Raw genomic sequence first — 55432 nt, 5'->3', positions numbered from 1 at the left:
GCGGCGGGCGTCTTCCGCCGGCTGTTCCCGGAGCGGACCGTCACCCTCGTCGACGCCCGTACGATCTTCGCGGGTGGCGGCGGGATCCACTGCGTCACCCAACAGCAGCCGAAGATCTAGGAGCAGCAGATGGCCGGTGGGCGCAGACAGGCCCCGCCCCGCGAGGACGTCCTCGCCGCCGCCATGAAGATGATCGCCGAGCGCGGTCTGGAGAAGCTCACCATGGCGGCGCTCGGCCGTGAGGTCGACATGAGCAGCGGCCATCTCCTCTACTACTTCCGCTCCAAGGACGAGCTCCTGCTGCGCACGCTGGAGTGGAGCGAGGGACGCCTCGGCGCCGAGCGCGCCCGGCTGCTGACCCGCACCGCCCCGGCCCGCGAGCGGCTCGACGCCTACGTCGGCCTGTACCTCCCCGACGGTCACCGCGATCCGCACTGGACGCTCTGGCTGGAGGTCTTCAACCGCTCGCAGAACGCCGACGACGACGCCCGCGACCGGCAGGCCGCGATCGAGGGCGCCTGGCACCGCGACCTGGCCGCCCTGCTTGCGGAAGGGGTGTCGCGCGGCGAGTTCCGCCGGGTGGACCCCGACCGGTTCGCGACCCGGCTGCGCGCCCTGCTCGACGGCTTCTCCATCCATGTCGCGATCGGCCTGCGGGGCGCGGACCGGCAGCGGGCTCTCGGCCACGTGCGGGAGTTCCTGGACGAGTCGCTGGGACTGCCGGGGCCCGCGGACTGACAACCCGCGGATCGGCGACGGACTGTTCGCATCCTGAGACACCCGGTGAGCATGGGGACGGTCTGTGCCAAACTGCCCCCGTGCTCTCGTTCGCCACGATTATTGGCAGCAGGCGCGCCGGTCCGCAGTGACCGCTCCGTACGACCAGGTACGAGCGGCCATCGTCGTCCTCGACCCGCGCGCAGACCTCTCGCACCCGCGAGAGGTTTTTTCGCTTTTCTGGCCCACCCACAGCCGGGAGCGAGAGCGCGAGGGACCATGGGGGGACGGTGGAGCCGGTCATTCCGGTAACGACCGAGATCCGACACAGGAGCCTTCAGACCATGACCGCAACCAGCGAACTCGACGATTCCTTCCACGTCTTCGACACCACCCTGCGCGACGGCGCGCAGCGTGAGGGCATCAATCTCACCGTCGCCGACAAGCTGGCCATCGCCCGGCACCTGGACGACTTCGGCGTGGGCTTCATCGAGGGCGGCTGGCCCGGCGCCAATCCGCGGGACACCGAGTTCTTCGCCCGCGCGCAGGAGGAGATCGACTTCCGGCACGCCGAGTTGGTCGCCTTCGGCGCGACCCGCCGGGCGGGCGCCAAGGCCGCCGAGGACCCGCAGGTCAGGGCGCTGCTGGAGTCGGGCGCCGGGGTGATCACCCTGGTCGCGAAGTCCCACGACCGGCACGTCGAGCTCGCGCTGCGCACCACCCTGGACGAGAACCTGGCCATGGTGGGCGACACGGTCTCCTTCCTGAAGAGCCAGGGCCGCCGCGTCTTCGTCGACTGCGAGCACTTCTTCGACGGCTACCGCGCCAACCCCGAGTACGCGAAGGCGGTCGTCCGGGCCGCCGCCGAGGCCGGCGCGGACGTGGTCGTCCTGTGCGACACCAACGGCGGCATGCTCCCGGCGCAGATCCAGGCCGTGGTCTCGACGGTCCTCGCCGACACCGGCGCCCGGCTCGGCATCCACGCCCAGGACGACACCGGCTGCGCGGTGGCCAACACCCTCGCCGCTGTGGACGCGGGCGCGACGCACGTCCAGTGCACGGCGAACGGCTACGGCGAGCGGGTCGGCAACGCCAACCTGTTCCCGGTGGTCGCGGCCCTGGAGCTGAAGTACGGCAAGAAGGTGCTGCCCGAGGGCCGGCTCCGCGAGATGACCCGTATCTCGCACGCGATCGCCGAGGTCGTCAACCTCACGCCGTCCACCCACCAGCCGTACGTGGGGGTCTCGGCGTTCGCCCACAAGGCCGGGCTGCACGCCTCGGCCATCAAGGTCGACCCCGACCTGTACCAGCACATCGACCCCGAACAGGTCGGCAACACCATGCGGATGCTGGTCTCCGACATGGCGGGCCGCGCCTCCGTCGAGCTCAAGGGCAAGGAACTCGGCGTCGACCTCGGCGATGACCGCGAACTGGTCGGCCGGGTCGTGGAGCGGGTCAAGGAGCGCGAACTCAAGGGCTACACCTACGAGGCGGCGGACGCCTCGTTCGAGCTCCTGCTGCGCTCCGAGGCCGAGGGCAGGCCGCTGAAGTACTTCGAGGTCGAGTCCTGGCGCGCCATCGTCGAGGACCGCCCCGACGGCACCCACGCCAACGAGGCCACGGTCAAGCTCTGGGCCAAGGGCGAGCGCATCGTCGCCACGGCGGAGGGCAACGGCCCGGTCAACGCCCTGGACCGGGCGCTGCGCGTGGCCCTGGAGAAGATCTACCCCCAGCTGGCCAAGCTCGACCTGGTCGACTACAAGGTCCGCATCCTGGAGGGCGTCCACGGCACCCAGTCCACCACCCGCGTGCTGATCTCCACGACGGACGGCACGGGGGAGTGGTCCACGGTCGGCGTGGCGGAGAACGTCATCGCCGCCTCCTGGCAGGCCCTGGAGGACGCGTACACGTACGGGCTGCTGCGGGCCGGAGTGGATCCGGCCCAGTAGGACCCGGGAGCCCGGTGGGGCGGGAGTCCGGCGGAACGAGCTCTGTGACGCACTGGTTGTCCCATTCCGGGATGGTTCGGGTAGCTTCGAGGGTATGAAGGCCGTGCTGCCGATCCCCTGGGCCCGAGGCCTCACCGCACCGCTGCTCGCCGTGGTGCTCGCCGCCCTCGCGGTCTGGACCGTGTGGGCGGCGCCCGCTCCGCGCGCAGCGGCGGCCACCGGAGTCTCGACGATCGCCGAATCCCTCCGCGAGAGCCCCGTCTACGTCGACCCGGAGGCGTCGGCCCAGCTGTCCCAGTCGGATGCGCGCGCCCTCCGGCAGCAGATCGAGGACGCCGGCAAACCGCTGTTCATCGCCGTCCTGCCGGCCGGATACCCCACGTCCGGCCTCTTCGGCGACCTGCGCACCGCCACCGGCATCACCGGCCTGTACGCGATCCGCCTCGGCGACCGCTTCGACGCCCGCGCCGACTCCTCCGTCCTGCCGCGCACGGCCGTGCGGAACCTGGTCGGCAGCGTCGACGACGAGAGCGACGCCGGCGCGCAGCTCGCCGACTTCACCGACCGCGCCCTGGCCGGCATGGGCGGCTCGGCCCCCGCGAGCTGGGACTCCTCGGGCGGCGGCGACGGGATCTCGTCCACCGCGCTGATCACGGCGGGCGTGGTGCTGGTGGCCGGCGGCGCGGGCGCGTACACCCTCGTGCGGCGCGGGCGCCGACGTCGGGCCGAGGAGCAGCGGGCCGCTCTGGACCGGCTGCGGGTCGTCGTCGACGAGGACATCACCGCCTTCGGCGAGGAGCTCGACCGGCTGGACTTCCACCCGGCCGAGAAGGGCGCCGACGACGCCATGCGCGCCGACTACGAACGCGCCCTGGACGCCTATGAGCAGGCGAAGTCGGCCATGGCGGCGGCGGGGAGACCGGAAGACGTCCGCGCCGTCACCCAGGCTCTGGAGGACGGCCGCTTCTCCCTGGCGTCCCTCGCCGCCCGCCGGGCGGGAAGGCCGTTGCCCGAGCGCCGCCCGCCCTGCTTCTTCGATCCCCGCCACGGCCCCTCGGTCGTCGACGCCACCTGGACGCCGCCCGGCGGGGCCACCCGCGAGGTCCCGGTCTGCGCGGCGGACGCGACCCGGATGGCCGACGGCCGCGACCCGGTGATCCGCGAGGTGGACAGCGACTACGGCCGCCGACCGTACTGGGAGGCCGGTCCCGCCTACGGTCCCTGGGCGGGCGGCTACTTCGGCGGCGGCATCCTGCCCGGCCTCCTCGTCGGCACGATGCTCGGCTCGATGATGGCCACGCCTTCCTACGCCGCCGACTACGGAAGCGGCTACGGCGACTTCGGCGGGGGCCACGAGGGCGGCGACGTCTCCGGCGCCGACTTCGACCCCGGGGACTTCGGCGGCGGCTTCGGCGACGGCGGGGGCGGGGACTTCGGCGGCGGGGGCGATTTCGGCGGAGGGTTCTGAACCGGGCCGGGCGCGGGGGAGGGGCTCGGGCCGGGGGTTCGGCTGCGGGCGGGCGCAGGGGACGAGGACGGGTACGGGCCCGGCGCGGTGCGGCGCCGGGCCCGTGGTCCCCGTCTGAGGCGGCCCCCTCGTCAGCAGGGGCCCGGGGGCCGTGGCGCGGGTCAGAGCGAGGACGCCGCCGAGGCGATGGCCGACGCGAAGGTGGACACCTCGGAGTAGACGCCGGGGGCGTTGGCCCGGGCGCAGCCGATGCCCCAGCTCACGATGCCGACCTGGATCCACGCGTTGGCGCTGTCCCGGCGGAACATCGGGCCGCCCGAGTCGCCCTGACAGGTGTCGGTGCCGCCGGCCGCGTATCCGGCGCAGATCTCGTCACTGGCGACGAGTCCGCTGTAGCCGCTGTAGGAACGGCAGGTCGCGTCGCTCACGAACGGCACGGTGGCCTTGAGCAGGTAGCGCTGCTGCGCGCCGCCCTCGGACGCGGAGCCCCAGCCGGCGATGGTGAAGGTGCCGGTGTTGTACTGCGTGGTGGTGGCGATCTTCAGCGTCGGCAGGTTGATGGGCGCGGCGAGCTTGATCAGCGCCCAGTCCTTGCCGTTGCCGTTGTAGCCGGGGGCCCGGTAGACGTACGTGGACTTGACCTGGACCCGGCCGCTGGTGGACTGCAGGTCCACGACGCCCGCGGTGGCGGTGATGCCGGTGTTGGCGCCGGTGCCGCTGACGCAGTGGGCGGCGGTGAGCACGATCTGCTGGGTGTAGAGCGCCCCGCCGCAGCCCATCGAGAGCCGGACCATGAACGGGAACTCGCCCTGGGTGGCGCGGGTTCCGCCGACGACGGGCGAGGGTGCGGCCTGCGCGGCCGACACGGGCTGGAGGCTGGCGATCGCCAGCGCGGCCGCGCCGACGACGGTGAATCTCTTCAGTGCCGTGAGGAGTCTCTTCAAGGTGCTGCCTTCCGTGGGGGGTGGCCTCGACCTGTGACGAGAGCATGTCAACACGGGCACCGCAAAGAACCGCCCACGCGCTGGCATGGTCAGGTCAAATCTGTTGCTGGATTATGGGAACGCCGCAAGTCCTCGCACAAGGGGGCGGATTCGGCCATCAGAAGCTCAGGGTGGCGCAGCTCAATTAGGACGAGTTCCGTCCTAGTTGACCCCTACCCTTCCCGCATGGTTCCTGCAGCCGCTCCACAGCCCCCGGTGTCCCTCCCCTTCCCCGGCCCCCTCGCCCTCGACGCCTGGCTCGCCGCTCACCCCGCTCCGCACCCCGGGCTGTGGGTCGAGATCGCCAGGAAGGGATCCGGCCTGCCCTCCGTCACCGCCGGGGAGGTCAACGACGTGGCGCTGTGCCACGGCTGGATCACCGGGCAGCGCAGAAGGCTCGACGACGCCCGCTACCTCCAGCGGATCACCCCGCGGCGGCCGGGCAGTCTGTGGTCGGCGGTCAACGTGCGGCGGGTCGCGGAGCTGGCCGCGCGGGGCCGTATGCGACCCGGCGGCCTCGCCGAGGTGGACGCCGCGCGGGCGGACGGGCGGTGGGCGGCGGCGTACGCCTCGCAGAAGGACGCGGCGGTTCCCGCGGAACTCGTGGCCGCGCTGGAGCGCGACCCGCGCGCCAAGGCGGTGTTCGACGGACTGGGCAGGACGGACCGCTACCTCGTCATGCTGGGTCTGCTCAGGGCCCGGACCCCGCAGACCCGGGAGGCCCGACTGGCGGCCACGCTCGCCGAGTTGGAGGCGGCCGCCGGTCCGTCGTGAGCCGTCGTCAGTCCTGGGCCGCGGCCTTCGCGAAGCCGAGCAGCGCCTGGAAGTCGATCGCCCCCGGGTCGCCGTGCGCGTTCTCCGGCACGTGCATGTGCCCGCACACGCCCTTGAACGCGTTCCACTGGGTCCCGCTCATCCGCTGTCCGCCCCCGTTCGCCGCGGACTTCGGGTACGCGGGCCACAGCGTCGGTCCGCGCAGCGGCACGTCGTGGTGGATGTGCATCCAGGCCAGGTACTGGGCGACTCCGCGCAGCGCCCATTCCGGGGCCTTGGGCCAGTAGATGTGGGCCCGGTCGTGGGCGTTCCACCGGGCGTGCAGCTCCGGGTCGCAGGTGCCGACGAGTTCCGCCTGGCAGACGTTGAGCGTGTTGGTCTCGACGCCGCCGCGGAGGTTGGCGAGCGCGCGGGAGGAGACGTCGATCTCGAAGTGCTGGTACCACTTCAGCTTCTTGGCGGCGAAGTCCGGCACCGCCGTCAGGTTGGGCGCGACGGCTCCGCCCTGGTAGTCGGGCAGTGAGCGGCCCTCCGTGGTGTGCAGGACGACGACGTTGACCTCCATCCGGTCACCGCCGAAGTCGTCCTGGTACCAGTGGTCGCGGTTCGCGCCGGGGTAGCGCTGGGGTCCGGTCTTGGTGCTCATGGTCCGCGACTGTGACACAGGACACAGCAAGGGGCCGGAAGCTCTCCGCTTCCGGCCCCTTTCCGCTGAAATTCACCGTATTCGGCATACGCTTACGCGTTCTTGATCGCCGAGATGTCGAAGTTCAGCTTGATCTTGTCGGAAACCAGCACGCCACCCGTCTCCAGGGCTGCGTTCCAGGTCAGGCCCCAGTCCGAGCGCAGGATCTCGGCCTTGCCCTCGAAGCCGACGCGCTCGTTGCCGAAGGGGTCCTTGGCGGAGCCGTTGAACTCCAGGTCGATGGTGAGCGGCTTGGTGACGCCGAGGATGCTCAGGTCGCCGGTGATGCGGTAGTCGTCGCCCCCCAGCGCCTCGGCGGAGGTGGAACGGAAGGTCATCAGCGGGAACTCGTCGGTCTTGAAGAAGTCGGCGCTCTTCAGGTGGCCGTCGCGGTCGGCGGATCCGGTGTCGATGCTGTCCATCTTGACGTCGATGGAGGCGGTCGACCGGGACGGGTCGACGCCGTCCAGCTGCAGTGAGCCGGTGAAGTCGTTGAACTTGCCCTTGACGTTGGTGACCATCGCGTGGCGAGCGGTGAATCCGATCGTCGAGTGCGCCGGGTCGATCGAGTACTCGCCGGTCAGGGCGGCGAGCGCCGGGTTCACCGCGGTGCTGGCGGCGGAGGCGGTCTCGTCGGTGTTCTTGCGGCCGAAGATGCCCATGACGTGCTCCTTGGGGATGAGGAAGGTCGAAGCTGTTTAATCTTCAACGAGGTCAACAAGGGCGACCGTAGACCTATTCCGTTCAAGTTTCAACTTAATCCGCGAAGCGTTCCGGTCGCCGTGAACCGCCGTCCGGCTCTGTGGTTCACTCCGGAGGGGGCATGCGCGGCCCGGAATGTGAGCCGGCTCTCAGTGCGCGCGTTTGTGTGACCCCTACAACCCATCAGGCCTCTGAGCAGTCGGAACGACTGCATGCCGACCCGGTTCTGTTCAGGGGTACCAGGAAAACGCTCCGGAGACTGTACGGAGTCGACGTCTCCCTTTCCTTGGTGGGCTTCGTAAGGTCACTACATGACCGTTTTGGAAGAGACGACGGGCGAGCCGACCACGGAGCCTGCGGAGCCCACGGATGCACGCGGCCGCGTGGCCGAGCTGCACGAGATCCGTGCCCAGGCGCTGGCCGGCCCGAGCGAGAAGGCGACCCAGGCGCAGCACGCCAAGGGCAAGCTGACCGCACGGGAGCGGATCGAACTGCTCCTGGACCCGGGATCCTTCCAGGAGGTCGAGCAGCTGCGCCGGCACCGGGCGACCGGGTTCGGCCTGGAGGCCAAGAAGCCGTTCACCGACGGTGTCGTCACCGGCTGGGGCACGGTGGAGGGCCGCACGGTCTTCGTCTACGCCCATGACTTCCGCATCTTCGGCGGCGCGCTGGGCGAGGCCCACGCCACCAAGATCCACAAGATCATGGACATGGCCATCGCGGCCGGCGCTCCGCTGGTCTCCCTCAACGACGGCGCCGGCGCCCGTATCCAGGAGGGCGTCTCCGCCCTCGCCGGCTACGGCGGCATCTTCCAGCGCAACACCCGGGCCTCCGGCGTCATCCCGCAGATCAGCGTGATGCTGGGTCCCTGCGCGGGCGGCGCGGCCTACAGCCCCGCCCTCACCGACTTCGTCTTCATGGTCCGCGAGACCTCGCAGATGTTCATCACCGGGCCGGACGTGGTCAAGGCCGTCACCGGCGAGGAGATCACCCAGAACGGCCTCGGCGGCGCGGACGTGCACGCCGAGACCTCCGGCGTCTGCCACTTCGCGTACGACGACGAGGAGACCTGCATCGCGGAGGTGCGCTACCTCCTGTCGCTGCTGCCGCAGAACAACCGCGAGAACCCCCCGCGGGCCGAGGCCACCGACCCCGCTGAGCGCCGCGGCGACGTGCTGCTCGACCTGGTCCCGGCGGACGGCAACCGTCCGTACGACATGACCAAGGTCATCGAGGAGATCGTCGACGACGGCGAGTACCTGGAGGTCCACGAGCGCTGGGCGCGCAACATCATCTGCGCCCTGGCCCGGCTCGACGGCCAGGTCGTCGGCATCGTGGCCAACCAGCCGCAGTCGCTCGCGGGCGTCCTCGACATCGAGGCCAGCGAGAAGGCCGCCCGCTTCGTGCAGATGTGCGACGCCTTCAACATCCCGATCATCACTCTTCTGGACGTCCCCGGCTTCCTGCCCGGCGTGGACCAGGAGCACGGTGGAATCATCCGCCACGGAGCGAAGCTGCTGTACGCCTACTGCAACGCGACCGTGCCGCGGATCTCGCTGATCCTGCGCAAGGCGTACGGAGGTGCCTACATCGTCATGGACAGCCAGTCCATCGGTGCGGACCTCACCTACGCCTGGCCGACGAACGAGATCGCCGTGATGGGCGCCGAGGGCGCCGCCAACGTCATCTTCCGCCGTCAGATCGCCGAGGCCGAGGACTCCGAAGCCATGCGGGCCCGCATGGTCAAGGAGTACAAGTCCGAGCTGATGCACCCGTACTACGCGGCCGAGCGCGGCCTGGTCGACGACGTCATCGACCCCGCCGAGACCCGTGAGGTCCTCGTCAAGTCCCTGGCCATGCTGCAGTCCAAGCACGCAGACCTGCCCTCGCGCAAGCACGGCAACCCCCCGCAGTAACCCGGCAGATCCCACCGGTAACCCGGCGGATCCCCTGCGGAAACCTCATCAACGGAGACTGACACCCATGAACGCTCCCGACATCCGCGTCGAGAAGGGCCATGCCGAGCCCGAGGAGGTCGCCGCCATCGCGGCGATCATCCTGGCCCGTGCGGCCGCCCAGCCGTCCGTGACCGTAACCCACCGAGGCCGCCCCAAGGCCGGCTGGCGCCGCCTGGAGCGCGAGGGCGGCTTCCGCGCCCCGCACAGCTGGCACTGACCCGTACGACGCGAGAAGGGCCCCTCTCCGACGAGAGGGGCCCTTCTCGCGTGCTCACGCGCGCCGGGCCCGCCGCCCCCACGCGCGAAGGGCCCCCTCCGGACGACGGAGGGGGCCCTTCGCGGCGGAGAAGGAGGAGGCGGCTACCGGAGCCGCGCCATCAGGGCGTGCTCCACGAGCGTGATCAGCGCCGACTTGGCGTCGGCACGGTGCCGCGCGTCCGTCGTGATGATCGGGGTGTCCGGGCCGATCTGCAGGGCCTCGCGCACCTCGTCCGGGTTGTACGGCTGGTTGCCGTCGAAGCCGTTGAGGGCGATCACGAAGGGGAGACCCGAGTTCTCGAAGTAGTCGACCGCGGGGAAGCAGTCGGCGAGACGGCGGGTGTCCACCAGCACGATCGCGCCGATGGCGCCGCGCACCAGGTCGTCCCACATGAACCAGAAGCGGTCCTGGCCGGGCGTACCGAAGAGGTACAGGATCAGGTCCTGGTCCAGGGTGATACGGCCGAAGTCCATGGCGACCGTGGTGGTCGTCTTGTCCCCGGTGTGGGTGAGGTCGTCGATACCCGCCGACGCGGACGTCATGACGGCCTCGGTACGCAGCGGATTGATCTCCGAAACAGCCCCGACGAACGTGGTCTTGCCCACGCCGAAGCCGCCCGCCACCACGATCTTCGCGGAAGTGGTGGAGCGGGAGGGACCCCCGCTAGAGCTTGCGAAGTCCACTGAGCACCCTTTCGAGCAGTGTCACGTCTGGCTGGCCGCCGGCGCTCTCGTCGCCGCCGGGCTGATGGATGGCGACCAGTCCCGCTTCCGCCAAGTCGGCGACGAGGATCCTGGCCACGCCGAGAGGGATGGTCAGCAGCGCCGAGATCTCGGCGACCGACTTGATCTCTCGGCAGAGGTTGCAGATCCGCTGATGCTCGGGCAGCTGGCCCTGCATCTGATGCGGCTGCGCAGTGGTGTGCACCAGCGCCTCGATGGCGAGCTGGTAACGCGGGCGGGTCCGGCCACCGGTCATGGCGTACGGACGCACCAGCGGGTTGTTCGACGCCCCGGCGGGCGCCGCCTCGGGGGTGCGCCGGTGCGGCTGCACGGGCTGGATGCGCGGGGCCGGCGGCTGGTCGTACGGGGACGGCCCCGGACCCTGCGGACCCTGGGGCGCGTACGGCCGCTGCTGGCTGGGCGCGGAGGGGAAGTTGTAACGGTTCGAGTTCTGGGAACCGTCGTTCTGGCCCTGGGCAGGGCCGTACGACCAGTTACCCGAATTCGAACCGCCTGGGGGTGTTGCCACTTTCTCTCCTCCTCCGACTGTGCCTGGCGCCCATCACGTGGAGCCGCGTCCCGAAACCCTACGGCCTCGGGACGCCAAAACGCACCGTCCGTCTGTTAGTTGAGAAGGCTCCCTTGGAGCTCCGCACGAAGGTCGGGGGTCAGGACCGAACCTGCTCGGTCCACCAGAAGGGCCATCTCGTACCCAATGAGGCCGATGTCCGCCTCGGGGTGAGCGAGAACCGCGAGCGAGGAACCGTCGCTCACGGACATGATGAACAGGAATCCCCGCTCCATCTCCACAACCGTCTGGTTCACGCTGCCTCCCTCGAAGATCCGGGAGGCGCCTGCCGTCAGGGACGTCAGACCGGAGGCGACGGCCGCGAGCTGGTCGGCACGGTCGCGGGGAAAGCCTTCGGACATCGCCAGAAGGAGTCCGTCGGCGGAGACCACCACCGTGTGGGACACCCCCGGGGTGTTGTCCACGAAGTTGGTGATCAACCAGTTCAGGTTCTGTGCCGCCTGGCTCATCGGGCTCACACTAACGCTCCTGGTTGTAGGTGCTGTCAGAACCGAAGCCCTGACCGTTCGTTTCACTGCTGCCTGCGCTGCGTCCGCGCTGGACGCCCCGTCGCAGGTTGCTCAACCTGCCTCGGACGTCCTCCGGGGCGCGGGAGACCTGTGGGCCTCCCTGGGGAGTGCTCTCGGCGGCGCCCTCGACCAGGTTGGCCTTGGGTACCCGCCGCGGCAGGCCGGAGGAGGTGACCCCGCCCGCCTTGGGCTTCTTCAGAGCGGAGGCCTGGTGCCAGCGCTCGTCGTTCGCCGATCGCCAGACGTCGGTGCCGCCGCTGCTCTCGGAGGAGGAGGCCGGCGCTTCCTGCTTCGCGGGCCGCGCGCCGTTCGCACCGCTTGCGGTGGATCCGCGGCGAGGCAGACCGGCGTCGGTCAGCGCGTGGGAGGCGGAGGGGGCCGGTCCCGGACTGTCGAAGCCTACGCGGTTCTGCTCACCTGCGTCAGTGGCCTGCGCGGATTCCGCTTCCGGAGCGTACTGGTCCGGGTAGCTGTTCTGGTAACCGTTCGTGTGACCGTTCTGCTGGGGCCAGTCGTCCTGGTAGGACTGCTGCTCCCCGTACGGCTGGAAGCCCTCGGACGTGCCTGCGGAAGCACCCGTCCGTTCCTCCTGCGCGGGCTCCGCATACGCGGGGTCCGGGTAACCGCCGTTCGACCCGTAGCCGTCGCCCTGCGCAGCGCCGCCGTTCGCGGAGAACGAGTCGTTCTGCGGCCGACCGCCGTTGGGCGCGTAGTACTGGTCGTCGTACGCCGGGCGCTGCTGCTCCTCGTACGCCGTCTGCTGGTCGAACGAACCGGGCCGGTCGGCATAGCCGGTGGCGTTGTTGTCGTAGCCGCCCTGGGCGCCGTTCTGCGCGGGGTCGTAGCCGTTCTGCCCGGCGTCGTACGCCGGCTGCTGGCGCGGCGCGTCGAAGCCCTCGCCGTACGAGGAGGCCTCGGACGGCTGCTGCGGCTGCTGCGGCTGCGCGGGCTGCTGCCCGGGCTGGTTCGGCTGGGAGTCCCGCGCCGCACGGCGTTCCTCGCGCAGCAGGGAGCGGCCCACCGGGTCCAGATCCCGGATGTCGTCCGGGACCTCGTAGCGGCTGTCGTCGAAGCCGAGTTCGGCCGCGGTGCGCATCGGCAGACCGTTGTTGAAGTCCTCGCCGCCGAAGTTCGGCTGCTGCTGCTCGGGGATGATCTGCGAGACCGTGAACTCGTCGCGCTCAGGCTGCTGCCCGCCGCCACCGTGGGTGATGGCGTCCGGCAGCATGACCAGCGAGGTGGTGCCGGCCTGCTCGCCCGAGGGACGCAGCTGGACGCGGATGCCGTGCCGGTCGGACAGCCGGCCGACCACGAACAGGCCCATGCGCTGCGAGATCGCGGCGTCCACCGTCGGCGGGTTGGCCAGCTTGTGGTTGATGTCCGCGAAGTCCTCGGCGGTGAGGCCGATGCCCTTGTCGTGGATCTCGATCATCACACGGCCGTCGGGCAGACGGGTCGCGGTGACGCGGACCTTGGTCTGCGGGGAGGAGAACGTGGTCGCGTTCTCCAGCAGCTCGGCGAGCAGGTGCACGAGGTCGGTGACCGCGCGGCCGTGGATCTCGGCCTCCGGGACGCCCGACAGCTCGATGCGCTCGTACTGCTCCACCTCGGAGGAGGCGGCGCGCAGCACGTCGACCAGCGGGACCGGCTGGTCCCAGCGGCGGCCGGGCTCCTCGCCGGCGAGGACCAGGAGGTTCTCGCCGTTGCGGCGCATACGGGTCGCGAGGTGGTCCAGGCGGAAGAGGTTCTCCAGCTGGTCCGGGTCGGCCTCGTTGTTCTCCAGGTCGGTGATCAGGGTCAGCTGGCCCTCGATCAGCGACTGGTTGCGGCGCGACAGGTTCGTGAAGATCGCGTTGATGTTGCCCCGCAGCAGGGCCTGCTCGGCCGCCAGCCGGACCGCCTCGCGGTGGACCTGGTCGAAGGCGCGCGCGACCTCGCCGATCTCGTCCGTGGTGGTGATCGGGATGGCCTGGACGCGGGTGTCGACGCGTCCGGGGTCGGTGCGCGAGAGCTGGTCGACGAGCATCGGCAGACGCTGCTCGGCGATGCCGAAGGCGGCGTTGCGCAGCTGGCGCATCGCGCGGCTCATCTGGCGGGCCACGGCGCCGGCGAGGATGAACGCCAGCAGCAGGGCGACGACCACTGCGGCGCCGGTGATGATCGCGGACGTCTTGGCGTCAGCCGCGATGTCCGAGGCCTCGGTCACGGCCTTGTCGGCCATGTCCGACTCGATCTGCCGGTAGGCGTCGTACTTCAGCGTGGTGACCGCCCACCAGTTCTCCTTGCTGATGCCCTTCTCGGCGAGACCGGCGCGCTCGGCGCCCGAGGTGGTCTCCATCGTCGAGATGGCGCCGACCATCGTGGTCGGGTCGGACGGCGGCGGAACGTAGTCCGGGTTCTGCTGCTTGGCCTCGGCGGCCTGCGCGGCGCCGTCGCTCTTGATCTTCGCCGTGGCCTCGTCCAGCTTCTTCGCGTCGGCCGCGGTGCCGCCGCCGATGTACTCCTCGATGGCGATGCCCTCGAGGTAGGCGTACGAGGAGAGGGAGACCTTCTGCTTGGCGAAGTCGGTGTCCTGCGGGCCCGGCTTGATCAGCAGGTGCATGCCGATCGAGCGCTCCAGGGACAGCGCGGCCTTGGTCAGCGAGATGGCGTAGACGGTACGGCCGTAGGAGGTGATGTTTCCGGTGCCCAGACCGAGCTCGTTGGAGAACTCCATCAGCGGGTGCGCGACCTGGGTGTAGCCCTCTTCGGTCTGCACGCCGGTGAGCTTGGAGGTGTAGGCGGCCGCGCGCAGCGTCGTCAGCTTGGTCTCCGCGGCGCGGAACAGCTGCAGCCTGCGCTCCAGTCCGGCCTTCGCCGGCATGCTCTGCGCGGCCTCGTCGAAGGCGTCGGCGGCGGCGTCCGTGGCCTTGCGGGACGCGGTGACCGTGGCGTCGTCCTTCTTGCCGGCGAGCAGCGGCGCGGCCGAGACGTCGCGTTCCTTGTAGAGGGCGTCGCCGTAGCTCAGCGCGGCCCGCACCAGGCGCGCGGTGTTCTCCGCGTCCTCGGCCTCCTGCCAGGTGTCGATCGAGCTCTTCACCTGGAAGCCGCCCATGACCAGGCCGACCACCACGGGTATGAGCAGGATCGCGTTCAGCCGGGTCGGCACCCGCCAGTTGCGCGGGGAGAGACGGCCGCCGCTCTTCGCGGGCGCGGCCGTCGGCTCCGAGCCGGGCACAGGGGCGGTCGCCGCTCCGCGCGGCGGCGGGGTGAAGTTGCCCCGCGCCGCCGGCTCGGGACTTTTCTTGCTTCGCCTCACTCGACCAACAACCTCTCGGCGGTCGGCACCTTCGTCGTGCCGCAGTGTCTCAGAGCCCGGTCAGCCATCGACCATGAGTACGTCATTGACTATTGGGCAGTTCAGGCATTCCAGCACGACGACCAGTCCTCTTCCAAACATGGGAAAGAGTTGGTTCGACGTGATGTAAACCCCAGATAAAACGGTCAAAAAGAACGAGCCCCGCCAAAAGGCGGGGCTTTCGTGCGCACAGTGAGACCGAGTGACCGCGACGCGTGGCCGTACCACCCGATTCCTCTGCCGAAACGTTATGAACACCGGAGCCGACCGTGTCAAAGGCCACAGCCGGCTCCAAAGCGTCTACGACAACTGCCGTACGGCACAGGATATTTGAAAGTTACCGCAGTCGGGCCATGAGTGCGTGCTCGACCAGCGTGATCAGCGCGCTCTTGGCGTCCGAGCGATGCCGGGCGTCCGTCGTGATGATCGGGGTGTCCGGACCGATCTGCAGCGCCTCGCGCACCTCTTCGGGCTGGTAGGGCTGCTGACCGTCGAAGCCGTTGAGGGCGACTACGAACGGCAGACCGCTGTTCTCGAAGTAGTCCACCGCCGGGAAGCAGTCGGCCAGCCGCCGCGTGTCCACCAGCACCACGGCGCCGATGGCGCCGCGCACCAGGTCGTCCCACATGAACCAGAAGCGGTCCTGGCCCGGCGTGCCGAACAGGTAGAGGATCAGGTCCTGGTCGAGCGTGATGCGGCCGAAGTCCATGGCCACCGTGGTGGTGGTCTTGTCCCCGGTGTGGGTGAGGTCGTCGATGCCCGCGCTCGCGGACGTCATCACGGCCTCCGTGCGCAGCGGGTTGATCTCGGAGACGGCGCCCACGAACGTGGTCTTGCCCACGCCGAAGCCGCCCGCCACCACGATCTTCGCGGAGGTGGTGGCCCGCCCCCCGTCAGAGCTTGCGAAGTCCACTGAGCACCCTTTCGAGCAGCGTCACGTCAGGTGCGCCGCCGTTGTTCTCGTCGCCGCCCGGCTGGTGGATGGCCACCAGACCGGCCTCGGCGAGGTCCGCGACGAGGATCCGTGCCACGCCCAGCGGCATTGCCAGCAGCGCCGAGACCTCGGCGACCGACTTCACCTCACGGCACAGGTGGCAGATGCGCTGGTGCTCGGGAAGCAGCCCCATGAGCGCTGCCGGGTCGGCCGTGGTGCTGATCAGCGCCTCGATGGCGAGCTGATAGCGCGGCCGGGTCCGGCCACCGGTCATCGCGTACGGACGCACCAGCGGCTGGTCGCCCTCATCCCCGTACGGCTCCGCGTACGGGTCATGATGGGCGGTGGGCGGGGTCATGGATCCTCCGGGCGGGACAGCATTCTCGGATTGTCGTGCCGTCCGTCGAGGCCGGTGGGGGGAGTGTGTCGGCCGGACGGTGATTTCGTGAGGTGGGTGGTGCGGGGGCGGGTCAGTGGAGCAGACTGCCCTGGAGCTCGGCGCGCAGGTCGGGCGTGAGCACCGCGCCGGCACGATCGACGAGCAGCGCCATCTCGTAGCCGACAAGGCCGATGTCGCACTCGGGGTGCGCGAGGACGGCGAGGGACGAACCGTCCGAGACGGACATGAGGAAGAGGAATCCTCGTTCCATCTCGACGACGGTCTGGGCCACGCTGCCGCCCTCGAAGATCCGGGACGCACCGGCGGTCAGCGAGGTGAGTCCCGACGCGACGGCCGCCAGCTGGTCGGCACGGTCGCGCGGGAAACCCTCGGACATCGCGAGCAGGAGCCCGTCGGCGGACACCACGACGGTGTGGGACACCCCAGGGGTGTTGTCCACGAAGTTGGTGATCAACCAGTTCAGGTTCTGTGCTGCCTGGCTCATCTGGCTCAACTAACGCTCCTGCTGGTGAGTGGGGCTGGGGAAACTGCCGGTCTGCGGGCCGTTGCCGGCCTGTCGACCCTGTGCGATGCCCCGACGGAGATTGGTCAGCCGGCCGCGTACGTCGTCAGGCGCACGCGAGACCTGCGGACCGCTTTGGTGCTGTTGCTGCTGAGCCGTGCCCGGGACGAGGTTCGCCCGGGGCACCCGGCGCGGCAGGCCGGAGGTGGTGACGCCGCCCGCGGCCGGCTGCCTGACGCGTTCTGCCTGCCGGACGAGTTCGTCGTTCGGCGAGGTGCGCCACGAGGCACTGGCGGCAGCGGGACGCTGGGGAGCGGCCGGAGCCTGCTGTTGCTGCTGTTCCTGCTGGAGCGGCGCCGGAGCCGAGCCGCCCGCCTGCTGACCGTGGAACCAGTTGGTCTCCAGCGTGTCGTACAGCGGTGTGCGGCCGTCGCCGGGACCGGCCGGAGGCAGCGCCTCCGGCTGCGCCGGAAGGCCGTAGCCGTTCGACTGCGGAGCGGCGAACTGGCCCGTGGACGAGGGGTCCTGGCGGCCGGGCAGCGAGTGCTGCCCGGTGGCGGAGCCGTCGTAGCCGGGTGCGGCGTACTGACCGGTGGAGCCGTTGTCGTAGGCCTGCGGAGCGAACTGGTTCGGGTTCGCCGGAGCGTTCTGTCCGCCCGCGGTGCCGAAGACGTCGGAGCGGGTGAAGCCGTTGTCGTCCGTCCGGCCGGACGTGCCGGGCCGCTCGAACTGGCCGGTGTCCTGGCGTCCGTTCACACCCGGGCGCGGGAACTGGCCGCTGTCCTGCCGCCCGTTCGGGCCGCCCTGGGAGTTGCCCGGGACCGGGAACTGGCCCGTGCCGTGCAGACCGGTCGCGGAGGGGCTGCCGAAGTCGGCGGGACCCGACGGACCCTGGCGCTCGTCGATCCGCGGGATCGCGGGTATCTCGGCCGTGGCCCCGGGGCCCTGCCGGTCGTCGATGCGCGGCATGCGCGACGTCTGGGCGACGTCCGGCTCCTCGTGGCCGCGCGGGGCGTCCAGCGGGGTGCGCCCCACCGGCGGCTGGGCGTTCTCGTCGCCCCAGCTGGTCACGCGCGGCTGCGGGTTGCCGCCCGGCAGCTCGGCGCGCGGACCACCGCGCGGCGGCAGCTGCGGCTGACGGCCTCGGCCGCCCTGCTCGTTCTTGTTGCCCCGCTGCTGCGGCGGACGTCCGCCGCCGAACATGTCCGTGCCCTGCGAGCCGGTGCCGGCCGCCTGCAGACCCTGCGGCGCGCCCGGCGCCTGGCCGCCGAAGCCGGAGCCGGCCGGAGCCGGCCGGCCCTGCTGGGGGGAGAGCGGAGGCTGCTGCGGTCCGCGCGGCGGCTGGCCGCCGGGACGGCCGTTGCCGTCACGGCCGGGCAGCGCGGCCCGGGGACCCTGACCGCCGGCGAGCCGGCCGCCCCCGCCGGAACCGGCGCCCAGGGCGCTGCCGCCGTTCGGGGCGCCCGCGCCGAGGGCGCCGCCCTGCGAGCCGTTGCGACGAGCCGCGGCCACGCCCGCGGCGGCCTGCGCGGCGGCGGGACCGCCGGCGGCGCCGCCCTGGCCGGGCTTGGGCTGGGGCTTCTTGCCGCCCTGGGCGACGTCCACGGGCAGCATGACCAGCGCGGTCGTGCCACCGGAGTCGGACGGGCGCAGCTGGATGCGGATGCCGTGGCGCTGCGACAGCCGGCCGACCACGAACAGACCCATGCGTCGGGAGACCGACACGTCCACGGTGGGCGGCGAGGCGAGCCGCTCGTTGATCGCGGCGAGGTCCTCGGGGGAGAGGCCGATGCCGGTGTCGTGGATCTCGATCAGCACGCGGCCGTCGGGCAGCGCGTGACCGGTGACCTTGACCTTGGTCTGCGGGGAGGAGAACGAGGTGGCGTTCTCCAGCAGCTCGGCGAGCAGGTGCACGAGGTCGTTGACGACCCGGCCGGCCACCTCGGTGGTCGGCACGGAGGCCAGCTCGATGCGCTCGTACTGCTCCACCTCGGACGCGGCGGCGCGCAGGACGTCGACCAGCGGGACCGGACGGGTCCAGCGGCGGCCGGGCTCCTCGCCCGCGAGGACGAGGAGGTTCTCGCCGTTACGGCGCATGCGGGTCGCGAGGTGGTCGAGCTTGAACAGCGAGGACAGCTGGTCCGGGTCGGCCTCGCGGGACTCCAGTTCGGAGATGAGCGAGAGCTGACGCTGGATGAGGCCCTGGGAGCGGCGCGAGAGGTTGGTGAACATCGCGTTGACGTTGCCCCGCAGCAGGGCCTGCTCGGCGGCGAGGCGGACCGCCTCGCGGTGCACGTCGTCGAAGGCCGCGGCCACCTGGCCGATCTCGTCCTTGGAGTGCACACCGACCGACTCCACGGACGTGTCGACGTCCTGCGGGTCGGACTCGGACAGCTGCTTGACCAGCTCGGGCAGACGGTCCTGGGCGACCTTGGTGGCGGTCTCCTGCAGGCGGCGCAGCGAGCGGATCATGGACCGGGCGACGACGAACGCGCCGACCAGCGACACGCCCAGCACGAGCAGGATGAGCGCACCGGAGATGATCGCCTCGCGCTCGGACTCGGCGCGCAGCTCACGCGCCTTCTGCTCCATGTCCTCGAGCAGCGTGTGCTCGATGTTGTTCATCTGCGCGATCTTGGTCGAGCTGTCGTCGACCCAGTCCTGGTACGAGCGCTTGTCCAGCGACTGCAGACCCGTGGAGGAGCTGAGCGCGCGGGTGGCGTAGGTGTCCGCCTCCTCGATGACCGGGTTGCCCTGCTCGATGGGCTTCAGCAGTTCCTCGGCGCCGTCGTCGCCGTAGATGCTGCGGAAACTCGTGAGCTCGGAGTCCTGGTTGTCGAGCGCGGCCTCGGCGTACTGCCGGTCGTTCTCGGACATGTTGCCGTAGGTGGTGTTGCCCACCGGAAGCGCGGCCGCGAGCACGGCGCGCTGCACGGAGGCGTACTCCTTGGCGGCGGAGAAGGCGGCCAGGGCACGCGTGCGCTGGATCATCTCCGGGTTGCTGGTGGCCTGCGCCATGTCCTGCGACAGGTCGAGCAGGCTGGTGATCAGCCGGTGGTAGGCCTCGACCGTCTGGGTCGAGTTGCCCTTCTCCGTGTAGGCGGTGTTGCGGATCTTGGCGAGGTTGCCGAGGTCGCTGAGGAGGCCCACGAGGCTGTCGCGGACACCCTGGAGGTTGCCGTCCGTGCTGGCGGCGTCGATCTCCTCGGAGGCGTCCTGGAAGGCGACCAGGGCCTTGTCCGTCTTGTCCCGGTAGCCCTTGACGCCGAAGTCGGACGCCTTGCCGTCGTGCGCCAGCGGGCCGGCGGAGCGGTCGCGCTCGTTCTGGAGCTGGACCGAGAGCTCGGTGGCCTGCTTGGTCATGTCCGTCAGCAGCTTCATGTTGTCGAGCTGCTGGATGTCGTCCATCGACTGGTTGATGCGCACCGCGCCCAGCGTGGTGGCCGCGACCACCGGCAGGGTCAGCAGCGCCACCAGACGCGTGGAGATGCGCCAGTTGCGCAGCGCCACGCGCGGACCGGGACCGGGGGGACCGGCCGGCGGCTTGACCGTCGAAGTCTGGGTGGGGGAACTCGGCGACGCGGACACGCCGGGGCGCCCAGGGCGCTCACCGCCGTCGCCGGACGGAGCCGGGCCCGGGTTCTGGGCGTGCTGGGGCGAGGAACCGCGGTCGGTCCCGCCGTGCGGCTCCGGCTCAGCCGAAGCGCTGCCATCCCTCTTGAAACGTCCCTGCACTAGCGTCGCAACCTCTGGACCAGGCGCCCCTCCGCGTGAACGGAAGGACGGTGTCGGCGTGTTGAGGGGCGCCCTGAATACGCCCCCCTGTTCGTCGTGAGTACCGGCGCCGGCTCCCCCTAATCTCGCCGCCACCAGGCGCTCTGAGGCGCCCTCTGTGCGCCGGCTCGATCCCGCGGCGGTCCGAGGAATTCCAGCACAGTGCAGAATCTCGAACAAGGCCCGTTGGCCAGGCTGTGACATCCGTGACACGACGTGAGGGTCACGTCACGCGATGTAGAAGGAGATCCCCCGTAAGGCGGACATAAGAGGGCGAAGCCGCAGGGTAAGGATGGTGTCCCAGTCGCCATGATCAGGAGCGGAATATGGGCTTCAGGTGGTCAATGTCCGTTTCGCAACGGTCGATTGAGGGACCGATTTGACCGTTTTACCCATGGATCCGTGAGCAAACTCACACGCTGATCATGCGACCTTCACGCGTTCACCGGGAATCGCGTGTTTAGCCTGACGCTTTACAGGGATGGCACATCCGACAAGCCGCGCCTGTGCAGGGGCCCTTGGGGGGCCTCCTCGGCGCCCGGAAACGACAGGGTCCAGTACAACAGTGAAGACGACGACGATGTTCCACAAGATCGCCAACCCGCGGCGCACGACGCTGGCGCACCTCGACGACGCCGGCGAACTGCAGCTGCCGGAGCAGCCGGAGCACTCCGTCGACCTCCCGGCCCAGACTGCCAACCCCAAGCGCACCATCCTCATGGAGGCCCCGGTCGCCGCCTCCGTCGCACCGTAGATCCACACGCTGGATCCACAAGATCCTCACCGATCTTCGTGGAGGGATACGGACGACGGCCGCCGAATGCTCAAGGCGACCGCCACTCGATGTCAAGGGCGTCCCCGGCCGGGGACGCCCTTCCGCGTTAGCCTGGAGCGTCACACTCCAGCCAGCTCAGTCAAGGGGCCAACCAACCCGTGCGCATCGCCAGGTTCTCCATCGACGGCAACGTCGCCTTCGGCGCGGTCGAGGGCGACAAGCCGGACGAGCTCGTCCTCGACATCATCAAGGGCATCCCGTTCGCGGACTTCGAGCTCTCCGGCACCAAGGTGCCGCTGAGCAAGGTCCGGCTGCTCCCGCCCGTCCTGCCCAACAAGGTCGTGGCCTTCGGCCGCAACTACGCCGAACACGCGCGCGAGCTGGGCAACGAGGTGCCGGACGCCCCGTTCGCCTTCTTCAAGCCGTCCACCTCGGTGATCGGCCCCGGCGACGACATCCAGTACCCGTCCTTCTCCTCGGAGGTCCACCACGAGGCCGAGCTCGCCGTGGTCATCGGCCGGCTGTGCCGCGAGGTCCCGCGCGAACGCGTCAAGGACGTGATCTTCGGATACACCTGCGCGAACGACGTCACCGCCCGCGACGTGCAAAAACGCGAGAAGCAGTGGGCCCGGGCCAAGGGCTTCGACACCTCCTGCCCGCTCGGCCCCTGGGTGGAGACAGGCCTGGACCTCGAGACCGCGAGCGACCTCACCGTCCAGCTCACGGTGAACGGCGGGCAGCGGCAGCTCGGCCGCACCAGCGAGATGATCCACTCGATCGAGGATCTGATCGTCAACATCACCGAGGCCATGACGCTGCTCCCCGGCGACGTGATCCTCACGGGCACCCCGGCAGGGGTCGGCCCCCTGGCTGTCGGCGACGAGGTCGCCGTCACCATCGAAGGCATCGGCACTCTCACCAACAAGGTTGTCAAGCGTGGCTAGCGCACCCGGCTCACCCGTACGCGTCCGTTTCTGTCCCTCGCCCACCGGTAACCCCCACGTGGGCCTGGTCCGCACCGCCCTGTTCAACTGGGCGTTCGCCAAGCACCACCAGGGCACGCTGGTCTTCCGCATCGAGGACACCGACGCGGCCCGCGACTCCGAGGAGTCGTACGAACAGCTGCTGGACTCGATGCGCTGGCTGGGCTTCGACTGGGACGAGGGGCCCGAGGTCGGCGGCCCGCACGCCCCGTACCGTCAGTCGCAGCGCATGGACCTCTACAAGGACGTCGCGCAGCGGCTCCTGGACGCCGGGCACGCCTACCACTGCTACTGCTCCCAGGAGGAGCTGGACACCCGCCGCGAGGCCGCCCGCGCCGCCGGCAAGCCCTCCGGCTACGACGGCCACTGCCGCGATCTCACCGAGGCGCAGGTGGAGGAGTACCGGGCCCAGGGCCGTACGCCCATCGTCCGCTTCCGGATGCCCGACGAGACGATCACCTTCACGGACCTGGTCCGCGGCGAGCTGACCTTCACCCCGGAGAACGTGCCCGACTACGGCATCGTCCGCGCGAACGGCGCCCCGCTGTACACACTGGTCAACCCCGTGGACGACGCGCTGATGGAGATCACGCACGTACTGCGCGGCGAGGACCTGCTCTCCTCGACCCCCCGCCAGATCGCCCTCTACAAGGCGCTGACCGAGCTGGGCGTCGCCAAGCGGACCCCGCTCTTCGGCCACCTGCCGTACGTCATGGGCGAGGGCAACAAGAAGCTGTCGAAGCGGGACCCGCAGTCCTCGCTCAACCTCTACCGCGAGCGCGGATTCCTCCCCGAGGGCCTGCTCAACTACCTCTCGCTCCTCGGCTGGTCCCTCTCGGCCGACCAGGACATCTTCACGATGGACGAGATGGTCGCGGCCTTCGACGTCGCCGACGTCAACCCCAACCCGGCGCGCTTCGACCTCAAGAAGTGCGAGGCGATCAACGCCGACCACATCCGCCTGCTGGACGTGAAGGACTTCACCGAGCGCTGCGCGCCCTGGCTGAAGGCCCCGGTCGCCCCTTGGGCGCCGGAGGACTTCGACGACTCGAAGTGGCAGGCGATTGCCCCGCACGCCCAGACCCGCCTGAAGGTCCTGTCCGAGATCACCGACAACGTCGACTTCCTCTTCCTGCCGGAGCCGGTCTTCGACGAGGCGAGCTGGACGAAGGCGATGAAGGAGGGCAGCGATGCCCTGCTGACCACGGCGAGGGAGAAGCTGGAGTCGGCCGACTGGACCTCCGCCGAGTCCCTGAAGGAGGCCGTCCTGGCCGCCGGCGAGGCCCACGGCCTCAAGCTCGGCAAGGCCCAGGCCCCCGTCCGCGTCGCCGTCACCGGCCGCACGGTCGGCCTCCCGCTCTTCGAGTCGCTGGAGATCCTGGGCAAGGAGAGGACGCTGGCCCGCATCGACGCGGCGCTGGCGAAGCTGGCGGCATAGCCCCTGAGCACGCCCGAGGGGCGGCGCCCGACGAGCTCGGGCGCCGCCCCTCGGGCGTTCGTCTCAGACCGCGTCGCTCTCGTCGATCGGGTAGGCGAACTCGTCGAAGATCTCCAGCACGACGACGACCATGACCGCCCCCGCGACCATGTACTCCGGCATCAGCCCGGGAGCCACGTACGTCTTCCGCAGGTGCTCGTCGGGGCCGAGTTGCGCCGTTGCGACCTTGCGGAAGGGATCGCGCGCCAGTATCCGCACGGCCTTGTCCAACTGGGCTCGACGCTCGCCGGGCAGGCCGTCGTACGCCGAGCGGGCCTCGACGGTGAACTGGACCCGGTACTCGCTCATGCCCTCGGCGTGCCACCCCGCGATACCGTCGGGGCATGAGCATTCGCGCCGTGGTCTGGGACGTTGACGACACTCTCTTCGACTACACGACCGCCGACCGGGAGGGCATGCGGGCGTATCTCACGGCCGAACGGCTGCTCGACCGGTTCGGCACGGCGGAGCGGGCCCTCGCCCGGTGGCGGGAGGTCACCGACCAGCAGTGGGCACGGTTCTCGGCGGGCGGGATCACCTTCGAGGACCAGCGCCGTGACCGGGTACGGGACTTCCTGGGCCGCGAGATGACCGACACGGAGGCCGACGACTGGCTCGCGAGCTACCGCTCGCACTACGAGGCCGCCTGGTCGCTCTTCCCGGACGTCCTGCCCGTGCTGGACGCCCTGGCCGCCAGCCACCGCCACGCGGTGCTCTCCAACTCCAGCATCCACGTCCAGGACCACAAGCTGCGCGTCCTCGGCGTCCACGACCGCTTCGAGGCCATCCTGTGCGCCGCGGAACTCGGCGTCTCCAAGCCGGAGGCCGGCGCCTTCCTCGCGGCCTGCGAGGCGCTGTCCCTGCCCCCGCACCAGGTGGCCTACGTCGGCGACCACCCGGAGATCGACGGACGGGGCGCCGCCGACGCCGGACTTCTGTCGGTGTGGATCGACCGTCACGGCGGCGGGGCCACCGTCGAGCTCCCCTCCGGTCGGCACCGGATCGTCACCCTCGCCGAACTCCCCGCGATCCTCGGCGCGGATACCCGTTTTGGAGCGCAGTCCACCTTCGGGTAATGTTCTTCCTGCGCCGCCGGAGAGCGGGCCGAAAGGCCGGAACCGGGGGAGCGAAACTAGAACAAGATCCCCGACGGGGCTTGCGTTCCAGTGGCCTATGGTGTAATTGGCAGCACGACTGATTCTGGTTCAGTTAGTCTAGGTTCGAGTCCTGGTAGGCCAGCTCGCAGAGCTCATCTGCGCACGTGGAGATCAGCTCCACAAAGCCCCCGTTGTGTAGCGGCCTAGCACGCTGCCCTCTCAAGGCAGTAGCGCCGGTTCGAATCCGGTCGGGGGTACAGATCCTTCCCGCGAGGAGAGCTCGGGTAGCTCCCCCTCACCTCGATGCAGGATCGCTAGGGCCCCCGTTGTGTAGCGGCCTAGCACGCCGCCCTCTCAAGGCGGTAGCGCCGGTTCGAATCCGGTCGGGGGTACAAACTGGTCTAAACCACATTGGTCTATGGTGTAATTGGCAGCACGACTGATTCTGGTTCAGTTAGTCTAGGTTCGAGTCCTGGTAGACCAGCTCGGATCTGCGGAAACGCAAGATCCTCGCCCCCGTTGTGTAGCGGCCTAGCACGCCGCCCTCTCAAGGCGGTAGCGCCGGTTCGAATCCGGTCGGGGGTACGCATCAGTGAAGGCCCTCCACTGTGGTGGAGGGCCTTCGCCGTGTTCACGGCCTCCTCGCGCCGCCCCACCGCTCACTCGAAGCCGTACCGCCGGGCCGACTCCTCCTCCTGCGCCAGCCGGTGCAGCGCCTGCAGCATCGGCTCCACGAGGATCGCGCCGAGCACCGCCGTCTCGATCCGCTCCGCCTCCGACTCCTGCGTCTCCACGAAGTCCAGGTCGAGCGTGGCCGCCCGGTGCATCAACCGGCCGTAGGACACGAGGAGTTCGGCGTCCCACCCGTAGCCGAGCCGTCGCAGCGCAGCCACCGCCACCACCAGCGAACGGTAGGCGGGGGAGATGCTCGTCAGCAGCCGGGCGTTGGACCAGCCCAGGGTCCCCAGCAACTCGTCGGCCTCCAGCTGCGCGGCGCGCACGTGCTCGTCCTCCGCGTCCGGCTCGGGCACCTGCGGCAGCGCCCACAGGGCCGCGCCGAGCCGGATCGTGCGGCCCAGGGAGTCGTCGTCGACGTGCCCGAGCACCTCGCGCACCGTGGCCACCGGCAGCCGGCCCACCTGGATCATCGCGCGCACCAGTCGCAGCCTGCGCAGATGTTCGTCGTCGTACTCCGCGGTCGTCATATTGATCTGGCGGCCCGGCGGCAACAGGCCCTCGCGCAGGTAGTACTTGATCGTCGCGGTGGACACACCGCTGCGTTCGCTCAGTTCGGCCAGCCGCATGTCTTGCGCCCCTCCTTGGTCAGCGGCACTATCCAAGCATGTCTGTCACAGCCAGCCGTACCACCGCGGACGCCCGGGGAGACGTGGTCGTCCTGCTGATCGGAATGCGCGTCAACCACTTCTGGGCCGTGCACCAGTGGGTGCCGGTCATGCTGGCCATGTTCCGCATGCTGGCGGAGCTGAAGAAGGACCCGGGGCGCGGTCTGCTCTCCCGGGTGCTGCTGACGGCCTCGCCGCGGACGTACTACGTCGTCCAGTACTGGGAGTCCAAGGAGAAGCTCTACGCCTACGCGAGCGCGCCCGACGCGTTCCACCACGAGGTGTGGGCGAAGATCAACCGCATCGAGCGGAGCGGGAAGGTGCGCGGGCACGTGGGAATCTGGCACGAGGCGTATGTCGTCCCGGAGGGGTCGTACGAGGCGATCTACGGGGACATGCCGGCGTTCGGCCTCGCGGCCGCGCACGGGCAGGTTCCGTTGGGGGAGCGGGGACGGTACGCGAAGGACCGGTTCGCCTACCGGTCGGCGTCCTAGCGGCGTTGCCGTCCGTCCGGCGCGGGCCGCTGCGGCCTGTCGCGCGGTTCCCCGCGCCGGAGAGCCCGCCGGGCTGCCGTGGGGAGAGAGCGTGCCGCGGCGTTGAGGCCCGCTCCTCCCCCCTGGCTCAGCCGGTGCGGCGCAGCGCCTCCGACAGGCGGGCCGCCGCGTCGATGACCGCCTGGGCGTGCATGCGGCCCGGGTGGCGCGTCAGGCGCTCGATGGGGCCAGAGACGGAGACGGCGGCCACCACGCGGTTGGAGGGGCCGCGGACGGGGGCCGAGACGGACGCGACGCCCGGCTCGCGCTCGCCGATGGACTGGGCCCAGCCGCGGCGTCGCACGCCCGACAGGGCCGTCGCCGTGAACCGGGCGCCCTGCAGGCCCCGGTGCAGGCGCTCGGGCTCCTCCCAGGCCATCAGGATCTGCGCCGAGGAGCCGGCCTTCATCGTGAGCGTGGAGCCGACCGGGACAGTGTCCCGAAGGCCGGACAGGCGTTCCGCCGCCGCCACGCAGATGCGCATGTCGCCCTGGCGGCGGTAGAGCTGCGCGCTCTCGCCCGTGATGTCGCGCAGGTGCGTGAGCACCGGGCCCGCGGTGGCCAGCAGGCGGTCCTCGCCGGCGGCCGCGGCCAGCTCGGCCAGCCGGGGGCCCAGAATGAACCGGCCCTGCATGTCGCGCGCCACCATACGGTGGTGTTCCAAAGCCACGGCCAGGCGGTGGGCCGTGGGTCGTGCGAGTCCGGTGGCGGCGACCAAGCCCGCGAGGGTGGCCGGACCGGACTCCAGGGCGCTCAGGACAAGGGCTGCCTTGTCCAGAACGCCGACGCCGCTACTGTTGTCCATGCAACGATACTCCCGTCTCACTCTGTGAAACGCAAGTTCATTTTTCCGTGAGACGCGCAACCCTTGGACGCATGGTGGCCCGCGGACCAACGGGCCTGGCGGCGGGTGCCCGGAAAACGCCGGGAAGCGAGACCGAGGGCGTCGCCTCCACAAGATCTCTAGTTGGGCCGGTGCTTCCTTGCCGGCCGGAGGGAAAGCGATGGGTAGGACACTCGCGGAGAAGGTCTGGGACGACCACGTCGTCCGGCGCGCCGAGGGCGAGCCCGACCTCCTCTTCATCGATCTGCACCTGCTGCACGAGGTGACCAGCCCCCAGGCCTTCGACGGCCTCCGTCAGAACGGCCGCCCCGTGCGCCGTCTCGACCTCACCATCGCGACCGAGGACCACAACACCCCGACCCTCGACATCGACAAGCCGATCGCCGACCCGGTCTCCCGCGCCCAGCTGGAGACCCTGCGCAAGAACTGCGCCGAGTTCGGCGTGCGACTGCACCCGCTCGGCGACGTCGAGCAGGGCGTCGTGCACGTCGTGGGCCCGCAGCTGGGTCTGACCCAGCCCGGCATGACCGTCGTCTGCGGCGACTCGCACACCTCCACGCACGGCGCGTTCGGCGCGCTGGCGTTCGGCATCGGCACCTCGCAGGTCGAGCACGTGCTGGCCACCCAGACGCTGCCGCTGGCCCGCCCCAAGACCATGGCGATCACGGTCGACGGCGAGCTGCCCGACGGCGTCACCGCCAAGGACCTGATCCTGGCGATCATCGCCAGGATCGGCACCGGCGGCGGCCAGGGCTACATCCTGGAGTACCGCGGCTCCGCCATCGAGAAGCTCTCGATGGAGGCCCGGATGACCATCTGCAACATGTCGATCGAGGCCGGCGCCCGCGCGGGCATGATCGCCCCCGACGAGACGACCTTCGAGTACATCAGGGGCCGCGCCCACGCCCCCGAGGGCGAGGACTGGGACGCGGCGGTCGCGTACTGGAAGACGCTGAGGACGGACGACGACGCCGAGTTCGACGCCGAGGTCGTCATCGACGCGACCGCGCTGTCGCCGTTCGTCACCTGGGGCACCAACCCGGGCCAGGGCGCGCCGCTTTCGGCCGACGTCCCCGACCCTGCTTCGTACGAAGACGCTTCGGAGCGCCACGCCGCCGAAAAGGCCCTGGAATACATGGGGTTGGAGGCCGGACAGTCGCTGCGCTCCATCAAGGTGGACACCGTCTTCGTAGGTTCGTGCACCAACGGCCGCATCGAGGACCTGCGCGCCGCCGCCGCGATCGTCGAGGGCCGCAAAGTCGCCGACGGCGTACGGATGCTGGTCGTCCCCGGCTCCGCGCGGGTGGGTCTGCAGGCCGTCTCCGAAGGCCTGGACGTCGTCTTCAAGGAGGCCGGCGCCGAGTGGCGGCACGCGGGCTGTTCGATGTGCCTCGGCATGAACCCCGACCAGCTGGCCCCGGGTGAGCGCTCCGCGTCCACCTCCAACCGCAACTTCGAGGGCCGGCAGGGCAAGGGCGGTCGGACGCACCTGGTGTCGCCGCAGGTCGCGGCCGCCACGGCCGTCCTGGGCCACCTGGCCTCCCCGGCCGACCTGTCCGACGCCGAGAACCGTACGCCCGCGGGAGTCTGAACAGTCATGGAAGCATTCACCACGCACACCGGCCGGGCCGTCCCGCTGCGCCGCTCCAACGTCGACACCGACCAGATCATCCCTGCTCACTGGCTCAAGAAGGTCACGCGGGACGGGTTCGAGGACGGGCTGTTCGAGGCCTGGCGCAAGGACGGGAACTTCATCCTCAACCGCCCCGAGCGGCAGGGCGCGACCGTGCTGGTCGCAGGCCCCGACTTCGGCACCGGCTCCTCTCGTGAGCACGCCGTCTGGGCGCTGCAGAACTACGGCTTCAAGACCGTGATCTCCTCCCGCTTCGCCGACATCTTCCGCGGCAACTCGCTGAAGAACGGCCTGCTCACGGTGGTTCTCCCGCAGGAGACCGTGGACGCGCTCCAGGACCTCACGGAGAAGGACCCGCAGGCCGAGATCACGGTCGACCTGCAGGCCCGCGAGGTGCGCGCCGAGGGGATCACCGCCTCCTTCGAGCTGGACGAGAACTCCCGCTGGCGGCTGCTGAACGGGCTGGACGACATCTCCATCACCCTCCGGAACGAGGGCGACATCGCCGCCTACGAGGCCAAGCGCCCGTCGTACAAGCCGAGGACGCTCCAGGGCTGACCCCGAGGCCCCGAGAGGCCCGGGCAGGTCGAGTTTCGGCCACCGCGACACCCCCGCCGTACCCCCGATCGGACTGATCGGGGGTACGGCTGTTTCTGCACCCGTTCGGCCCCGCACACGCTCGCCCCGCCTGCCAACTTCCCACGTTAGGCGGGCTGTTGCCGGGGTACGCGTCTGATGAGGACGCGACCGCCGGAAGTGCCCGGACGGCCGTTTGAGGCGGCAGTTGCCCCCTGAGCGGGCGACAACTCGCCCCAGATGGCACAATCTGTGCATGGAACACGACGGCCAACTCGAGCTCTATACGGCGGTCGCGAACCAGCTCAAGGAAGCGCACACAAGAGTGCGCGCACTGCAAGTCCCGGAGGGCGTACGGATGGCGCTGACCCGGAAGCTGCTGGTCATTACGGCCGCGGCCAAGCACGATCTCGCCGATGCGACAAGGCGTCTGGAGCGGTTCATGGCGGACCTCGACGAGGGGCGAACGCCCGAAGAGGGGCGCTGACCGCCTCCGGAACAGCCGATTTCGTTGCGGCACAAGGGTGATTAGCCCGTTTCGTGTTTGATTTGCGGTATATATCTGCCTAACGTGCGAAAAAGCTTGAACAGTTTCGTTCCGGCTAATGTCTCCGAAGGGGAAGACGTGAACAAGGCGCAGCTCGTAGAAGCGATTGCCGACAAGCTGGGCGGCCGCCAGCAGGCCGCCGAGGCGGTCGACGCGGTCCTGGACGCCATCGTCCGCGCGACCGTCGCCGGCGACCGGGTCTCGGTCACCGGCTTCGGTTCGTTCGAGAAGGTCGACCGGCCGGCCCGCTACGCTCGCAACCCCCAGACGGGCGAGCGGGTTCGGGTCAAGAAGACGTCCGTGCCGCGCTTCCGCGCAGGCCAGGGCTTCAAGGACCTGGTGAGCGGGTCGAAGAAGCTCCCCCGCGGCGGCGAGGTCGCCGTCAAGAAGGCCCCCAAGGGCAGCCTGACCGGCGGTGCTTCCGCCACGGTCAAGAAGGCCGCCGCGAAGAAGACCACGGCCACGAGGGCCGGCGCCGCGAAGAAGACCACGGCCACGGCGAAGAAGACGACGCCGGCCGCGAAGAAGACCACGGCCACCGCCAAGAAGACCACCGCGAAGAAGGCCACCACCAAGAAGACGACGGCGGCCGCCAAGAAGACCACCGCCGCCAAGTCGGCCACCGCCAAGAAGACGACGGCCAAGAAGGCCCCGGCCGCGAAGAAGGCGACGGCCACCAAGGCCCCCGCCAAGAAGTCGACCGCGCGCAAGACCACCGCCAAGAAGGCCACCGCCCGCAAGGCGTAGGGCAGCAGGGGCACTCACACGCCGGGCCGGACTCCCTCTCGGAGCCCGGCCCGCGGCGTGTGCGCAGCCCGCTCAGAAGGTCTGCAGCGTCACCAGGGTGATCCGGGGGACGGAGCCGTCCTGCGGGCCCTCCGTCTCGATCCGCACCCGCTGCCCGGGCCGCAGCAGTCTCAGCCCGCCCGCGTCGAACGCCGGCGCGTCGAAGGGCACCGGTGTGCCGTCGTCCAGCAGCACCTGTCCGCTGCGCGTGGCGGGGTCGTACGTGTATGCGGTCGCCTGCATGACGGCAGCCTACTGCCCCGGGATCAGCAGCCGTGCGGTCGCCGCGGCCGTCCGGGGCCCCACTCCCAGGGCCAGCGCCGCCCGCAGATCCTCGCCGGTGTCCACGTCCTGGCGGACGGAATCCACCGCGTCGAGGCGGAGTTCCACCGCTCCGGACGCGTGATGGCGGGCGCGTGAATCCGCGCCGAATGCGGGCAGCAATTCACGGCCCGGTGCGGCGGTGAGAAGCGTGGTGCCGATCGCGGCCGCGTCCGGGAGGAAAGCGCGGGGGAATGCGGCGGCCGCGTCCAGGACGCGAGCCAATTCCGGCGGGCGCAGCGCCGGCAGGTCGGCGTTGAGGGCCGCGAGCGGGGAGTCGGACCGAAATGCGCGTACGGTGGCCGCCCCGTGCGCCAGCGCGGCGTTGAGGCCCGCGCGCGGCTCGTCCGGGACGATCCGCGCGCCCAGTGCCGCCAGGGTGCGCGCGGCCAGGGCGTCGTCCGTGATCACGGCCACATCGCGCACCGCGCCCGAGGCCAGCGCGGCGGCCACGGTGTCCTCGGCGAAGGCGAGGGCGAGCCCGGGGCGCAGCCCGTCTGCGGCGGTGTCCGCGAGCCTGCTCTTGGCCAGCGCCAAGGGCTTCAGGGGTATGACCAACGTCCACTGCACCGGCGTACCGTCCCTCTCTCGTCGCGGCCATTGTCACCCGGCCCATCCGCCGGGCGGGCGGGCGGGCGTACGGTGTTCTCGACAGACCGGCGGCCCGGGGCGACACTTGTGCGGCCCCAGGCCGGGGAGCAGGCCTTGGGAAGTCCTAGAGGAAGGTGTCCGCGTGCCCCGCCGCAGAATCGGCTTCTGGTACCGCTTCGCAGCGGTCCTCTGCAAACCCTGGCTGGTGGTTCTGATCAAGCGGGACTGGCGCGGAATGGAGCACATTCCGGCCGAGGGTGGATTTATCACCGCGGTGAACCACAATTCGCATGTCGACCCCTTCGCGTACGCGCACTTTCAGTACAACACCGGACGGGTGCCGCGATTCCTCGCGAAGAGCGGGCTTTTCAAGGAGGGATTCGTCGGTGCCGCGATGCGCGGCACCGGACAGATCCCCGTCTACCGCGAGAGCACGGACGCGCTCAGCGCCTTCCGCGCCGCGATCGAGGCCGTGGAGCGCGGCGAGTGCGTCGCGTTCTACCCCGAGGGCACCCTGACCCGGGACCCGGACGGCTGGCCCATGACCGCCAAGACCGGCGCCGCGCGCGTCGCCCTGCAGACCAAGTGCCCGGTGATCCCCGTCGCCCAGTGGGGCGCCAACGAACTGCTGCCGCCGTACGCCAAGAAGCCCAACCTCCTTCCGCGCAAGACCCACCATGTGCTCGCGGGCCCGCCCGTGGATCTCACGCGGTTCTACGGCCACGAGATGACCCCGGAACTCCTGAAGGAGGCGACGGAGGTCATCATGGCGGCCATCACCGTCCAGCTGGAGGAGATCCGCGGCGAGAAGGCGCCCGAGACGCCCTACGACCCGCGTCGCGAGCGGATCGAGCAGCGCCGTCGCACCCAGGCGCAGACCGGCGCCGAGGCCGGCCCCGCGCACATCCGTCACGAGGGGGAGAGCAGCAAGTGAGCAAGTCCGTGAAGGCGGCCGTCTTCGGCACCGGATCATGGGGGACCGCCTTCGGCGCCGTCCTCGCCGACGCGGGCTGCGAGGTGACGCTGTGGGCGCGCCGCGCAGAGCTCGCCGACGCGGTCAACTCCACGCGCACCAACCCCGACTACCTCCCCGGCGTCGAACTCCCCGCGAACCTGCGGGCGACCGCCGACCCGGCCGAGGCGGCCGACGGCGCCGACTTCACCGTTCTCGCGATCCCCTCGCAGACGCTGCGCGCCAACCTCGCCGACTGGACGCCGCTGCTCGCCCCGGACACCGTCCTGGTGTCGTTGATGAAGGGCGTCGAGCTCGGTACGACCATGCGGATGAGCGAGGTGATCGAGGACGTCGCGAAGGTGGGCCAGGGCCGGATCGCCGTGGTCACCGGCCCCAACCTCGCCAAGGAGATCGCCTCCCGCATGCCGGCCGCGGCCGTGGTCGCCTGCACCGACGAGGCGGTGGCCCGCAAGCTCCAGGCCGTCTCCCACACGCCGTACTTCCGGCCCTACACCAACACCGACGTGGTGGGCTGCGAGCTGGGCGGCGCGGTGAAGAACGTCATCGGCCTCGCGGTCGGCATCGCCGACGGCATGGGGCTGGGCGACAACGCCAAGGGCTCGCTGATCACGCGCGGCCTCGCCGAGACCACCCGGCTGGGCCTGGCGATGGGCGCGGACCCGCTCACCTTCTCCGGCCTCGCCGGACTCGGTGACCTGGTGGCGACCTGCTCCTCGCCGCTGTCCCGCAACCACACCTTCGGCACCAACCTCGGCAAGGGCATGACCCTGCAGGAGACGATCGCGGTCACCCGGCAGACCGCCGAGGGCGTCAAGTCCTGTGAGTCGGTGCTGGATCTGGCCCGCCGGCACGGCGTCGACATGCCGATCACCGAGACGGTCGTCGGCATCGTCCACGAGGGCAAGCCTCCGGTGGTCGCCCTCAAGGAGCTGATGTCGCGCAGCGCGAAGCCGGAACGACGCTGAGCGACCCCGGCGGGCGGACGCTGACTCCCGGCACTACCACCGGGTACTCTCAAGCCGATATGAGCACCGAGAACCTCCCCCAGAGCCCTCAGCAGCCCCACCGCAAGCCGCGGGTTGCCGTCGTCTTCGGCGGCCGCAGCTCCGAGCACGGGATCTCCGTGGTCACCGCCGGCGCGGTCCTCAGGGCCATCGACCGGACCAAGTACGAGGTCCTGCCGATCGGCATCACGCGCGAGGGCCGCTGGTTCCTCACCGCCGACGAGCCCGAGCGCATGGCGATCACCGACCGCCGTACGCCGGACGTCGACGAACTCGCCGAGTCGCGGGACGGCGGCGTGGTGCTCCCCGTCGACCCCGCCAACCGCGAAGTCGTCTACTACGAGGCCGGGTCGGTGCCCAAGGCGCTCGGCGAGGTCGACGTCGTCTTCCCGGTGCTGCACGGCCCCTACGGGGAGGACGGCACCCTGCAGGGTCTGCTGGAGCTCTCCGGCGTCCCGTACGTCGGCGCGGGCGTGCTCGCCTCGGCCGTCGGCCAGGACAAGGAGTACATGAAGCGGGTGTTCACCTCCTTCGGGCTCAAGGTCGGCCCGTACGTGGTGATCCGGCCGCGCGAGTGGGAGCAGGACGAGTCGGCCGCCCGCAAGAAGATCGTCGACTTCGCGGGCGAGCACGGCTGGCCGCTCTTCGTGAAGCCCGCGCGCGCCGGCTCGTCCATCGGCATCACCAAGGTCGACGACCTGTCCGGGCTCGACGAGGCGATCGTCGAGGCCCGGCGTCACGACCCGAAGATCCTGGTCGAGGCGGCGCTGCGGGGCCGCGAGATCGAGTGCGGCGTCCTGGAGTTCGAGGACGGCCCCCGCGCCTCCCTCCCGGCCGAGATCCCGCCGCCGGACGCGCACGCGTACTACGACTTCGACGCGAAGTACATCGACTCGACCCCCGGTGTCGTCCCGGCCCCGCTGACGCCCGAGGAGACGGCGGACGTGCAGCGCCTGGCCGTGGACGCCTTCGAGGCGGCCTCCTGCGAGGGCCTGGTCCGCGCGGACTTCTTCCTCACGGAGGAGGGCGAGTTCGTCATCAACGAGATCAACACGATGCCCGGCTTCACGCCCATCTCGATGTACCCCCAGATGTGGCAGGCGAGCGGGATCGGCTATCCGGAACTGGTGGACCGCCTGGTGCAGGCGGCGCTGCGCAGGCCGACGGGTCTGCGCTGATCCGCGAGCGCTCCCGGATCGCTCCGTGATCGCTCCCGGACCGGTTCGGGAGCGATCCGGGGCAGGGTCCGGGAGTGGTCCCGGGCTCGATCCCGGCTGGGGTCTAGTCGGCGATCCCTTCCGGGATCGCATTCCTGACGGCTGAGGCGACGTCGACGAGCGGCGCCATGCCGTCGCCCGTGCGGTCCTTCGGGATCGTCACCTCGACGTACGCCCTGCGCAGGGTGGTGGTGAACCGGAACGATCCGCCGTCCTGCTTCTCCAGCAGCCACCCCACCCCGTTCACCTCGACCCCGTCGGCCTCGGGGTCGCTCATCCTCGCGGGTCGTTCGACACCGCAGCGCAGTATGATCGCCGGGTTCCCCCAGCCCGCGGTCAGCGCGGACGCGGGCGAGGGGTCCCGGCGGTCGAGTTCGTCCACGGTGGACGGCAGCGCCTCGTCCAGTTTTCGGCACAGCTCGGTGACCGTTGCCGACGGACTGGGAACCGCCGCCGACGTGTCACCGTCTGCTGAGGAGCAGCCCACCGCAGCGAGCAGGAGGGCGAGCACGGGCAGGCCGATGGGCCGGTGACGGAAAAGGTTCACCGGCCAAGGTTAGACGGGGGCTACAGATGCACGACCGGGCAGGTCAGGGTACGGGTGATCCCGTCCACCTGCTGGACCTTGGCGACCACCATGCGGCCGAGGTCGTCCACCGTGTCGGCCTGGGCCCGCACGATCACGTCGTACGGTCCCGTAACGTCCTCGGCCTGGACGACGCCAGGGATTTTGCTGATCTCCTCGGCGACGGTCGACGCTTTGCCGACGTCCGTCTGGATCAGGATGTACGCCTGTACCACGGAACCTCCAGGGCGGCCACGAGGATCATGTGGGGAAAAGGAACGCCACGGTATCGCGTCGCCGCTCGCCGCGGGGAGACCTGCGCGGACCACGGCTCGCGCGCCGGGGTCCAGGCACGACGGAAGTTGACGGCTGTCTCGACCGTATCGAGGACACTGGGTATGCGCGACCGGGCACGGACAGGTACAGAAGGGGCCAAAGGGTAATGAAGGGCACTGTTGGTGAGCTCGGGGAGTTCGGGCTCATCAGGGAGCTCACCTCCCGTCTCACCACCACCCCCGCGGTCCGGGTCGGCCCCGGCGACGACGCCGCGGTGGTCGCCGCACCCGACCGCAGGGTCGTGGCCAGCACCGACATCCTGCTGGAGGGCCGGCACTTCCGCCGCGACTGGTCCACGGCCTACGACGTCGGCCGCAAGGCCGCCGCGCAGAACCTCGCCGACATCGCCGCCATGGGCGCGGTGCCGACGGCCCTGCTGCTCGGCCTCGTCGTGCCCGCCGAACTGCCGGTCACCTGGCCGTCCGAGATGATGGACGGACTGCGGGACGAGTGCCAGGTCGCCGGCGCCTCCGTGGTCGGCGGAGACGTCGTGCGCGGTGACATGATCATGGTGTCGATCACGGCCCTCGGCGACCTGCGCAACCAGGAGCCGGTCACCCGGGGCGGCGCCCAGCCCGGCGACCTGGTCGCGGTGACCGGCTGGCTGGGCTGGTCCGCCGCCGGTTACGCGGTCCTCTCCCGCGGCTTCCGCTCGCCCCGCGCCTTCGTCGAGGCCCACCGCCGCCCCGAACCGCCGTACCACGCGGGTCCCGCGGCCGCCGGGCTCGGCGCGACGGCGATGTGCGACGTCAGCGACGGGCTCATCGCCGACCTCGGGCACATCGCGGAGGCCAGCAAGGTCCGCATCGACATCCGCTCCGGCGCCATAGACATCCCGACGCAGATGAACGACATCGGACAGGCCGTCGGCGTCGATCCCATCCAGTGGGTGCTCACCGGGGGCGAGGACCACGCGATCGTGGCGACCTTCCCGCCGGACGTGAAGCTTCCCGCCCGCTGGAAGGTGATCGGCGAGGTCCTCAACCCCTCGGCCCTGCCCCAGGTGACGGTCGACGGGGCGCCATGGACCAGCAAGGGCGGCTGGGACCACTTCGGGGACATGGAGCCGTGAGCGCGTACGGGGCGCCTCCCCGCGTGCTGACCGTCGCCGGCTCCGACTCCGGCGGCGGGGCCGGGATCCAGGCCGACCTGAAGACGATGCTCGCCCTCGGCGTGCACGGCATGAGCGTGATCACGGCCGTCACCGCGCAGAACTCCCTCGGCGTGCAGGGGGCTTGGGAGCTGCCCGCGGAGGCGGTGCGGGCCCAGTACCGCAGCGTCGTCGACGACATCGGCGTCCAGGCCGTGAAGACGGGCATGCTCGCCTCGGCCGAACTCGTCGAGACAGTCGCCGAGTTGATCGCGGGCACCGCCGCCGCGGTCGTCGTCGACCCGGTCGGCGTGTCCAAGCACGGCGATCCGCTGCTGGCCGCCTCCGCTCTGGACTCGGTGCGGACGAAGCTGCTGCCGCTCGCCACCGTCGCCACCCCGAACCTCGACGAGGTGGCCCAACTGACCGGCGTCCAGGTCGAGTCGGAGGAGCAGCTCAGGGGCGCGGCGGCCGCGGTGCTGGAGTACGGGCCGCGCTGGGTGCTGATCAAGGGCGGCCATCTCCCGGGCGACGCCGTGGACCTGCTGACGGACGGCGCCGAGGAGCGCTGGCTGCGCGCGCCCCGGCATGACAACCGGCACACGCACGGCACCGGCTGCACGCTCGCGTCGGCGATCGCCTCGCAGCTGGGGAAGGGGCAGTCCGTGCCGGAGGCGGTGACGGCGGCCAAGAGGTACGTCACCGGGGCCGTCGCCGCCGGGTTCGCACTCGGCGGGGGCATCGGGCCCGTGGACCACGGCTGGGATCTCACCCGGAACGACCGGACAGTCTGACGCCCGGCCCCGGCCCGTCAGTGATCCGCTCGAGGAGCCCGTGGGTGATCCGCTCGAGGAACCCGTCGGTGATCCGCTGGAGAAACCCGTCGGTGATCCGCTCGGGAAGGTCGCTCTCGGCCGTGAGGCGGGCAGCCGACAGGAAAACGGGCACAGCAAAAAGCCGGCCCCCACGAGGTGGACCGGCTCGATGCAGCGAACCAGCAGTGGCCGCGCGCTTAGCTGTGCGTCAGCGCGAGACCTTGCCGGCCTTGATGCACGAGGTGCAAGCGTTCAGGCGCTTCGGCGTCCCGCCGACCACGGTACGAACGCGCTGGATGTTCGGGTTCCAGCGACGAGACGTACGGCGGTGCGAAAACGAGATGTTGTTGCCGAAGCTCGGCCCCTTGCCACAGACGTCGCAGTTGGCAGCCACGGGTCACTCCAAAGACTTCAGATGCACTTACGGATGATCCCGGCATGCCGGGATCAGGATCTAGGATCTGAGATCTGAGTGGCGCTGCCAGGGGGATGGCCCGATGCGGATCGGGCAACCGGAGCAGCATACAACGACTGCGCCAGTACAACGAAACTACCATGGCTGCTCAGGGCCCTGCGCCCGCCCCCGGCCCACCTGTTTCCGGCTGACGCGGGCCCGGGGTCTACGCTGCGTCCAGTCCAGCAGCTCAAGGAGGCGCAGGTGGCGCAGGTGCCGCAGACATTCTTCGATGCTCTCGCGGTGCGCACCTGGTGCGGCCTCGCGCTCATGGCGCTGGGCCGGGCGCGCGAGGAGATCGACGCGATCAACGTCTACCCGGTCGCGGACGGGGACACCGGCACCAACCTGTACCTGACCGTCGAGTCGGCGGCGACCGCCGTCGAGGCCGTCTTCGCCGGGTACGAGGCCGGGTACGAGGCCGGCTCCGCGTCCGCCGGGAAGCCCGCCCTGGCCGACGCCGCGCGCGCGATGGCGCACGGCGCGCTCATCGGGGCGCGCGGGAACTCGGGGACGATCCTCGCGCAGCTGCTGCGCGGCATGTCCCAGGTGCTCGCCGCCGAGGGCGACGCAGCTCACACCGACGGACAGGGGCTGCGCCTGGCCCTTCGCCGCGCGGCCGACTCCGCCCGCCAGGCCGTCGCCCACCCCGTCGAGGGCACGGTCCTGTCGGTCGCCTCGGCGGCCGCGGACGCCGCCGAGCGGGCGGAGCCGGCGCACGGGACGCAGGACGACTGCGGGACGGTCGCCCGCGCCGCCTACCAGGGGGCCTGCGCGGCGCTCGCCGCGACCCCGGGGCAGCTGGCCGTCCTGGAGCAAGCCGGAGTGGTCGACGCGGGCGGCCGGGGCCTGGTCGCGGTGCTCGCGGCGCTGGTGGAGACGTTCACCGGAGAGACGCCCGGGCTGTCCGGGGCGCCGGCCAGGGGCCTGGCCGCAGCCGCTCCCGGAGGCGGATCCGTGGCTGCTCCCGGATCCGCCTCCGGATCCGTGCCGGAGAGGCACGCGCGCGTGGAGCCGGTCCGGAGGGACGGCGCCGGGGAAAGCGCGGAGGAGGGCGTGGAGGACTGCGCCGACGGGCCGGACGGCGAGGGCGGCCCCGCCTTCGAGGTGATCTATCTGCTGGAGGCCGGGGACGCGGCGGTGGCGCGGCTGCGACAGCGGCTGGACGACCTGGGCGACTCGCTCGTGGTGGTGGGCGGCGACGGCCTGTGGAACGTCCATGTGCACGTGGACGACGCCGGCGCCGCCGTGGAGGCCGGCGTCGAGGCGGGCCGGCCCTACCGGATCCGCATCACGCACTTCGGCGTCGGCGACGCGCACACGCGCGGGAGCGAGCGTCCCCCCCGTGAGCGCGTCCAGCGCGCGGTCGTCGCCGTCGTGCCCGGCGAGGGGCTGGCCGGGCTGTACGGCGAGGCGGGCGCGACCACCGTGCTCGCGCGCCCCGGGGAGCCGCCCGCCAGCGGGGAACTCGTCGAGGCCGTACGACGGGCCCACGCGCGCGAGGTCGTGCTGCTGCCCAACGACGCCGATCTGCGCCACACCGCCGCGGCGGCCGCCGCGCAGGCCCGCACGGAGGGCATCCGGGTGGCCCTGATCCCGACCCGTTCCGCGGTCCAGGGGATCGCCGCGCTCGCCGTCCACGAGCCGGACCGCCGCTTCGACGAGGACGTCGTCTCGATGACCTCGGCGGCCGGCGCGACCCGGCACGCCGAGGTCGTCGTCGCCGAGCGCCAGTCGTGGACCATGGCCGGCATCTGCCAGGCCGGCGACGTCCTCGGCCTCGTCGACGGCGACGTGGCCGTCATCGGCTCCGACGTGACCGCCACCGCCGAGACCGTCCTGAACCGCATGCTGTCGGCCGGCGGCGAACTCGTCACCCTCGTGCTCGGCGACGAGGCCCCCGCGGGCATCGCCGAGCACCTTCAGGCACGGGTGCGGGAGGCGTACCTCGCCGTCGACACGGTGGTGTACCGGGGCGGACGGCAGGGAGCCCTGCTGCTCATCGGGGTCGAGTAGCCGCCGTCCCGGGTGGAGCAGGGGAGCCCCGGGGGCGGGCGGAGCAGGCCGAGGAACCGGTCAGCGGTCCTTCTGTTCCTCCGCCACCTGCAGCAACTGCTCCGCTTCGGCCCGCCGCGCCCGTATCGTCTCGTCCTCGTCCGGTTCGCCGCCGCCCGGTCCGCCGCCTTCGGCGTCCGCATAGGAGCGCAGCACCGCACGCGCGCGTGCAGCTGCCTGCGCAGGGCGCCCCAGGTCGCTCTCCAGCCAGCCGGCGGCCAGCTCCGCGCCGTTCCGGGCGTGCAGGGCGTCGTCGCCCAGGGCGACGAAGACCGCGACGGCCTCGGCCATCTGGGACAGCGCCTCGTCCAGGGCGGCCCGGATGGTGTCGTCGTCGGCGTCCTCGGCGGCGGAACGTGCCAGCAGATCCCCGAACTGCCGGTGGGTGTGGCCGAGTTCGGCGACGAGCCGTCGGCGCCCCTCGTCGTCGTCCGCCGCGTCGAACGCGTCCGCGCACTCCTCCAGGGCTGCCGTCATCAGCTCGCGCGCCGAGCCCGTGCCGTCCCCGGCGCGCAACGCCAGCCAGGCGCGGGCCCGCAGGGAGCGGACCAGGCCGTGGACGTTGCCGAGCTCGCGCCACAGCTCGCCGGCGCGCGCGTACGCCCGGTCCGCCTCGGTGTGCAGGCCGGCCTGGCCGAGCGACTCGGCGGCCAGATGGGCCAGGGTCGCGTGGTCGTGCTGCTCGGGCCAGTGGCGGGCGATCTCGGCGGCCCGCAGCCGGCGTTCGGCGGCTTCCCGGTGCTCCCCGAGCTCGCTCAGACAGTCGCCCAGCCACCACTGCGTCTGGACGACCGCGCCGTCGCCGTGGGTCTCGGCGCTCAGGTCCGCCAGCGCCGACTCCAGCACCTCCGCGGCCTCGGCCCAGCGGCCCTGCCGCACGAGGTAGCCGCCGAGCTGGTGCCGCGCCCACGCGCCGAACGTCGGGCCCACGCCCGCCTCGTCGGCCCAGTGAGCCGCCTCCAGGGCGTGCTCGGCGGCCTCCTCGGCCTGCCCCCGGCCCCCGACCACCTCCGCGAGCTGGAGATGCAGCTGGGCCCGCCCCACGGCCTCCAGGAACGGCCCGCCGTGTTCCAGGGCCGCCCGTAGCGCCCGCTCCGCCTCCACCATGTCGTCCAGCTGGTGGGCGAGACCGGCCAGCCGGGCCTCGTACTCCACGGCGAACCACGGCAGACCCGCCTCGACGAACTCGGCCGCGGCCCGCGCGAACAGTTCGACGCCCGTTTCGGCGTCCCCGGACCGCACCGCCAGCTCCGCGAGCATCGCACGGCCCTCGGCGACCCGGGCGGCGAGCCGCACGTCGTTCCCCGCCCGGCCCTCCACCAGTGCCAGAAGCTCCCGTACGGCCGCCTCCGCCGCCGTCAGGACGGCCTCGTCGGCAGGCCCGTCGGCCTCGTGGACGCGCCGCATCAGGATCCGTGCCCGCGCCATCAGCACGCCGGCGGCCTGCGGCACCTCCGTGCCGCCGTCGGCGTACAGCGCAAGGACACGGTCGTAGGGGCCGGCGACGGCCGCGAGCGCCTCGTCGACCTCGCCGGCGAGCGCGCGCACATAGGCGGCACGCGCGCGTGCCGCCAGGGCCTCGCCGGGGTCGCCCGCCCGCGCGTACAGCTCGGCCGCCAGCTCGAACGTCGCCGCGCCCTCCGGGCCGAGACCGATCGCCTCGTGGTCGGCGATCTCCGCGCGGTCGCGCGCCGCGAGCTCCACGCCCTCTCCGGCGGCCGCTCGGGCCGCCCGCGCCCACGCCTCGACGGCGTGCGGCTGGAGCGTGTCCGACAGCCGCCGGGCCTCGGCGACCAGAGCCGCCGGGTCCTGCTCGCCGGAGCCCCCGGCCGTGGTCGAAGGCGAAGCCGGGGCCGGGGCCGACGGCGACGGCGCGGTCGCGGCGGACACCGGGTGCGCGGCCCGTATCCCCAGGGGCAGCCGCTCCACCAGGGGCCGCTGCGTCATCCGCGCGCGGGCCCGCTCGCTGACGTGGGACGTGCCGTTGCGCTCGTCGAAGCGCGCGGCCAGCGCGAGTGCCTGCGCGCGCGCGTGGTCCGCGAGTTCGACGGCCGTCCACTCCCGCCCGGCCGCCCCCGGCACCCGCCGGCCGCCGAGCCCCAGCTCGCACAGGCGCCCCATGAGCAGCACCACCACGCTCAGGAACTCCAGCTTGCTGCGCGGGTGCCCCTCGTCCGTGAAGTACGCGGGCCGCTCCGCCAGCAGCTCGAGCCCCCGCGCCTCGTTGCCGGTCAGCGCACAGAACTCGACGTGGTCGGCGTAGGCGCCCCGCATCGACTCCATGGGCCGCACCAGCCGGAAGCCCCGCAGATGGTGGGCGCGGGCCTCGTCCAGGCGGCCCAGCCGCAGCAGCGGCAGCAGGGAGGACGCGAGCACGGTGTGCGGCTCGTGCGCGCATGTGTACGCGCCGTCCAGGACCGGCGCCCACACCTTCAGCGCCTCCGCGTCCCGGCCCCGCTCCGCCTGCCACCAGCCCTGCCCGTGCAGCTCGCACGCGTGGCAGTCCGCCATGGCGTCCCGGTCCGCCGCCAGCCAGGCGGTGAACGCCCGCTCGGCCCGCTCCACGTCCCCCACGTGCGCGGCCACGCTGAACTCGGCGCTGCGCACCGCGCGCTCGGAGTGCCCGGCGAGCCGGTAACGGTGCTCCATCTCGCCGAGCCACTTCTCCACCGACGCCAGCGGCACGTGCGGCTGGTCGAGCATGCCCGCCGACATCCACTTGAAGACCCAGTGCAGCGAATGCGTCTCGTACTCGTCGAAGTCCTCCGGCCGCTCGTCCCACATGCGCAGCAGCCGCGCGAAGGGGACGAACATCTTCGCCTTCTCGGAGCTGTAGTTGTAGACCTTCAGCTGGTGCCCGAGCGCCTCGATCACGGCGAGCGGGATGTTCAGCTTCTCGGCCTCCAGCAGCAGTTGCTCCGCGCGCGCGTTGCGGGCCGGCCCCTCCGGCTGCTCGCCGTTCTCCGCCATCGCCCGGCGAAGGGAGTCGAAGTCCGTGATCCCGCTCATCAGTGACCCTCCTGTCCCTGCGCCGACTCCCCGGGGGCCGGCTCGCCGTGTGTGGCCCATTCCAGGAGCCCGATGAACGCCCGGTTCAGCAGCGCCGAGTCCGCCGGCCGCAACGGGCGCTGTGCCATCAGCAGCGCCTGCCCGTACAGCGACTCCGTGGCGGTGCCGACCAGCTCCGGATCGCTCAGCGAACTGATCCGCCGGATCAGCGGGTTGAGATGGTTGAGCACCAGACGCGCGCGTGGGGCGCTCCCGCGCAACGAGCCCAGGATGCCCGCCCACAGGTCGTCGGCCCGCGCCTCCGCGTCCGCGCGCGCCTGCTCGTGCCGGGCCGCCCGGTCGTCGAGATGCAGCGCGGGCACCGACAGCGGATGGAAGGCCCGCAGGACGACGTCACAGCCCAGCGGGTCCAGCTTCGCCCGCGCGGCCGCCAGGAAACCGGTCAGGGCCAGCTCGTCCGCGGGGTCGACGGCGTCCAGGTGCGCCGTCACCGTGTCCGCGTCCAGCTCGGCGACCACCGTCCCCGGCCGCACCGACGGCAGCGCCTCCACCAGCTCGCTGTCGTACGTGTAACCGCCGTTGATCACCCCGACGCCCTGCGCGGACGCGATCGGCGCGACCTGCCGGTACTCCTCCACGGTCCGGGTGAAGTGCACCACCGGGTGGCGCTGCGCGAACTCCTCCAGCGACAGCCGCCCGTCGGTCGTCTCGAAGGGCAGCCACGGCAGCATCGTGCGCAGCATCTCCCGGTCGTGCCGCGCCAGCGACTTCACGCCCAGGTGGTGCACCGCCAGGAAGGCCGCGAGCCGCTCCGGATCGCCGGCGGCCAGCCCCGTCAGCCACGACCGGATCCGCTCGCCCAGCGCCTCCCGCACCGCGGCCAGCGTCTCGTCCTCGTACAGCGACTCCCGCGAGGCCGTCGGCCGCAGACTGTCGGTGTCCAGGACGCAGCGCACGAAGAACGCCCAGTCGGGCAGCAGCTGTTCGCCCCGCTCGGTCAGCAGCATGCCCTTGAGGTGCACCCGGTGCCCGGCGCGCTGCGCGGGGCTCACCGCCGACGGCAGCACGTACGCCACCCCGCGGATCCCCGCCAGCGGAACGTCCAGCTCGACCGAGTCCAACGGCGTGAAGCCGAACAGCTCGTGACAGTGCCGGGCCAGCGCCACCCGCCGGTTGGCGGGGGAGGGGTACGCCCGGTCCCAGGGCGCGGGCAGATCGGTGACCGCCTCCTCGCCCACCCGGACGTCGTACGGCAGCAGCGACCCGAAGTCCCGCGCCAGCTCCAGCACCCGCGGCTCGGCCAGCCACTCCGCGGCGCCGGCCCGCGCCACCAGATGCACGGTGGTGCCCGGCTCGGGGCGCTCCTCGTGGGGCAGCGTCCGCACCGTGTACGAGCCGTCGTCGCGCGCCGTCCACTCCACGGGCGGCGCGTTGGGCGTCCGTGCGCTGCGGCTGACCACCCGGATCCGCTCGGCGACCACGAAACAGGCCAGCAGCCCGATGCCGAACTGCCCGAGGAAGTCCGAACGGACGTCCTGCAGGCCTTCCGCGCGCTTGGAACTGCGCCCGATCGTCGCCAGCAGGCCGTGCACGTCGGCCTCGGTGAGACCGATACCGGAGTCCTCCACCCGCAGCCGCCCGTCCGCCGCGAACAGCCGTACCCGGGCCGGGGCGTCGGGCTCCTCGGCCCGCCGCGCGGTGATGGCGTCCACCGCGTTCTGCAGCAGCTCGCGCAGATAGACCCGGGGACTCGAGTAGAGGTGATGGGACAGCAGGTCCACCAGACCACGCAGGTCGACCTGGAACGTGTGAGGTGACGGGGATGCCTGGGATGACTGTGAGGTCTGGGAGTCCATCGCTGCAGCGCCGCGGGCTGGGGAGGAGCACGGCGCGGGGTCGGGCGGTCCCGGTGGGGCGGTGACCGCGGATGATGGCCGGAGCGCGCCATCCTAGAGCCCGAACGAGCCGCCTGACCAGGGGTTTCGGGACACGTATACGGCAATGTCGGTGGTGTGGTGTGCAATGGATCTCGTGCCCGCGCTGAAAGAACCACTGGAACAACCGCTGAAGTCAGTGCTCGGCCCCGCCACCGCGAAGGTGATGGCCGAGCACCTCGGCCTGCACACGGTCGGCGACCTCCTGCACCACTACCCGCGCAGATACGAGGAGCGCGGCCAGCTCACCCACCTCGCCGACCTCCCCATGGACGAGCACGTCACCGTGGTCGCCCAGGTCGCCGACGCCCGTCTGCACAGCTTCGCCTCCGCCAAGGCCCCCCGGGGCAAGGGCCAGCGCCTCGAGGTGACCATCACCGACGGCAGCGGTCGGCTCCAGCTCGTCTTCTTCGGCAGCGGCGTGCACAAGCCCCACAAGGAGCTGCTGCCCGGCACCCGCGCGATGTTCGCGGGCAAGGTCTCGGTCTTCAACCGCCGCCTCCAACTGGCCCATCCGGCCTACGAACTGCTGCGCGCCGACACCGAGGAGGCCGTCGAGACCTGGGCGGGCGCCCTCATCCCGCTCTACCCGGCCACCGCCAAACTGGAGTCCTGGAAGATCGGCAAGGCGATCCAGACCGTGCTGCCCAGCGCCCAGGACGCCGTCGACCCCCTCCCGGACTCCCTGCGCGAAGGCCGCGGCCTGGTCTCCCTCCCCGAGGCCCTGCTGAAGATCCACCGCCCGCACACCAAGGCCGACATCGCCGACGCCCGCTCCCGCCTGAAGTGGGACGAGGCGTTCGTGCTCCAGGTCGCCCTGGCGCGTCGGCGCCACGCCGACGCGCTGCTTCCCGCCGTTCCCCGCAGGCCTGCCCCCGACGGCCTCCTGACCGCCTTCGACGCCCGCCTCCCCTTCACCCTCACCGAGGGCCAGCAGAAGGTCTCCAAGGAGATCTTCGACGACCTGGCGACGGACCACCCGATGCACCGGCTGCTCCAGGGAGAGGTCGGATCGGGCAAGACCCTGGTCGCCCTGCGCGCCATGCTCGCCGTGGTCGACGCCGGCGGGCAGGCCGCGATGCTCGCCCCCACCGAGGTCCTCGCCCAGCAGCACCACCGCTCGGTCGTCGAGATGATGGGCGACCTGGCCGAGGGCGGCATGCTCGGCGGGTCCGACCAGGCCACCAAGGTCGTGCTGCTGACCGGCTCCATGGGCGCGGCCGCCCGCCGCCGGGCACTGCTCGACCTGGTCACCGGAGAGGCCGGCATCGTGATCGGCACGCACGCGCTGATCGAGGACAAGGTCCAGTTCCACGACCTCGGCCTGGTCGTGGTCGACGAGCAGCACCGCTTCGGCGTCGAACAGCGCGACGCCCTGCGCGGCAAGGGCAAACAGCCCCCGCACCTGCTCGTCATGACGGCCACGCCCATCCCGCGCACCGTCGCCATGACGGTCTTCGGCGACCTGGAGACCTCCGTCCTCGACCAGCTCCCGGCCGGCCGCTCGCCCATCGCCAGTCATGTCGTCCCGGCAGCCGACAAGCCCCACTTCCTGGCGCGCGCGTGGGAGCGCGTGCGCGAGGAGGTGGCCAACGGCCACCAGGCGTACGTCGTCTGCCCCCGTATCGGCGACGAGGAGGACGATCCGAAGAAGGCCGGCAAGAAGAAGTCCCCCGAGGACGAGGCGGAGAAGCGTCCGCCGCTCGCGGTCCTGGAGGTGGCCGACCAGCTGGCGAAGGGCCCGCTGAACGGGCTCACCGTGGAGGTGCTGCACGGCCGGATGCATCCCGACGACAAGGACGCCGTGATGCGGCGCTTCGCCGCCGGGGACACCGACGTGCTGGTCGCCACGACCGTCATCGAGGTCGGCGTCAACGTCCCGAACGCCACCGCGATGGTGATCATGGACGCCGACCGGTTCGGCGTCTCCCAGCTCCACCAGCTGCGCGGCCGGGTCGGCCGGGGTTCGGCGCCCGGACTGTGTCTCCTGGTCAGCGAGATGCCCGAGGCCAGCGCGGCCCGGCAGCGGCTGAACGCCGTCGCCGCCACCCTCGACGGCTTCGAGCTCTCCCGGATCGACCTGGAACAGCGCCGGGAGGGTGACGTCCTCGGCCAGGCCCAGTCCGGCGCCCGCACCTCCCTGCGCGTCCTCGCGGTGATCGAGGACGAGGAGGTGATCGCGGAGGCGAGGGAGGAGGCGGTGGCGGTGGTCGCGGCGGATCCGGAGCTCGGCGCCTACCCGGGCCTGCGCACGGCCCTGGACGCCCTCGTGGACGAGGAGAGGGAGCAGTACCTGGAAAAGGGGTGAAAGGGACCGCCCCGGGGGCCGGGCAGCGGTTACCGCCGAGCGGCGCGACCAGCCACACTGAACTCAAAGCCATTCACGAGCAAGGACCAGAGATGACCCGCGTGATCGCCGGTGCAGCCGGGGGACGCCGACTCGCCGTCCCCCCGGGCAACGGAACCCGCCCCACCTCCGACCGCGCCCGCGAGGGACTCTTCTCCACCTGGCAGTCGCTCCTCGGAGGCCCCCTGGACGGCGAACGCGTCCTCGACCTCTACGCCGGCTCCGGCGCCGTCGGGCTGGAGGCCCTCTCCCGCGGCGCGAGCCACACCCTCCTCGTAGAGGCCGACGCGCGAGCCGTCCGTACGGTCCGGGACAACGTGCGCACCCTGGGCCTCCCCGGCGCCGAGGTCCGCGCGGGCAAGGCGCGGCAGATCATCCAGGCGGAGCCCGCCGCACCGTACGACCTCGTCTTCCTCGACCCCCCGTACGCCGTCTCCGACGACGATCTTCGGGAGATTCTGCTCACACTCCGCTCGGGGGGCTGGCTCGCGGCCGATGCCCTCGTCACCGTGGAGCGCAGCACCAGAGGCGGGGAGTTCCTCTGGCCGGAGGGCTTCGAGGCGCTCCGGGCCCGTCGCTACGGCGAGGGAACGTTTTGGTACGGTCGCGCCGCCTCTACGTGCGAAGACGCGCGATGACCGGACCGGAGAGCGAGGGAACACAAGTGCGCCGTGCCGTCTGTCCCGGGTCGTTCGACCCGATCACCAACGGACACCTCGACATCATTTCCCGCGCCTCCCGTCTGTACGACGAGGTCTATGTCGCGGTCATGATCAACAAGTCCAAGAAGGGCCTGTTCGAGATCGACGAGCGGATCGACCTGATCCGCGAGGTCACCGCCGAGTACGGCAACGTCAGGGTCGAGGCCTTCCACGGCCTCCTCGTCGACTTCTGCAAGGAGCGCGAGATCCCGGCCATCGTCAAGGGCCTGCGCGCGGTCAGCGACTTCGACTACGAGCTGCAGATGGCCCAGATGAACAACGGCCTCTCCGGCGTCGAGACGCTCTTCGTGCCCACCAACCCCACCTACAGCTTCCTGTCCTCCTCCCTGGTCAAGGAGGTCGCCACCTGGGGCGGCGACGTCTCCCACCTGGTGCCGCCGCAGGTCCTCGCGGCGCTGGGCGAGCGCCTGAGGCAGGCCTGACCGCGAGAGCGCCCCGTGACGGCTCGTCATCCGGTGTCCGGCGGACACCTCATGGCCGTACAGTCGTCCCGTCCGTCTCCAACACAGCTGTAGAGAGTGGCGAGCAACCGGTGGACGTGCAGAAGAAGCTCGACGAGATCGTCACGGCGGTCTCCAGTGCCCGGTCGATGCCGATGTCGGCCTCGTGCGTGGTCAACCGCGCGGACCTGCTCGCCCTGCTCGAAGAGGTGCGCGCGGCCCTGCCCGACTCCCTCGCCCAGGCCCAGGAGCTGATCGGCGGCCGGGAGCAGATGGTCGAGCAGGCCCGTCAGGAGGCCGAGCGGATCATCTCGACCGCGCACGCGGAGCGCGGCTCACTGATCTCCGACACCGAGATCGCCCGCCGCTCCCAGGCCGAGGCCGACCGCATCCTCGCCGAGGCCCGCAAGGAGGCCGAGGAGGTCCGCGCCGAGGCCGACGACTACGTCGACTCCAAGCTCGCGAACTTCGAGGTCGTCCTCACCAAGACCCTGGGCTCCGTCGGCCGGGGCCGCGAGAAGCTGCTGGGCACCGGCCCCGGCGTCGACGAGAACGGCTACCAGGACGAGGACGCCCCCGAGCGCAGCCACGACCCCGAGACCCTGCGCCGCGACGCGGACGCCTACGTCGACACCAAGCTGGGCGCCTTCGAGGCGGTCCTCGCCAAGACCCTGGAGGCCGTCGGCCGGGGCCGGCAGAAGCTGCACGGCCGCATCGCCACGGACGACCTCGGCGCCCTCGCCGGCGACACGACGACGTTCCAGCACTCCTCCGACGCCGACTACCTCGCCGACCTGACCGCCCTGGCGCAGCAGGACGCCACGGCCGGGCAGTCCGCCCAGCAGCCGTACGAACAGCCGCAGGACGCGTACTCCGCCGGCTCCGACTACGCCCGGCCGCAAGAGGCGCCCTTCCCGCAAGCGCCGGACCCGTACGCGGGCGCCTACGCACAGCAGCAGACCTACGGCGGGCAGGACGCCTACGGCTACCAGCAGCAGGCGGACCCCTACGCGTATCAGGGCTACGACACCCAGCAGGCCCCCTACGACCCCCACCAGGCCGCGCAGCAGCCGCAGCAGCCGCAGCAGACCCACCAGGGGTACGCCCTCGACGAGACCAGTCTCTTCGACACCGGCATGATCAGCGCCGAGCAGTTGCGCGCCTACGAGCAGGAACGCGGGCTGTAGGACGGCGTCGCGTACACCCGATTGGGCTGTGGGCGAAAGCTCCAGTATCCTGGCTCTTCGGTCGCGTGTGCGCTTCGCTGATTTCGCATGCGCCCGCAATCGCCGCTGCCCGCAGCACCGGGGGCAGTGTCCCTCTGAGCTCGAAGATCGAAAGCAGGAATGGCCCTGAACGCCCGCCTCGACCACCGCAATCCTCTCGTGTTCGACACACACGAGCTGGGGCGGCGTCCTGGCGCGCTGCAGCGCCTGACCCGTGAGATCGACGCTCCCAAGGATCTCGGGATCCAGGGAGTCGTCGGAGTGCCGGAAGGCGCTCCGGTGGAGCTCGAACTCCGACTCGAGTCGGTCATGGAAGGTGTGCTCGTCACAGGCACCGCCCGTGCACAGGCCGAGGGGGAGTGCGTAAGGTGTCTGGAGCCGCTCGAGCTCGAACTCGAAGCGGACTTCCAGGAGATGTTCTCGTACCCTGACGCCGACGACCGGGGCCGTGTGAAAGCGGAGCCGGCCGACGACGCCGAGGAAGACGAGGACAGGCTCTTTCTCGAGGACGGTCTGTTCGACCTCGAACCCGTGCTGCGTGATGCGGTGGTGCTCGCACTGCCGATGCAGCCGGTGTGCCAGGACGACTGCCCAGGTCTGTGCTCCCAGTGCGGAGCCCGGCTGGCGGACGACCCGGACCACCACCACGACGCCACCGACATCCGTTGGGCGGCACTGCAGGGACTCGCCGGTTCACTCGAAGACGGCGAGAAGGACGAGATGAGCGGCGCCGAAGCGGGCGTCGACGAGAAGCAGGAGAAGTAGCCGTGGCTGTTCCGAAGCGGAAGATGTCGCGCAGCAACACGCGCCACCGCCGGTCGCAGTGGAAGGCTGCGGTCCCCACCCTGGTTGCGTGCGAGCGCTGCCACGAGCCCAAGCTGCAGCACATCGCGTGCCCGTCTTGCGGCACCTACAACAAGCGCCAGGTCCTCGAGGTCTGAGCGGCTGGTGAGAGGCTTCATGTCTGACGCCAAGGCGGACACGACCGCCAAGAAAAAGGCGGACACCACAGCCTCGTCCCACACGCTTCTGGAAGGGCGGCTCGGCTATCAGCTCGAGTCCGCCCTTCTGGTGCGTGCGCTGACCCACCGTTCCTACGCGTACGAGAACGGCGGCCTGCCGACGAACGAGCGGCTGGAGTTCCTGGGGGACTCCGTGCTCGGCCTCGTCGTCACGGACACGCTGTACCGCACCCACCCCGACCTGCCCGAAGGCCAGCTGGCCAAACTGCGGGCCGCGGTGGTCAACTCTCGTGCGCTGGCGGAGGTCGGTCGTGGCCTCGAACTGGGCTCCTTCATCCGGCTGGGCCGGGGTGAAGAGGGCACGGGCGGCCGGGACAAGGCGTCCATCCTCGCCGACACCCTCGAAGCGGTGATCGGCGCGGTCTATCTCGACCAGGGCCTCGACGCGGCCTCCGAACTGGTGCACCGCCTGTTCGACCCGCTGATCGAGAAGTCCTCGAACCTCGGTGCCGGCCTGGACTGGAAGACCAGCCTCCAGGAGCTCACCGCGACCGAAGGCCTCGGCGTCCCCGAGTACCTGGTCACGGAGACCGGCCCCGACCACGAGAAGACCTTCACTGCTGCCGCCCGCGTCGGAGGCGTCTCGTACGGCACCGGCACCGGCCGCAGCAAGAAGGAGGCGGAGCAGCAGGCCGCCGAGTCCGCGTGGCGGTCCATCCGGGCCGCGGCGGACGAGCGCGCCAAGGCGGCGAAGGCGGCCCAGGCCGTCGAGGCCGCCGAGGGCAGCAGCCCGGACCCCGAGTCCGCCTCCGCCTGACGAACGCCGACGACAGCAGAACAAGCAGTACGAGACGAGCGCCCGCCCCCTTCGGAGGCGGGCGTTCCGTACGGGGGATCCCATGCCCGAGTTGCCCGAGGTCGAGGTCGTCCGACGCGGTCTGGAGCGGTGGGTCGCCCATCGCACGGTCGCCGACGCCGAGGTGCTGCACCCGCGCGCCGTGCGCCGGCACCTCGCGGGCGCGGAGGACTTCGCGCGTCGGCTCGAGGGCCATCGCGTCGGAACGCCCAGCCGCCGCGGCAAATACCTGTGGCTGCCGCTGGAGGACACGCACCAGGCGGTCCTGGCCCACCTCGGCATGAGCGGCCAGCTCCTGGTCCAGCCCCACGCGGCCCCCGACGAGAAGCACCTGCGCATCCGGGTGCGCTTCGCCGACGACGTGGACACCGAACTGCGCTTCGTCGACCAGCGAACCTTCGGCGGCCTGTCCCTGCACGACACCACCCCCGACGGTCTCCCGGACGTCATCGCGCACATCGCCCGCGACCCCATGGACCCGCTGTTCGACGACGAGGCGTTCCACCGGGCGCTGCGCCGCAAGCGGACCACCGTCAAACGGGCCCTGCTCGACCAGTCGCTGATCAGCGGCGTCGGCAACATCTACGCCGACGAGGCGCTGTGGCGCGCCCGCCTGCACTACGACCGTCCGACGGGTGGCCTCACGCGCCCGCGCACGCTGGAGCTCCTGGGACATGTGCGGGACGTGATGAACGAGGCGCTGGCCGTCGGCGGCACCAGCTTCGACAGCCTGTACGTCAACGTGAACGGCGAGTCGGGCTACTTCGACCGGTCCCTGGACGCCTACGGGCGCGAGGGGCTGCCCTGCAAGCGGTGTGCCACGCCGATGCGCCGACGCCCGTGGATGAACCGGTCCAGCTACTTCTGCCCCAGATGTCAGAGGGCGCCGCGCGTCCCGTCGTAACGCTCGCGGGCGGCGAGGACGTCGCCCATCCGCCCTTCGACGAGGTGGATGAGGCCGAGGAGGCGTTCGGCCACCTCGCGTCCGAGCGGGGTCAGTTCGTAGTCCACGCGGGGCGGGTTGGTGGGCTGGGCCTCGCGGTGCACCAGCCCGTCGCGTTCCAGGGCGTGCAGTGTCTGGGACAGCATCTTCTCGCTCACCCCGTCGATCCGGCGACGCAGTTCGTTGAAGCGCAGCGAGCCCTCGTACAGCGCGCCGAGTGTGAGCCCGCCCCAGCGGCCGGTGACGTGCTCCAGCGTGCCGCGCGAGGGGCAGGCCTTGGCGAACACGTTGAACGGGAGGTCCTGGTCCTCCGCGCTCTCCTGGGTGATGTCCATAGCCCAAGCGTACTCCAAGGCAGCGCTAACTGACAGGTTGCACTAACTAGAAGTAAGTGCTTTCCTGTGGTCACTGTCTTCGAGCTGCCCTTTCAGGCCCGTTCACGAGGAGTGCCATGCCCACCCCTGTCGTCTCCATCGCCTACCACTCCGGCTACGGCCACACTGCCGTCCTCGCCGAGGCCCTCCGCGCCGGCGCCGCCGACGCCGGCGCCGAGGTGCACCTGATCAAGGTCGACGAGATCACCGAGGAGCAGTGGGCGCTGCTCGACGGATCGGACGCGATCGTGTTCGGCTCGCCCACCTACATGGGCACCGCGTCCGGCGCCTTCCACGCCTTCGCCGAGGCGACCTCCGCGCGCTGGGCGACCCAGGCGTGGAAGGACAAGCTGGCCGCCGGATTCACCAATTCCGGCTCCAAGAGCGGCGACAAGCTGCACACGCTGCAGTTCTTCCAGATCCTCGCCGCGCAGCTCGGCATGCACTGGGTCAACCTCGGTCTGCTCCCCGGCTGGAACAGCTCCACCGGCTCCGAGCACGACCTGAACCGCCTCGGCGTGTTCCTCGGCGCGGCGGCGCAGACCGACGTCGACGCCGGTGCGGACGCCGTCCACAAGTCCGACGTGGCGACGGCGGAGCACCTGGGCCACCGGGTCGCCGAGACCGCGAAGGTCTTCCTGGCCGGCCGCACCCAGGCTGCTTGATCGTTTCCGCACGGCCACGGGCGTCCGCAGCGCCGCTGGCGTACGCGTGATCTCTGCTGTCCGCGCGATCACTCCGTCGGGGCGGTTTCTCCGGCGACGGGCCTCTCCGGCGGCCCGGTGCGGGACCAGTAGCCGAAGAAGTGAGGGGCCGGGTCTCTGACCTGCGGCCGTGTAATCGATCAACGCTGCGACCTGCGACTTGGCTGTCGTCGGTTGTCAGCGTTGGTCGTCGTTTTACGCCCTCGGACCGCCCGGAGACGGTCCGAGGGCGTGCCGGTGGCAGTTGACGGTCGGTCAGAGGAAGGCGGCCCCGACGACCTGCGAGAAGGCGGGGCCGAGCCGCCAGAGCTTCTCCACGAAGATCACCACGGCCACCGCGGCCATCGCCAGGACGTTCATGACGCCCAGCGGGACGAGCACGACCATCAGCCCCCAGCAGCAGCCCACGCAGTACGCCCCGTGGTGCGCTCCGACCCGCAGATCGCGGGCCCGGCGCCGGAAGCCCGCGTAGCGCACGAGCTGGCCCATCGGGCTCCGGCAGTGCCGCAGGCAGAGGTCCTTCCACGGGCCGAACTGGTACAGCCCGGCGACCAGGAAGGCCCCGGACCGGGCCAGGTCGCGACCTGGGGCCGCTCGACGGTGGACCGCGCCGATGCCCACGGCTTCCTCTGGAGCCGCGAAGGCCGGTCCAGCAAGCACATCACCTTCGACTGGACCGGACCCGACTAGCCGGCTCGTCTCGTCAGTAGCCGAAGTCCTGTGTCCACCAGGGCCCGCCGGGCCCGAAGTGGACGCCTACGCCCAGCGTCTTGAAGTCGCAGTTCAGGATGTTCGCCTTGTGGCCGGGGCTGTTCATCCAGGCTTCCATGACCGCGGCCGCGTCGGACTGGCCGCGGGCTATGTTCTCGCCGCCGAGGTCGGATATGCCGGCCTTGGCCGCCCGGTCCCAGGGGCTCGCCCCGTTCGGGTCGGTGTGGTCGAAGAAGCCGCGCGCGGCCATGTCGTCGCTGAACTTCTCGGCGAGCTCCGACAGCGCGCTGTTCGCCGAGACGGGGCTGCAGCCGACCCTGGCCCGCTCCTCGTTGACGAGCTTCAGCACCTCGGCCGCGGCCTGCGCCTCGGCCGAGACCGTCACCGGCGACTCGGCCTTCTGCGGCGCCTTGGTCGCCGTCTTCGACCGGGACGGCGTGGCCTGCGGCTTCTTCGCCGGCTTCGACGGCGTGGCCTGCGGCTTCTTGGTGGCCGTCCTGGTCGGCGACGCCGCCGAGGCGGAGGGGGACGGGGAGGCCGAGGAGGCGGAGGGCGAGGCGGACCGGCCCGCGTCGCGGCTGGTCGGCGTGTCGCCGCGGTCGGCGTCGGCGGAGCCGGACGTGCCGCCCTGCTCGGAGGCCGAGTTCGTCGGCGAGCCGGCGGCCTGCACGTTGTCGGCCGGGCCGCTGCCGCCGCCGAGCCGGTAGCTGTCGAGACCGGGCACCACGCCCGTGGCCACCGCGACGGTGCCCAGGGCGACCGCCGCGGACACACCGAGCAGGCCCGTCCTGACCGGCGTGACGACCCTCTTCTTGCGGCGGCGGCCCGAAACGGCCCGGCCCGAGCCCGCGCGTCCGGTGTCGCCGGGCGCGAAGCCGTCGGCCGCGAACATGACGGTGTCGGCGTGACCGCGCGCCTCCTCCG

General features: G+C 71.1%; 54 protein-coding genes, 5 tRNA genes and 2 pseudogenes (2 of these 61 only partly in view). 37 read left to right on the top strand and 24 right to left on the bottom strand.

Annotation, left to right across the window (positions count from 1 at the left end):
• The 4 genes from ACZ7DE_RS34795 to ACZ7DE_RS34780 all read left to right on the top strand — a co-directional run.
• Window positions 1-120, top strand: partial view of an agmatine deiminase family protein gene (locus ACZ7DE_RS34795; protein WP_470768283.1) — the end only. The gene continues 945 nt to the left of window position 1, outside the view; the window shows 120 of its 1065 coding nt (coding positions 946-1065); its start codon lies beyond the left edge, outside the window; the stop codon is at window positions 118-120.
• Between the two features lie 9 nt (window positions 121-129).
• Window positions 130-738, top strand: a complete 609-nt coding sequence (locus tag ACZ7DE_RS34790; RefSeq protein ID WP_470768281.1) for a TetR/AcrR family transcriptional regulator — start codon at window positions 130-132, stop codon at window positions 736-738.
• A gap of 323 nt (window positions 739-1061) precedes the next feature.
• Window positions 1062-2666 carry a citramalate synthase gene (gene cimA / locus ACZ7DE_RS34785; protein WP_470768279.1) on the top strand — a complete coding sequence of 535 codons (1605 nt, stop codon included), beginning with the start codon at window positions 1062-1064 and terminating at the stop codon, window positions 2664-2666.
• Between the two features lie 94 nt (window positions 2667-2760).
• Entirely contained in the window at window positions 2761-4134 is a 1374-nt protein-coding gene (locus ACZ7DE_RS34780) for a hypothetical protein (RefSeq protein ID WP_470768277.1), read from the top strand.
• A gap of 161 nt (window positions 4135-4295) precedes the next feature.
• Here ACZ7DE_RS34780 and ACZ7DE_RS34775 read toward each other — a convergent pair whose 3' ends face one another.
• Window positions 4296-5078: a S1 family peptidase gene (locus ACZ7DE_RS34775; protein ID WP_470768275.1), complete on the bottom strand. Its 783-nt coding sequence runs from the start codon at window positions 5076-5078 to the stop codon at window positions 4296-4298.
• Window positions 5079-5303: 225 nt separating this feature from the next.
• Here ACZ7DE_RS34775 and ACZ7DE_RS34770 point away from each other — a divergent pair, with 225 nt between their 5' ends.
• Entirely contained in the window at window positions 5304-5891 is a 588-nt protein-coding gene (locus tag ACZ7DE_RS34770; RefSeq protein ID WP_470768273.1) for a YdeI/OmpD-associated family protein, read from the top strand.
• A gap of 7 nt (window positions 5892-5898) precedes the next feature.
• Here ACZ7DE_RS34770 and ACZ7DE_RS34765 read toward each other — a convergent pair whose 3' ends face one another.
• Window positions 5899-6537: a hypothetical protein gene (locus ACZ7DE_RS34765; protein WP_470768271.1), complete on the bottom strand. Its 639-nt coding sequence runs from the start codon at window positions 6535-6537 to the stop codon at window positions 5899-5901.
• A gap of 92 nt (window positions 6538-6629) precedes the next feature.
• Complete coding sequence (locus ACZ7DE_RS34760; protein WP_470768269.1) at window positions 6630-7238, bottom strand: YceI family protein; 609 nt, start codon at window positions 7236-7238, stop codon at window positions 6630-6632.
• A 351-nt stretch (window positions 7239-7589) separates the two neighbouring features.
• Between ACZ7DE_RS34760 and ACZ7DE_RS34755 the strand changes: the two genes are divergently transcribed.
• Both ACZ7DE_RS34755 and ACZ7DE_RS34750 read left to right on the top strand, forming a co-directional pair.
• Window positions 7590-9194, top strand: a complete 1605-nt coding sequence (locus ACZ7DE_RS34755; RefSeq protein WP_470768267.1) for an acyl-CoA carboxylase subunit beta — start codon at window positions 7590-7592, stop codon at window positions 9192-9194.
• Window positions 9195-9261: 67 nt separating this feature from the next.
• Window positions 9262-9453, top strand: a complete 192-nt coding sequence (locus tag ACZ7DE_RS34750; RefSeq protein WP_470768264.1) for an acyl-CoA carboxylase epsilon subunit — start codon at window positions 9262-9264, stop codon at window positions 9451-9453.
• 143 nt (window positions 9454-9596) lie between these two features.
• Here the strand turns inward: ACZ7DE_RS34750 and ACZ7DE_RS34745 are convergent, their stop codons facing one another.
• The 8 genes from ACZ7DE_RS34745 to ACZ7DE_RS34710 form a co-directional block, all read right to left on the bottom strand.
• Window positions 9597-10178 carry a GTP-binding protein gene (locus tag ACZ7DE_RS34745; protein WP_026248371.1) on the bottom strand — a complete coding sequence of 194 codons (582 nt, stop codon included), beginning with the start codon at window positions 10176-10178 and terminating at the stop codon, window positions 9597-9599.
• On the bottom strand, window positions 10159-10746 hold the full coding sequence (locus ACZ7DE_RS34740; protein WP_470768262.1) for a DUF742 domain-containing protein: 588 nt from the start codon (window positions 10744-10746) through the stop codon (window positions 10159-10161). Before ACZ7DE_RS34740 ends, ACZ7DE_RS34745 begins: the two co-directional genes overlap by 20 nt.
• Before the next feature lie 95 nt (window positions 10747-10841).
• Window positions 10842-11255 carry a roadblock/LC7 domain-containing protein gene (locus ACZ7DE_RS34735; RefSeq protein WP_037781109.1) on the bottom strand — a complete coding sequence of 138 codons (414 nt, stop codon included), beginning with the start codon at window positions 11253-11255 and terminating at the stop codon, window positions 10842-10844.
• A 10-nt stretch (window positions 11256-11265) separates the two neighbouring features.
• The gene (locus ACZ7DE_RS34730; RefSeq protein ID WP_470768260.1) at window positions 11266-14613 is read right to left on the bottom strand and encodes a nitrate- and nitrite sensing domain-containing protein; all 3348 of its coding nucleotides are present in this window, start codon (window positions 14611-14613) and stop codon (window positions 11266-11268) included.
• A gap of 376 nt (window positions 14614-14989) precedes the next feature.
• Complete coding sequence (locus ACZ7DE_RS34725) at window positions 14990-15565, bottom strand: GTP-binding protein (RefSeq protein WP_030793795.1); 576 nt, start codon at window positions 15563-15565, stop codon at window positions 14990-14992.
• Complete coding sequence (locus ACZ7DE_RS34720; RefSeq protein ID WP_009190816.1) at window positions 15546-15944, bottom strand: DUF742 domain-containing protein; 399 nt, start codon at window positions 15942-15944, stop codon at window positions 15546-15548. Before ACZ7DE_RS34720 ends, ACZ7DE_RS34725 begins: the two co-directional genes overlap by 20 nt.
• 112 nt (window positions 15945-16056) lie before the next feature.
• Window positions 16057-16470, bottom strand: a complete 414-nt coding sequence (locus ACZ7DE_RS34715; protein WP_003993189.1) for a roadblock/LC7 domain-containing protein — start codon at window positions 16468-16470, stop codon at window positions 16057-16059.
• Between the two features lie 9 nt (window positions 16471-16479).
• Entirely contained in the window at window positions 16480-20223 is a 3744-nt protein-coding gene (locus ACZ7DE_RS34710) for a nitrate- and nitrite sensing domain-containing protein (protein ID WP_470768257.1), read from the bottom strand.
• A gap of 604 nt (window positions 20224-20827) precedes the next feature.
• On the opposite strand from ACZ7DE_RS34710, the gene ACZ7DE_RS34705 reads away from it, so the two are divergent.
• The 3 genes from ACZ7DE_RS34705 (at window position 20828) to gltX (ending at window position 23458) form a co-directional block, all read left to right on the top strand.
• A complete protein-coding gene (locus ACZ7DE_RS34705; protein WP_470768255.1) occupies window positions 20828-21016 on the top strand; it encodes a hypothetical protein in 189 nt (62 codons plus the stop codon).
• A gap of 179 nt (window positions 21017-21195) precedes the next feature.
• On the top strand, window positions 21196-21981 hold the full coding sequence (locus tag ACZ7DE_RS34700) for a fumarylacetoacetate hydrolase family protein (protein ID WP_470768253.1): 786 nt from the start codon (window positions 21196-21198) through the stop codon (window positions 21979-21981).
• The gene (gene gltX, locus ACZ7DE_RS34695) at window positions 21974-23458 is read left to right on the top strand and encodes a glutamate--tRNA ligase (RefSeq protein WP_470768251.1); all 1485 of its coding nucleotides are present in this window, start codon (window positions 21974-21976) and stop codon (window positions 23456-23458) included. The genes ACZ7DE_RS34700 and gltX overlap by 8 nt, the downstream gene beginning before the upstream one ends.
• 63 nt (window positions 23459-23521) lie before the next feature.
• On the opposite strand, the gene ACZ7DE_RS34690 is transcribed toward gltX, so the two are convergent.
• Window positions 23522-23806, bottom strand: coding sequence for a type II toxin-antitoxin system RelE family toxin (locus ACZ7DE_RS34690; RefSeq protein WP_470768249.1), 285 nt, complete (start codon window positions 23804-23806; stop codon window positions 23522-23524).
• Window positions 23807-23841: 35 nt separating this feature from the next.
• Here ACZ7DE_RS34690 and ACZ7DE_RS34685 point away from each other — a divergent pair, with 35 nt between their 5' ends.
• The 6 genes from ACZ7DE_RS34685 to ACZ7DE_RS34660 all read left to right on the top strand — a co-directional run bounded on the left by ACZ7DE_RS34685 (window position 23842) and on the right by ACZ7DE_RS34660 (window position 25179).
• Window positions 23842-24573, top strand: coding sequence for an HAD family hydrolase (locus ACZ7DE_RS34685; RefSeq protein ID WP_470768247.1), 732 nt, complete (start codon window positions 23842-23844; stop codon window positions 24571-24573).
• Between the two features lie 91 nt (window positions 24574-24664).
• Window positions 24665-24736: transfer RNA gene (locus tag ACZ7DE_RS34680), tRNA-Gln, on the top strand.
• 42 nt (window positions 24737-24778) lie between these two features.
• Window positions 24779-24851 (top strand) — tRNA-Glu (locus ACZ7DE_RS34675).
• 62 nt (window positions 24852-24913) lie between these two features.
• Window positions 24914-24986, top strand: a tRNA-Glu gene (locus ACZ7DE_RS34670).
• A 20-nt stretch (window positions 24987-25006) separates the two neighbouring features.
• A tRNA-Gln gene (locus tag ACZ7DE_RS34665) sits at window positions 25007-25078 on the top strand.
• A gap of 28 nt (window positions 25079-25106) precedes the next feature.
• Window positions 25107-25179: transfer RNA gene (locus tag ACZ7DE_RS34660), tRNA-Glu, on the top strand.
• 74 nt (window positions 25180-25253) lie between these two features.
• Here ACZ7DE_RS34660 and ACZ7DE_RS34655 read toward each other — a convergent pair.
• A complete protein-coding gene (locus ACZ7DE_RS34655; RefSeq protein WP_470768245.1) occupies window positions 25254-25898 on the bottom strand; it encodes a MerR family transcriptional regulator in 645 nt (214 codons plus the stop codon).
• A 38-nt stretch (window positions 25899-25936) separates the two neighbouring features.
• On the opposite strand from ACZ7DE_RS34655, the gene ACZ7DE_RS34650 reads away from it, so the two are divergent.
• Complete coding sequence (locus tag ACZ7DE_RS34650) at window positions 25937-26431, top strand: DUF4188 domain-containing protein (protein WP_470768243.1); 495 nt, start codon at window positions 25937-25939, stop codon at window positions 26429-26431.
• 127 nt (window positions 26432-26558) lie between these two features.
• Here ACZ7DE_RS34650 and ndgR read toward each other — a convergent pair whose 3' ends face one another.
• Entirely contained in the window at window positions 26559-27275 is a 717-nt protein-coding gene (ndgR, locus tag ACZ7DE_RS34645; protein ID WP_007384919.1) for an IclR family transcriptional regulator NdgR, read from the bottom strand.
• 199 nt (window positions 27276-27474) lie between these two features.
• Between ndgR and leuC the strand changes: the two genes are divergently transcribed.
• The 4 genes from leuC to ACZ7DE_RS34625 all read left to right on the top strand — a co-directional run bounded on the left by leuC (window position 27475) and on the right by ACZ7DE_RS34625 (window position 30817).
• On the top strand, window positions 27475-28905 hold the full coding sequence (leuC, locus tag ACZ7DE_RS34640; protein ID WP_470768241.1) for a 3-isopropylmalate dehydratase large subunit: 1431 nt from the start codon (window positions 27475-27477) through the stop codon (window positions 28903-28905).
• A 6-nt stretch (window positions 28906-28911) separates the two neighbouring features.
• Window positions 28912-29505: a 3-isopropylmalate dehydratase small subunit gene (gene leuD, locus ACZ7DE_RS34635; RefSeq protein ID WP_470768239.1), complete on the top strand. Its 594-nt coding sequence runs from the start codon at window positions 28912-28914 to the stop codon at window positions 29503-29505.
• A gap of 274 nt (window positions 29506-29779) precedes the next feature.
• A complete protein-coding gene (locus tag ACZ7DE_RS34630) occupies window positions 29780-30010 on the top strand; it encodes an SCO5555 family protein (RefSeq protein WP_107441749.1) in 231 nt (76 codons plus the stop codon).
• 138 nt (window positions 30011-30148) lie between these two features.
• Window positions 30149-30817 (top strand): HU family DNA-binding protein, encoded by a 669-nt coding sequence (locus tag ACZ7DE_RS34625; RefSeq protein ID WP_470768236.1) that lies wholly within the window; start codon window positions 30149-30151, stop codon window positions 30815-30817.
• Between the two features lie 72 nt (window positions 30818-30889).
• Here ACZ7DE_RS34625 and ACZ7DE_RS34620 read toward each other — a convergent pair whose 3' ends face one another.
• Both ACZ7DE_RS34620 and cofC read right to left on the bottom strand, forming a co-directional pair.
• Window positions 30890-31099, bottom strand: a complete 210-nt coding sequence (locus ACZ7DE_RS34620; RefSeq protein ID WP_470768234.1) for a hypothetical protein — start codon at window positions 31097-31099, stop codon at window positions 30890-30892.
• 9 nt (window positions 31100-31108) lie between these two features.
• Entirely contained in the window at window positions 31109-31747 is a 639-nt protein-coding gene (gene cofC / locus ACZ7DE_RS34615; protein WP_470768232.1) for a 2-phospho-L-lactate guanylyltransferase, read from the bottom strand.
• 163 nt (window positions 31748-31910) lie between these two features.
• Here cofC and ACZ7DE_RS34610 point away from each other — a divergent pair, with 163 nt between their 5' ends.
• From ACZ7DE_RS34610 to ACZ7DE_RS34600, 3 genes are read left to right on the top strand one after another with little or no spacing between them, the layout of a single operon-like run.
• Window positions 31911-32702 carry a lysophospholipid acyltransferase family protein gene (locus tag ACZ7DE_RS34610; RefSeq protein WP_470768230.1) on the top strand — a complete coding sequence of 264 codons (792 nt, stop codon included), beginning with the start codon at window positions 31911-31913 and terminating at the stop codon, window positions 32700-32702.
• Window positions 32699-33709 (top strand): NAD(P)H-dependent glycerol-3-phosphate dehydrogenase, encoded by a 1011-nt coding sequence (locus tag ACZ7DE_RS34605; RefSeq protein ID WP_470768228.1) that lies wholly within the window; start codon window positions 32699-32701, stop codon window positions 33707-33709. The genes ACZ7DE_RS34610 and ACZ7DE_RS34605 overlap by 4 nt, the downstream gene beginning before the upstream one ends.
• A 59-nt stretch (window positions 33710-33768) precedes the next feature.
• Window positions 33769-34926 carry a D-alanine--D-alanine ligase family protein gene (locus tag ACZ7DE_RS34600; protein ID WP_470768226.1) on the top strand — a complete coding sequence of 386 codons (1158 nt, stop codon included), beginning with the start codon at window positions 33769-33771 and terminating at the stop codon, window positions 34924-34926.
• Between the two features lie 103 nt (window positions 34927-35029).
• Here ACZ7DE_RS34600 and ACZ7DE_RS34595 read toward each other — a convergent pair whose 3' ends face one another.
• The gene (locus ACZ7DE_RS34595) at window positions 35030-35512 is read right to left on the bottom strand and encodes a DUF3515 domain-containing protein (protein ID WP_470768224.1); all 483 of its coding nucleotides are present in this window, start codon (window positions 35510-35512) and stop codon (window positions 35030-35032) included.
• Between the two features lie 20 nt (window positions 35513-35532).
• Window positions 35533-35766 (bottom strand): Lrp/AsnC family transcriptional regulator, encoded by a 234-nt coding sequence (locus ACZ7DE_RS34590; protein WP_470768222.1) that lies wholly within the window; start codon window positions 35764-35766, stop codon window positions 35533-35535.
• A gap of 206 nt (window positions 35767-35972) precedes the next feature.
• Here ACZ7DE_RS34590 and ACZ7DE_RS34585 point away from each other — a divergent pair, with 206 nt between their 5' ends.
• Window positions 35973-36938, top strand: a complete 966-nt coding sequence (locus tag ACZ7DE_RS34585) for a thiamine-phosphate kinase (RefSeq protein ID WP_470768220.1) — start codon at window positions 35973-35975, stop codon at window positions 36936-36938.
• A complete protein-coding gene (thiD, locus tag ACZ7DE_RS34580; RefSeq protein WP_470768218.1) occupies window positions 36935-37750 on the top strand; it encodes a bifunctional hydroxymethylpyrimidine kinase/phosphomethylpyrimidine kinase in 816 nt (271 codons plus the stop codon). Before ACZ7DE_RS34585 ends, thiD begins: the two co-directional genes overlap by 4 nt.
• 229 nt (window positions 37751-37979) lie before the next feature.
• Here thiD and rpmB read toward each other — a convergent pair whose 3' ends face one another.
• Entirely contained in the window at window positions 37980-38165 is a 186-nt protein-coding gene (gene rpmB, locus ACZ7DE_RS34575) for a 50S ribosomal protein L28 (protein WP_470768216.1), read from the bottom strand.
• 264 nt (window positions 38166-38429) lie between these two features.
• Between rpmB and ACZ7DE_RS34570 the strand changes: the two genes are divergently transcribed.
• Window positions 38430-40241: a DAK2 domain-containing protein gene (locus tag ACZ7DE_RS34570; protein WP_470768214.1), complete on the top strand. Its 1812-nt coding sequence runs from the start codon at window positions 38430-38432 to the stop codon at window positions 40239-40241.
• A gap of 60 nt (window positions 40242-40301) precedes the next feature.
• On the opposite strand, the gene ACZ7DE_RS34565 is transcribed toward ACZ7DE_RS34570, so the two are convergent.
• On the bottom strand, window positions 40302-43289 hold the full coding sequence (locus tag ACZ7DE_RS34565) for a tetratricopeptide repeat protein (RefSeq protein ID WP_470768212.1): 2988 nt from the start codon (window positions 43287-43289) through the stop codon (window positions 40302-40304).
• Entirely contained in the window at window positions 43289-45145 is a 1857-nt protein-coding gene (locus ACZ7DE_RS34560; protein ID WP_470768210.1) for an HSP90 family protein, read from the bottom strand. The genes ACZ7DE_RS34565 and ACZ7DE_RS34560 overlap by 1 nt, the downstream gene beginning before the upstream one ends.
• A 166-nt stretch (window positions 45146-45311) precedes the next feature.
• On the opposite strand from ACZ7DE_RS34560, the gene recG reads away from it, so the two are divergent.
• The 8 genes from recG to mutM all read left to right on the top strand — a co-directional run bounded on the left by recG (window position 45312) and on the right by mutM (window position 52680).
• Window positions 45312-47531, top strand: a complete 2220-nt coding sequence (gene recG / locus ACZ7DE_RS34555; RefSeq protein ID WP_470768208.1) for an ATP-dependent DNA helicase RecG — start codon at window positions 45312-45314, stop codon at window positions 47529-47531.
• Window positions 47532-47602: 71 nt separating this feature from the next.
• Complete coding sequence (gene rsmD, locus ACZ7DE_RS34550; RefSeq protein WP_470768456.1) at window positions 47603-48208, top strand: 16S rRNA (guanine(966)-N(2))-methyltransferase RsmD; 606 nt, start codon at window positions 47603-47605, stop codon at window positions 48206-48208.
• Window positions 48209-48234: 26 nt separating this feature from the next.
• Window positions 48235-48714, top strand: coding sequence for a pantetheine-phosphate adenylyltransferase (coaD, locus tag ACZ7DE_RS34545; protein ID WP_470768206.1), 480 nt, complete (start codon window positions 48235-48237; stop codon window positions 48712-48714).
• Between the two features lie 110 nt (window positions 48715-48824).
• Window positions 48825-49919: a cell division initiation protein gene (locus ACZ7DE_RS34540; RefSeq protein ID WP_470768204.1), complete on the top strand. Its 1095-nt coding sequence runs from the start codon at window positions 48825-48827 to the stop codon at window positions 49917-49919.
• A gap of 159 nt (window positions 49920-50078) precedes the next feature.
• Window positions 50079-50723 carry a YceD family protein gene (locus tag ACZ7DE_RS34535; RefSeq protein ID WP_470768202.1) on the top strand — a complete coding sequence of 215 codons (645 nt, stop codon included), beginning with the start codon at window positions 50079-50081 and terminating at the stop codon, window positions 50721-50723.
• Window positions 50724-50725: 2 nt separating this feature from the next.
• Window positions 50726-50899 carry a 50S ribosomal protein L32 gene (gene rpmF / locus ACZ7DE_RS34530; protein WP_007493396.1) on the top strand — a complete coding sequence of 58 codons (174 nt, stop codon included), beginning with the start codon at window positions 50726-50728 and terminating at the stop codon, window positions 50897-50899.
• Between the two features lie 19 nt (window positions 50900-50918).
• Complete coding sequence (rnc, locus tag ACZ7DE_RS34525; RefSeq protein ID WP_470768199.1) at window positions 50919-51737, top strand: ribonuclease III; 819 nt, start codon at window positions 50919-50921, stop codon at window positions 51735-51737.
• An 82-nt stretch (window positions 51738-51819) separates the two neighbouring features.
• The gene (gene mutM / locus ACZ7DE_RS34520) at window positions 51820-52680 is read left to right on the top strand and encodes a bifunctional DNA-formamidopyrimidine glycosylase/DNA-(apurinic or apyrimidinic site) lyase (protein WP_470768197.1); all 861 of its coding nucleotides are present in this window, start codon (window positions 51820-51822) and stop codon (window positions 52678-52680) included.
• Here mutM and ACZ7DE_RS34515 read toward each other — a convergent pair.
• The gene (locus ACZ7DE_RS34515; protein ID WP_470768195.1) at window positions 52653-53054 is read right to left on the bottom strand and encodes a winged helix-turn-helix transcriptional regulator; all 402 of its coding nucleotides are present in this window, start codon (window positions 53052-53054) and stop codon (window positions 52653-52655) included. The genes mutM and ACZ7DE_RS34515 overlap by 28 nt on opposite strands.
• Before the next feature lie 116 nt (window positions 53055-53170).
• On the opposite strand from ACZ7DE_RS34515, the gene ACZ7DE_RS34510 reads away from it, so the two are divergent.
• Window positions 53171-53758 carry a flavodoxin family protein gene (locus ACZ7DE_RS34510; RefSeq protein WP_470768193.1) on the top strand — a complete coding sequence of 196 codons (588 nt, stop codon included), beginning with the start codon at window positions 53171-53173 and terminating at the stop codon, window positions 53756-53758.
• A 297-nt stretch (window positions 53759-54055) separates the two neighbouring features.
• Here ACZ7DE_RS34510 and ACZ7DE_RS34505 read toward each other — a convergent pair.
• Window positions 54056-54364 (bottom strand): annotated as a pseudogene (locus tag ACZ7DE_RS34505) (DUF2182 domain-containing protein); the annotation flags it as partial.
• Between ACZ7DE_RS34505 and ACZ7DE_RS34500 the strand changes: the two are divergent.
• Window positions 54362-54487, top strand: a pseudogene (locus tag ACZ7DE_RS34500) (DUF1326 domain-containing protein); the annotation flags it as partial. The pseudogenes ACZ7DE_RS34505 and ACZ7DE_RS34500 overlap by 3 nt on opposite strands.
• A gap of 13 nt (window positions 54488-54500) precedes the next feature.
• On the opposite strand, the gene ACZ7DE_RS34495 reads toward ACZ7DE_RS34500, so the two are convergent.
• A protein-coding gene (locus ACZ7DE_RS34495; RefSeq protein ID WP_470768454.1) for a CAP domain-containing protein crosses the window boundary here: on the bottom strand, window positions 54501-55432 show its 3' portion. It continues 205 nt past the right edge of the window; the window shows 932 of its 1137 coding nt (coding positions 206-1137); the start codon falls outside the window, past its right edge — the gene reads right to left on this strand; its stop codon occupies window positions 54501-54503.

It is taken from the genome of Streptomyces sp. NPDC037083, assembly GCF_055606485.1.
The sequence above is the reverse complement of the archived record's forward strand: the minus strand, read 5'-3'. Positions and strand labels throughout refer to the sequence as shown.

Excerpts from the sequence above, each read along its gene's own strand:
- ACZ7DE_RS34630 (WP_107441749.1), top strand. The coding sequence starts at position 29,780 with ATGGAACACGACGGCCAACTCGAGCTCTATACGGCGGTCGCGAACCAG.
- recG (WP_470768208.1), top strand. The coding sequence starts at position 45,312 with ATGGATCTCGTGCCCGCGCTGAAAGAACCACTGGAACAACCGCTGAAG.
- ACZ7DE_RS34510 (WP_470768193.1), top strand. The coding sequence starts at position 53,171 with ATGCCCACCCCTGTCGTCTCCATCGCCTACCACTCCGGCTACGGCCAC.
- ACZ7DE_RS34755 (WP_470768267.1), top strand. The coding sequence starts at position 7,590 with ATGACCGTTTTGGAAGAGACGACGGGCGAGCCGACCACGGAGCCTGCG.
- ACZ7DE_RS34685 (WP_470768247.1), top strand. The coding sequence starts at position 23,842 with ATGAGCATTCGCGCCGTGGTCTGGGACGTTGACGACACTCTCTTCGAC.
- rnc (WP_470768199.1), top strand. The coding sequence starts at position 50,919 with ATGTCTGACGCCAAGGCGGACACGACCGCCAAGAAAAAGGCGGACACC.
- ACZ7DE_RS34780 (WP_470768277.1), top strand. The coding sequence starts at position 2,761 with ATGAAGGCCGTGCTGCCGATCCCCTGGGCCCGAGGCCTCACCGCACCG.
- ACZ7DE_RS34655 (WP_470768245.1), bottom strand. The coding sequence starts at position 25,898 with ATGCGGCTGGCCGAACTGAGCGAACGCAGCGGTGTGTCCACCGCGACG.
- ACZ7DE_RS34765 (WP_470768271.1), bottom strand. The coding sequence starts at position 6,537 with ATGAGCACCAAGACCGGACCCCAGCGCTACCCCGGCGCGAACCGCGAC.
- ACZ7DE_RS34535 (WP_470768202.1), top strand. The coding sequence starts at position 50,079 with ATGGCCCTGAACGCCCGCCTCGACCACCGCAATCCTCTCGTGTTCGAC.
- ACZ7DE_RS34760 (WP_470768269.1), bottom strand. The coding sequence starts at position 7,238 with ATGGGCATCTTCGGCCGCAAGAACACCGACGAGACCGCCTCCGCCGCC.
- ACZ7DE_RS34735 (WP_037781109.1), bottom strand. The coding sequence starts at position 11,255 with ATGAGCCAGGCGGCACAGAACCTGAACTGGTTGATCACCAACTTCGTG.
- ACZ7DE_RS34770 (WP_470768273.1), top strand. The coding sequence starts at position 5,304 with ATGGTTCCTGCAGCCGCTCCACAGCCCCCGGTGTCCCTCCCCTTCCCC.
- ACZ7DE_RS34585 (WP_470768220.1), top strand. The coding sequence starts at position 35,973 with ATGAAGGGCACTGTTGGTGAGCTCGGGGAGTTCGGGCTCATCAGGGAG.
- ndgR (WP_007384919.1), bottom strand. The coding sequence starts at position 27,275 with ATGGACAACAGTAGCGGCGTCGGCGTTCTGGACAAGGCAGCCCTTGTC.
- leuC (WP_470768241.1), top strand. The coding sequence starts at position 27,475 with ATGGGTAGGACACTCGCGGAGAAGGTCTGGGACGACCACGTCGTCCGG.
- ACZ7DE_RS34620 (WP_470768234.1), bottom strand. The coding sequence starts at position 31,099 with ATGCAGGCGACCGCATACACGTACGACCCCGCCACGCGCAGCGGACAG.
- ACZ7DE_RS34560 (WP_470768210.1), bottom strand. The coding sequence starts at position 45,145 with ATGGACTCCCAGACCTCACAGTCATCCCAGGCATCCCCGTCACCTCAC.
- ACZ7DE_RS34515 (WP_470768195.1), bottom strand. The coding sequence starts at position 53,054 with ATGGACATCACCCAGGAGAGCGCGGAGGACCAGGACCTCCCGTTCAAC.
- ACZ7DE_RS34650 (WP_470768243.1), top strand. The coding sequence starts at position 25,937 with ATGTCTGTCACAGCCAGCCGTACCACCGCGGACGCCCGGGGAGACGTG.
- ACZ7DE_RS34750 (WP_470768264.1), top strand. The coding sequence starts at position 9,262 with ATGAACGCTCCCGACATCCGCGTCGAGAAGGGCCATGCCGAGCCCGAG.
- ACZ7DE_RS34565 (WP_470768212.1), bottom strand. The coding sequence starts at position 43,289 with ATGAGCGGGATCACGGACTTCGACTCCCTTCGCCGGGCGATGGCGGAG.
- ACZ7DE_RS34600 (WP_470768226.1), top strand. The coding sequence starts at position 33,769 with ATGAGCACCGAGAACCTCCCCCAGAGCCCTCAGCAGCCCCACCGCAAG.
- ACZ7DE_RS34720 (WP_009190816.1), bottom strand. The coding sequence starts at position 15,944 with ATGACCCCGCCCACCGCCCATCATGACCCGTACGCGGAGCCGTACGGG.
- mutM (WP_470768197.1), top strand. The coding sequence starts at position 51,820 with ATGCCCGAGTTGCCCGAGGTCGAGGTCGTCCGACGCGGTCTGGAGCGG.
- ACZ7DE_RS34715 (WP_003993189.1), bottom strand. The coding sequence starts at position 16,470 with ATGAGCCAGGCAGCACAGAACCTGAACTGGTTGATCACCAACTTCGTG.
- leuD (WP_470768239.1), top strand. The coding sequence starts at position 28,912 with ATGGAAGCATTCACCACGCACACCGGCCGGGCCGTCCCGCTGCGCCGC.
- ACZ7DE_RS34690 (WP_470768249.1), bottom strand. The coding sequence starts at position 23,806 with ATGAGCGAGTACCGGGTCCAGTTCACCGTCGAGGCCCGCTCGGCGTAC.
- cimA (WP_470768279.1), top strand. The coding sequence starts at position 1,062 with ATGACCGCAACCAGCGAACTCGACGATTCCTTCCACGTCTTCGACACC.
- ACZ7DE_RS34790 (WP_470768281.1), top strand. The coding sequence starts at position 130 with ATGGCCGGTGGGCGCAGACAGGCCCCGCCCCGCGAGGACGTCCTCGCC.